This is a genomic window from Paenibacillus pinistramenti (assembly GCF_005869875.1).
GTDB lineage: Bacteria > Bacillota > Bacilli > Paenibacillales > Paenibacillaceae > Fontibacillus > Fontibacillus pinistramenti.
The window spans coordinates 115,343-173,013 of sequence record NZ_VAWG01000003.1 but is presented as its reverse complement, the minus strand read 5'-3'; the positions used below and the strand labels follow the sequence as shown (position 1 = coordinate 173,013).

The window sequence follows — 57,671 nt, the reverse complement described above, 5'->3', positions numbered from 1 at the left end:
TGTGCAGGATCTTCTTGCCCATTGTGTCGAAAATGTCCCGCTGCGCTTCCAGCGTTTCGGCCGGTCCGCCAACCATGAAGACCAGCGTGCCGTCGATCGCGGCAGGCTTGCTGCCTGTAACAGGCGCATCAAGGAAGCTTCCGCCTTTCTCGGCGACCTGGGCTGCCAGCTGCTTCGACAAGGCCGGAGAGATGGTGCTGCAGTCAATAACGGCAGTTCCTGAAGAGAGGCCTGCGAGCAGGCCGTCCGGACCTTCGTAAACCGCTGCGATCGAGGAATCGTCGCTGACCATCGTGATGACCACATCTTGACCGGCTGCCGCTTCGCGCGGAGTCAAAGCGACAGCGGCTCCTTCTCCGGAAAGGGCTTCTGCTTTGGCGGCAGAGCGGTTATAGGCGGTTACGGTGTATCCTTTTTTGAGCAGATTGGACGCCATGGGAGCACCCATCGTTCCTAAGCCGATAAATCCGATTTTTTTCATAACGATATTCACCTTCTATATCTATTTTTATATGACTTACTGTATTTTATCATGGTAAACGGGATGTGTAACGCCCTTGTGTTCACTGGGAAATTACAGTATCCTAAATTTGGCTGCCTGGGTAGACAAGTTGAGGCATGGCAAGTTGTACACTAAAACAAAGTTAACGGAGGCGTTATCCTAAATGGCTAAACAAGTTAGTTTTGATTACAGCAAAGCCCTTTCTTTTGTAAACCAGCATGAAATCGATTATTTCGCAGAACCAATCAAGCTTGCCCACGAGCAGCTTCATAAAGGAACTGGCGCAGGCTCCGACTACCTCGGATGGATCGATCTGCCTACAGCCTATGATAAAGAAGAGTTTGCCCGCATTCAGCAGGCAGCTAAGAAGATTCAAGGGGATTCCGACGTTCTGATCGTTATCGGCATCGGCGGCTCCTACCTGGGCGCTCGCGCAGCGATCGAAGCTCTGCAGCACTCCTTCTACAACCTGCTTCCTAAAGACAAGCGCAAAACGCCTGAAATCTACTTCGCCGGCAACAACATCAGCTCCACTTATGTGAACCACCTGCTGGAACTGATCGAAGGCAAAGATTTCTCCGTAAACGTCATTTCCAAATCCGGTACAACTACTGAGCCGGCGATTGCGTTCCGTATTTTCCGCAAAGCTTTGGAAGAGAAGTACGGCAAGGAAGAAGCCCGCAAACGCATTTATGCAACAACTGACCGCGAAAGAGGCGCTCTCAAGAAATTGGCGAATGAAGAAGGCTACGAAAGCTTCGTGATTCCTGATGACGTTGGCGGCCGTTATTCCGTTCTGACAGCAGTAGGCCTTCTGCCGATCGCTGCAGCCGGCATCAGCATCGAAGAGATGATGAAAGGTGCTGCTGACGCTGCTAAAGAATACAGCAACCCTAACGTGGCTGAGAACGGCGCTTACCAGTATGCGGCTGTCCGCAACGCCCTGTACCGCAAAGGTAAAGTGACAGAAATTCTTGTCAACTACGAACCATCCCTGCACTATGTATCCGAATGGTGGAAACAGCTGTTTGGCGAAAGTGAAGGCAAAGATTATAAAGGCATTTATCCGGCTTCCGTGGACTTCTCCACAGACCTTCACTCCATGGGTCAATTTATCCAGGAAGGCAACCGGAACATCTTCGAAACCGTCATCCAGGTTGAAGAAGCGAAGAGCCATATCACCATTGAAGAGGATCCTGCGGATCTGGACGGCTTGAACTTCCTGACTGGCAAAACGATGGACTTCGTTAACAAAAAAGCGTTCCAAGGCACTCTGCTTGCGCATACAGATGGACAAGTTCCTAACCTGATCGTTAATGTAAAAGACATGAGCGCCTATTCCTTCGGCTACCTCGTGTATTTCTTCGAGAAGGCCTGCGGCGTGAGCGGCTACCTGTCCGGCGTAAATCCATTCGACCAGCCGGGCGTAGAAGCGTACAAGAAGAACATGTTTGCATTGCTTGGCAAACCAGGCTACGAGAAGGAAAAAGCCGAGCTGGAAGCAAGACTTTCCGAATAATCAGGCAAAAATAGAGCTTACTTTCCCAGCCGGAAATAAGCTATAATAATGAGCAAGAACTCAAGAAGCAGTTCTCAGCCTTCGGGCGGAACTGCTTTTTGATTACCATTAGGGACATCAGGCAGGCGCATCAGGGCCCGGCGGTCTGCCGCCATTTTGACCCTCATCATTCTGCGAAACACCGGTCTAAAAGGATGGTACATACATGCTTACAACATACAAAACGGTCCGGCAGTCGGGCAGCAAGGAAATTGTGATTAAGAAATCCAGGTTTATCGGCCACATCCGGCCTGTAAATACAGAAGAAGAAGCGGCTGCCTTTATCGAGGAGATCAAGAAGCAGCATTGGAATGCCACTCATAACTGCTCGGCATACATGATCGGCGAACGGGATGAAATTCAGAAGCAGTCCGATGACGGAGAACCAAGCGGAACGGCCGGGAAGCCGATTCTGGAGGTTATGCGCAATCAGGGGCTGAAGAATGTGGCCATCGTCGTGACCCGTTATTTTGGCGGTATTATGCTGGGAGCGGGAGGACTGATCCGTGCTTATACGGACGGAGCTGTAGCAGCAATTGAGGCTGGTGAACCAATTACTCGTGTACTGCACCGCGAAATTGTTGTAGAATTGGACTATACTTGGCTGGGAAAAGTTGAGAATGAGCTGCGAAGCCGCGGAATCCGCGTGGGACAGACGGAATTTACCGACAAAGTGAAGCTGACTTGTCTGCCGCTGGAGCCTGAGGCTGAAGCCTTTGCTGAGTGGATGACCGATTTGACGCAAGGACAATCAAACATTACGCAAGGAGAAAGGATCTATTATATCGAAGGGGAATAGTCTATGGCGAGAAGAGCAGTAGAGCATGAATTATCACGCGAAAGAATTATGGAGGCAGCAAGGCATTTGTTTATAACCAAAGGCTACAGATCCATCTCCATGCGCAGCATTGGACAGCATCTGGGCTACAGCCATGGTTCGCTTTACTATCACTTTAAGAAAAAAGCCGAATTGTTTTACGCTATTGTCATCCAAGACTTTCACCATGTTACGCTGTTGTTTGATCAATGCATGGAGCGTCCCGTAGACCCGGGGTTAACGCGGATTGAGCAGCTGATGCTTGAGTTTATCAAGTTTGGCCTGGAACATCCCCATCAATACGAAATTATGTTCATGCTGCGGGATGAAGAGATTCTGGCTTACTGCCGCTCCGAGCAGAAGAAATGTTACGATCATTTTGCCTCTTTAGTACGCAGACACCTTAAGGCAGAAAAACATCCGTTGTCCAACAATGTGTCACTCCCGTTAAATATGTTCCTCAGCTTAAACGGTTTTATTTCCAACTATATTCAAGCGAAGGTCACTTTTGAAGAGATTAAGCCTGCAGCAGTCGCCCATGTCCAATTTCTGAATTACAACGTCAATGCCGGATAACGGCTATTATTTTCACCCTGTCGCTTTAATCAATTGCATTGATGTAACGTTAACTCATTAAATAGATAAACTTATATGACGGAATACTGCCGTTCAGAGCCCGATTCCACACCGTCGTTGACGTTAAAGAACAGGTCTGATAAAGTAAATTCTAAATCATAGTATTTTAATGAGATTAATTAGTTACCGTCAAGCGGCCAGGAAGGGTGAAACGGAATGCACGTCGAAGTGCGGCATTTGGATAAGCATTTTGGGGATTTTCATGCTGTGAAAGATGTAAGCTTTGAGATTGAAAAAGGCAAGCTGATTGGTCTGCTGGGACCCAGCGGCGGCGGCAAAACGTCCATTCTTCGGATGCTGGCGGGCCTCGAACAGCCCGATCAGGGGGATATTCTCTTTCACGGGGAACGCGTCAACCGGCTGTCGCCTCAGGACCGCGGGATCGGATTTGTTTTTCAAAGCTACGCTCTGTTTAAACATATGACGGTATTTGACAATATTGCGTTTGGGTTAAAAATTAAGAAGCAGCCGAAGGCGCTGATCCGGGACCGGGTCATGGAGCTGGTTGAGCTGACCGGGCTGAAGGGCTTTGAGAAAAGACTTCCGCACCAGCTGTCCGGCGGCCAGCGCCAGCGGGTAGCTTTTGCCCGGGCCCTTGCCCCGAGCCCGCAGCTGCTGCTGCTGGATGAACCTTTTGCTGCTATTGACGCCAAGATCCGGCAGGAGCTGCGCTCCTGGCTGCGAGAGCTGATTGAAGAGGTCGGCATTACTTCCATCTTTGTTACGCACGACCAAGAGGAAGCGATCGAGGTAGCCGATGAGATTATGATCATTAACCAGGGCAGACTGGAGCAAAAGGGAACGCCGTGGGAGATTTACAAACAGCCGGTTACACCGTTTGTCGCTACCTTTGTCGGAGAGTCGAATCTGGTGGAACGCGCCGGGGAGCTCAAGGGATTTGAGGAGGCAGGCAAACAGGGGGATAAGGCGCTTATCCGTCCTGAGTATATCGAAGCCGGCTTTGAGAATGAGTTCACCCTGCTGTCAGCTACCGAATCTGGTGTGGTGAAGCACATTCATTTCCGGGGCAGCGAGTGGCTGGTGGAGGTAGAGGTGAAGGGCCGCAAGCTGGTAACCTACCGTTCGCTTGAGAAGAAGCAGCTGCAGCCTGGCGACGCCGTCCGCGTTCTGATTCACCGGGCTTATCTGTTCGGCAATGCGGAGAGCCGTGTGGTCGAGAATTCGCTTAAAGCGGATCCGTTCCCTATCATTATTTAACATGATTATTTAAAATGATCTATTTTCTGCAGGCAGAGCCTGCTCCAATCCGTTCCGCGGTGTGATGCGGTGCGGGCTTTTTTTTGTAAATGCAAGAGCGTTTTGTTATTGTTGAGATAGAGATTGTGCAGGGGAGTGCTGAGAGATGTGTGATACCGATCAACTGGTCTTTTGGGGGACAGGCGACGCGATGGGAGTTCCCCGAGTTTACTGCAGGTGTGCAGTCTGCGAGGAGGCAAGAGAGCAGGGACTGAACCGCAGGCTGCGTTCTTCCGTATGGGTCCGGGGAAAGCAGGGCGAATTTCTGATCGACTGCGGGCCGGATTGGCGGAGCCAGATGGAGCAGGCCGGAAAAACCTTCATTCAGGATATCGTTATCACTCATGCTCATTTTGACCATATCGGCGGGCTGCCGGAATGGGCGGATGCCTGCCGCTGGCTGGAACGTAAAGGGCGGCTGTACGCACCGCAGGAGGTCATCGACATTATCCTGAGGCAGTATCCATGGCTGGACCGGAATCTGGAATTGCTGCCGGTTGATCAGGGCTTTACACTGGCCGGCTGGGACATCAAAGGCTGGAAGGTCAATCACGGGAAGAACGGCTATTCCTATGCGTACAAGCTTTCGAAGCCAGATTATACCTGGGTTTACTGCTCGGATTCCATCGGGCTGCCGGAGGATCAGAAGCAGCCGCTGCATGGCCTCGATCTGCTTGTGCTTGGTACAAGCTTCTACAAGGAAGAGGCGGAATACAGCGGACGTTCGGTCTATGATATGACGGAAGCGCTGGAGCTGATCGCCGAGGTGAAGCCGGGGCGTACGATTTTTACCCATATGTCCCATGACGTGGATCTCCGGCGGGATTATGGGCTTCCGGCTGGGATTGCGCTTGCGGAGAGCGGGTATACCGCTGACCTGATCTAGGCTTCTGACTCTAAGCTGCTGGCTGCAAAAAGATAACCCTCTCAGACAAGCATGGCCTGTCAGAAGAGGGTTACTTTTTTATAACGATTATTCGGCGTTCAAGATGAATTTCTCAATCACCTGTTTAATGCCGTCTTCATTATTGGAGGCTGTAACATAGTCGGCGATTTCCTTAAGCTGAGGGATCGCATTGCCCATCGCTACGCCGAGACCGGCGGCTTCCAGCATTTCATGGTCATTCCAGGAGTCGCCGCAGGCGATCGTTTCGGACAGGTCGCAGCCGAAATGCTTGGCCAGGAACTCCAGCGCAGCGCCTTTAGTGCCTTCTTTGTGCATGAGCTCAAGGAAATGAGGCTTGGATTTGGTGATATGAACACCTTCGCCAAGCAGCTCGCGCAGAACCGGTGTAATTTCATCCAGATAGTCCGGATCGTCGATAATCAAAAATTTTGGCGTCGGCTTGGACATCAGCTGTTCGAAATCAGGCTCGATATAATATTTGGTTCCGTTGAGTGTTGTGTAATCAATCAGCTTCTGATTGAGCTCTCTGGCGTACAGCTTGTCGTCAATGTAGGTCTGCAGATGAAGGTTGCGCTCGATACAGAAATCGTACAGCTTTTTAGCTGCATCAAGAGGCACGTAGCGTTCATAAAGGACTTTCTCATCCATCAGATTCTTGACCAAAGCGCCTTGGTAGGTGATGATCGGCACGTTCAGGCCGGTTTGGCGGGCGAGAGCCTGGGCTGAAGCATAAGCGCGGCCGGTGGCCAGCGTCACGACTACGCCTTTGGCAACTGCTTTCTCCAAAGCCTCCTGGGTGGCAGGGGTTACCTCTTTATCATCGTTAATCAAGGTGTCGTCAATATCAATTGCCATCAATTTGTACATCGGTTTCTCTCCTTTTAGGGGTTCGTTTAAAGCCGCCGTGGTCTATTATAGATAGGCATTGGCCGTATTGGCAGCTTTAGAACCTTTCTCTTCTTCTTCCGCAGGTCTACTCTTCAAGGAAAACAAGACTGATAAAATCATCCAGCTCAAGATTTCCAAAGTAATGCTTCAAATCGGTGCCTTCCAGAGCTGAGCGAACGGAGGACTCTTCATATTTTACGCCGCGCAGCAGGGTTTCGATATCCGCAACATCGCCGACACCGAAGAAGTCGCCGTAAATTTTAATTTCTTTGATATGGCCGTCCTTGATGTCCATTCGCAGGTCAATAATGCCGACAGGGAATTTGCGGGCATGCTTCACGTTAGATTCCGGTGACAGGCCGTAGTTCCAATCCCAGTTTCTGTAACGCTGCTCGGAAATTTCGTTAATTTTGGCCCAGTCCTGGTCATTAAGCTTGTACTGAGGAACGGCCTCCGGATCCATGCCGAATATGTAGCGGAGCAGCTCGCTGCGGAACTCCTCAATCGTAATCTTCTTATCCATAAAGTCGATAATATTCGCAACCCGGCTGCGAACCGATTTGGTCGATTTGGATTTGAATTTCTCCGGATTGGCATGCAGGGCTGCAGCCACATTGTCCAGATTCAGATTGAACATCAGGGTGCCATGGCTGAACATGCGGCCGCGTGTCGAGAACTGGGCGTTGCCGGAAATTTTCTGATCGCCGACCTGAAGGTCATTGCGTCCGGTCAGTTCTGCGTTCACTCCGAAATGACGGAGCGCTTCGACCACCGGCTGTGTGAATTTGCGGAAGTTATGAAAGGATTCTCCGTCGTCTTTAGTAATAAAGCTGAAGTTCAGGTTGCCGAGATCGTGATAGACGGCACCGCCGCCGGACAAGCGCCGTACCACCTTGACGTTGTTGTCCTTGACATATTCCGCATTTATTTCTTCAATCGTATTCTGATGCTTGCCGATGATAATCGAAGGCGCGTTGATATAGAACAGCAAATACGTTTCATCTGCAGGCAAATGTCTCAGCGCATATTCTTCAATGGCCAGATTGATGGAGGCATCCGTAATGCCCTGGTTATCAATGAACAACATCTTTCTATGTCCTCCAGTGCGACAAAATTTGATAAACGCTCGTCCTTCTATTGTAAACCAAATGAGCCTGAAACCAAAGAAGGTTTATAGAAGCTTTATGTGAATTTGCCATTGCCCGGGCAATAAACAATGAAAGACAATGGCGCAAAACCGTCCACCAGTCAAGGAATATGGCGCATTTTGGCTCTTTTTGGTTGTAAGCAGGTCAGCTTTCCCCTATAATCCAATAAAGAGATCCGAATGAAATGATAAATACTTTCCATTTTACAGGTTCCGTTGGATGGCAGCATGGCTGCACCTCGGATTAAAAGGGAAGCCCGGTGAAGCTCCGGCGCGGTCCCGCCACTGTAACCGGCGATTGGCTTGCTTGTACTTCAGCCTTGTTGATCAGCCGGAAGCCAGATACCTGCCTGTAAGAGATGTAACGGTCCTTCGCGGAAAGGATAACGTTCTGCCTGAAAAATAAGCTGGCCGGCTCGCCGCACTTCCCGCCAAGAACTCATCCTGGGATGGATGCTGGAATTGATGCTGGAATGGATGCAGAATTAATCCGGTTTTGCTAAGCTTTTATGCGGACGTAAGCCCTTCCCGAACGGAGGGGCTTTCTTTTTTTTATTTCGGGTTCAATTCATTAACAGGGGGATTAGAAATGAACAGATTTGCAAAAATGGGGAGCATTTGGCTGATCGCCATCCTCATCATCGTTATGGCCGGGTGCGGGAAGACAGAGAACAGCAATGCCGGCGAACCATCCGGCGCAAGCGCGGCGGCCCAGAGCCAGGAGCCTTCTGCTTCGACATCAGCTGCTGCTGTATCGGCTGGTGACACTGCCAAGACCGCTTACCCGCTGACACTCAAGGACGCTGGCGGAACGGAAGTGACGTTCGATGCGGCGCCTCAGCGGATCATTTCTATTGCTCCTTCCGAAACAGAGACCCTGTTTGCCATTGGCCTGGATGATCAGATCGTAGGGGTCACCGAGAATGACGATTATCCGGAAGAGGCCAAATCCAAACCGAAGATGGGCGGCTATGAGCTCAATACGGAAGCCATTGTCGCAGCGAAGCCGGATGTCGTGTTTGCGGCGGGCATTACCAGTGCCGATACGATCAAAGGCTTGAGAGATTTGGGGATCAAAGTATTTCAATTCAATCCCAAGACGGTAGAAGCAGTGATTGACGATATCAAGCAGTACGGGCAAATTACCGACCATCAGGCGGAAGCTAAGCAGGTCACGGACAAAATGGAATTCGAGCTGGCCCAGGTCACGGATGCCGTTCAAACGATCAGCGAGGATCAGAAGAAGAAGGTATACATTGAATTCTCGCCTGGCTGGACGGTAGGGAAAGGCGAGTTCATGGACGAGCTGATTACTTTGTCCGGAGGCGTAAATATAGCAGGCGATACGACAGGCTGGAATGAGATTAATGAAGAAAATATTATTAAATCCAACCCGGATGTCATCTTGTATGCGGCAAGCGTCGTAGACGAGAAGAATCAGACGCTGGATCAAGTGATTAAATCCCGTGCAGGCTGGGATCAGATTACGGCAGTCAAAGAGGGCCGCGTAGTTGGTCTTGACGATAACCTGCTCAGCCGGACAGGTCCGAGAATTACAGAAGGGCTGCTGCAAGTAGCCAAAGCGATTTATCCGGACCTGTTCAAATGAAAATGAAACTGACAGCCGCTTTCGCTGTCGGCCTGCTAATTCTGATCCTGACGCTGCTCATCTGCGTCGGGATCGGTTCCGTTTACATACCGGTCGGCGAAATTGCCCGCATTCTGCTCCATAAACTGCCGGGCATTCAGCATTTGATTACTCCAAATTGGGAGCTTTCTTCCGAAAAAATTGTCCTCCAGGTGCGGCTGCCCCGCGTTATTTTGGGACTGCTGGTCGGCTCTGCCTTGGCGGCGGCCGGTGCTGCCTTTCAGGGCGTGCTCCGCAATCCTCTTGCGGACCCTTATACGCTGGGGGTTTCGTCAGGGGCTTCTGCAGGCGCAGCCCTGCTGATCTTCTTCGGCTGGCAGTATTCGGTGGCCGGGATCTTCACCCTGCCGGCTGCAGCCTTCATTTGCGGTATAGCCACGCTTGCCGCGGTGTTGAAGCTGGCTGGCGACAAAGGCAAAATTCCGGCGGAGAGCCTGATTCTCGCCGGTGTTGTTATGCAGTCTTTTCTGGGAGCCATCGTTTCCTTTCTGACGACAATGTCCAAGAGCACGGTGAATGAAATTTTATTCTGGACCATGGGCGGATTAAGCCTCAGAGGCTGGGCCTATAACGCACTCTTATTTCCTTATTTCATTGCCGGGCTGGCGGTATTATGGAGCGGTGCGAGACGCCTGAACCTGCTGGCGCTGGGCGAAAGGGAGGCCGCATACACGGGGCTGAATGTGGAACGGACCAAATTAGTTATGCTGATTACAGCGACCTTTATGTCGGCTGCAGCAGTATCCGTCTCCGGAGTGATCGGCTTTGTCGGCCTGGTCGTTCCGCATATGCTGCGGCTCATCGTAGGCTCTGATTATCGTCTGCTGATGCCGCTGTCTGTGCTTGGCGGAGGAATCTTTATGATGTGGAGTGATTTGGCGGCAAGGACGCTGCTTGCTCCGACTGAAATTCCCCTGGGAGTTGTGACCGCATTTGTCGGCGCTCCGTTCTTTGCTTACTTGCTGCACAAGAGCAAGAAGCGCCGGGAGGGAAGAGCCGTATGATTGAGCTGCAGGGCGTTACTAAATCCTTCGCAGGTGATCCGGTGCTGGAAGGCTTAAACTGGCAGGTGCATCCGGGGGAATTCTGGGGCATTATCGGTCCTAACGGAAGCGGAAAATCAACCCTGCTCCAGCTGATTGCCGGAGCGGAGAAGCCAGACAACGGAGAGATCCGCTTATGGAACCGGCCCGCCGCCAGCTACAGCCGCAAAGCGCTGTCCCGAAAGCTGGCCGTGCTGCAGCAGGACGGGCTGCCGCCGGTATCCTTCCCGGTGAGGGAAGTGGTCGAGATGGGCCGGTTCCCTTACCTGGACTGGCTGGGGCGGGATCAGACGGCCGGGGCGGATCTGCTGGTGGACAGGATCATGGACAGGCTGGATCTGACTCCGCTCGCCGCGCGCCCGCTGAGTGAGCTCAGCGGGGGACAGCGGCAGAGAGCGGCTCTGGGAAAGGTAATGGCCCAGGAGCCGGAGCTCGTCCTGCTTGACGAACCGACAACCTATCTGGATATTCACTACCAAATCCAGTTTATGGAGCTTCTGTCCGAATGGAAGAAGCAATCCGCCATTACGGTGCTTGCCGCGATCCATGATATTAATCTGGCGGCGTTATACTGCGATCAATTACTCGTGATCAAGCAGGGAAAGGTTATCGCTGCAGGCAGGACGTCTGAAGTGCTGAGCACCACGCTGCTGCGCGAAGTCTTTGACGTTGATTCCGTGCTGGTCCATCCTCCCGGATCAGACACTCCGCAGTTTCTGTTCCGCCCTGAGGGCGAGGACGGTTGAAAGGGAGGCAGAACCTGCCGACCTTGATTTTGAACATGAAAAAGAAAAGAACCGCCGGTGAATCCCACCGGCGGTTCTGCTTCATGAATTCTTTTCCAAGTTTAAGCCCTGGCTGCAGAGACTTAGATTTTGAACTGCTTTACGGCTTCTCTAAGCTCGTCCGCTTGACTGTTCAGCTGATTGATGCGGGTGAAGAAGGACTCCATTTCCTGACGCTGGGTGATTGAGGAAGTGCTGATGTTCTTGATGTTATCCAGGCTTGCCGATGAGATCGATGCGCTTTCCTCGACCGATGCCGTAACCTCTTCCGTACCTGCTGAAATTTGCTGGGTAGAGGAGGAGATGCCCTGCATGGTCATGTTAATGCTTTGAATCCATTCGTCAAGCATCTGGAAAGCTTGTCCGGCTTCGCGTACTTTACCTGCGCCCGATTTGATCTGCTGGTTAACCTGGCCCATGGCCTGAACGGAATTGCCGGTATCCTGCCGGATCTGCTCAAGCGATTCGCCGATTTCCTTCACGGCTGTACTTGACTGCTCGGCAAGCTTTCTGACTTCACTTGCTACGACGGCAAAACCTCTGCCATGCTCCCCTGCCCGGGAAGCTTCAATGGCCGCGTTGAGCGCCAGAATCTGAATTTGTTTCGTGATTTCGTTAATTGTGCTCGCGATCTCGGTAATGGCTTCTGAACGGCTGTTCATCTGCCGCATATAACTGAGAGACTGCTCGGACGCGGATTCAATCAGACTCATCTGCTCAACGGCTTCCTGAGCGAGCTTATTGCCCGTATCGGCTTCGACGGAGGCTTTGCTCATACGTTCTGATACTTCTGCTGAAGAAGTGGCTATGTATTGTACACCCTGCGAGATTTCTTCCATGGCTCTTGCATTTTCTGCTGAAGCTATTGAGATCATCTCACTGCCGTTTTGAATTTCTTTGCTTGCTTCATTGGTTTGTTCCTGAACAGACTTAATATAATCAATACTGCGGCTCATCTGGGCACTGCCCTGAACCACCTGCTCCGAGGTTGAAACTACGCTTGCAATCATTTCTTTGAGCGCGCCCGACATTGTGTTGAAGCTGGTGGAGAGCTGCGCGATTTCATCTTTGCCTTTAACTTTGATTTCCTCGGTGAAGTCGCCTTCTGCCATTTTCTGCGTTGCGCGGGACAGCTGACGGAGCGGTCTGGAAATACTGCGGCTGATCCAATACCCTGAAGCAAGGCAAGTTACAATGACGATCAGGGATAACCCGGTGCAAATCCAGCTGATCTGGGCACGCTTCGCGGTTACAAATCCGGCATCAATACCTACCGCCATTACCATTTCGGAGCCCGGCACGGACACGTACGCGGTTTTGTGAGTTCCGAACTTATCGGTATACAAGTCGCTGAGCTGGATATCGCTGCTGGAGAGAGCCTTCTTCATCGCAGACTGCAGCTCGATTTGCTCTTTGGCTTTCATCTCCGAATTGCTGTCCGCAGCCAGCACGATGGTCTGGTTATCCTGGACTTCTGCCAGATAAGCCGTTTCAAGGTTAAATTCCTTGATTTTGGTGTCAAAATACGATTGAATCGTATAAATGGAGTTCTCGCTTCCGCCTTCGACCTGCTTGGCCTGCATGCTGTTCAAGTTCTTATAGATGTCCTGGGCGCTGGTCTGGAGGACTTTGTCAAACTGTGGCAGTACATTGTCATCTATGATTTTCATAGAGACATAGTAGAAGCTTAAACTAAAGAGAAGTGATGATAAGACGATGATCAGGGTGAACGTGACCATAAGTTTCATGGAAATAGATTTCATAGAAAACATTTATTTCTCTCCTTCTCATAGGTATGCGCTGATAGTCCTGGGTCATTTTTCGTAAAAAAATGATAACCGGATCAGCTTTTGTTTATTTTATAGCAAAAAAATCCAATATGGAATGAAAATTTTACAAATTTTCTTCTTTTTCTGAATTATTATCGAAAAATCATGAAAAACATCACATCTCCTGTCATATCTTAGCCCTTAGGCTCGTTTGCTCAGGAATGCTGTCCTCTGCTTCTATGCGCAGCCTGTATTTAGTACTAGATAGAAGGAACTACGAAGGAACTACAACGGCACCCGGGAGGAATTAACCGAATGTTTAATTTATGGTGGGGCGTATGGTTTGTATTCGTCAACTTTGTCTGTTTTGTCTTGTGCTTCCGTTTATTCGGCAAGAAGGGGCTTTACGCCTGGATCGGCATTGCTACCGTTATTGCGAACATTCAAGTGACCAAAACGATCGAAATTTACGGCATTGCGCTGACACTCGGCAATACGATGTATGTGAGCGTATATATGGCCAGCGATCTGCTTAACGAAAAATATGGAAGAGCGGAAGCCCGCAAAGGGGTATGGTTCGGCTTCTTCAGTTTAATCGTGACTACGGTCCTGATGCAGATGGCCCTGAAATTTCAGCCGGCTCCTGACGGCCAGTCCGTTCAGCAGTCCATGGAATCGATATTTGGTCTGCTTCCGCAGCTTGCCGCAGGCAGTCTGACCGCCTATTTCGTCAGCCAGCTGCTTGATGTGAGCCTGTATGCCTGGATCAGGAATTTCTTTCCGAAGCCAAACCAGCTTTGGATCCGCAACAACGGCAGCACGATGATCAGCTCCTTTGTTGACACGCTCATTTTTTGCACGATTGCGTTTTGGAATTATGATTTTCCCATCTGGTTTGAAATTCTGCTGACGACCTATGCGATCAAATTTATTCTTACAGCGGCGGGAACACCGGTTATGTATATTGCACGCAGTTTTCATAAAGAGGAGGATGCAGAGAATAAGGGGGAGGCGGCTGCCGAGGGATAAATACGAGGGACAGCTTACGGTTATGGCGATGTAAAAATAGAACGGAATAAGCCCAGCACCAGCCAAAGGATACTCCCTTGGACTGGCGCTGGGCTGATGGTTCTTAACAGCTAACCGCTGATGACCTTTAATGGACCGTTAAATGACCGTTAAATGACCGTTAATTGTTTAGGGTAACGGGTCAGCACAGATACGCCCTGCTCGGTGACGAGCACGTCGTCCTCGATGCGGACGCCGCCTTTGCCCGGCAGATAGATGCCCGGCTCAACGGTAAAGACGTTGCCGGCCTGCAGCAGGTCCTGATTGTCTCCGTGCACAGACGGATACTCGTGGACATCGATGCCGAGACCGTGGCCGAGCCGGTGCAGGAAGTAAGGGCCGTAGCCCGCATCCGAAATGACCGCCCGGGCTGCCTGGTCAATGGAGCCGAAGGTGACGCCCGGCTTGATGGCTGCGATGGCGGCTTCATTAGCGGCCAGCACGGTGTTGTAGACGCGGGTCAGCTCATCGGACAGATGGCCGACGGCAAAGGTGCGGGTGATATCGGAAGCATAGCCGGCGGCATATACGCCGATATCAAACATCAGCAGATCACCGGCCTGGATTTGGCGGGTGCCCGGCACGCCGTGCGGCAGAGCCGTCTTGTCCCCGGACAGCACCATAGAGTCAAAAGAAGGGCCGTCTGCGCCCACCTTGCGGATCTGGTATTCGATCTCGGCAACCAGCTCGTTCTCCGTCATCCCGATTTGGACTTTAGCCAGTCCTTGTTTGAGGACTTCCTCAATCAGGTTGACGGCATGCTGCATTTTCTGCACCTCTTCAGGTGACTTAATGACACGCATGCTTTGGAGCCAGTCCCCGACATGGCGGGCCTCATTAAACTGAAGTTCAGCCTGAAGCGCCTCGTAACGGGACACGGTCAGGTTGTTCTTCTCAAGTCCCAGCACGCCGGCTTTCCCTTTAAGCGCCTGCTTGAGGATTGCGTATGGATTGTCCGTATCGGAGTGGGTGAGAATGGTGTCCACATCGCTGGCTGAGCGCGCAGCAGCCTCATCCAGCGCCGGAACAAGGAGAAAGGGCTGTTCGCCGCGCGTATAGACGGCACCCAGAAACCGCTCATGCGGATTGCTTGCAAAGCCGGTCAAATAATAAACATGCTTCGGGTCGGTAATCAGGAGCGTATCAATGCCTGCCTGAGACATGTGCTGCTCGAGCCGTGACCATTTTTCGTTCATTGTGTAAATCCCCTTTATTTGGACTGTTGAGCCAGCCTTCTGATGGCTTCCTCCGGCTGCTCTGTAAACATGCCGCCATGGTAACAAAGGATCCGCTCAATAGCAAGCGGAAGGAACTTGGTCATGGACTGCATGGCAAGCTCCATATCCGGGGTGAAGGGCTCATTTGGACCTTTCAGTTCCCCATCTGCTGCATTCAGTTCATCTGCGGCAAGCAGCAGCTTCTCCTTCGGCAGGTAGAAGGACAGATGCCCCGGCGTATGCCCCGGTGTGTGAATCACCTGCAGGCCGCCGTGCAGAGACAGCTCTTCTCCATCCTCCAGGAATCGGGTAACCTTCATTTCTTTCAGATCCTTAGACAGGCCTTCGATGAGCTGCCGCATCGCTTCAGGCATGGAGGCCAGGCGTTCTGCACTCATTTTCAGAAAAGGCTTTCTGCCTTCAATTACGTCGCTGTCCTCCTTATGGGCCCATATTTCAGGACGGGACGGGAGAGAGGCCGCAATTGCCGGCAGATTGCCGATGTGGTCAATATCCTGGTGAGTCAAAATAATGCGCCGAATTTCATTCCAGTTCACGCCAGTCTCCTGAACCGCTTCCTGAAGCTGCTTCAGTGTGCCCGTCATACCGGTATCAATCAGGGTGGCACCTTCTTGTTCGTTCCACAGCAGTACAGGATGAATCGGCATCCCGTTATGCTTAAGGCTCAGGTCGTAAATGCCTGGGGAAAGTTCTTGAATCATGATCTTACTCCTTCTCATGCTGATGGTTCACTTCGGGACTTATTATATCAGAAGTTACATACTTTTGCCCGGAGCCTCCGCATAATCAGCGGCAATCTGGCAGATGACTATAACAGGTTTAAACAGCTGACAGGTTTGAAGACCTGCCGGCGGAGGTATAAAGCAGTAAGTCCAGAACTCACTTTGCCAAGGGAGGTGAGAATCCAGATGGAACAGCAGCAGGGCAAGGAGAAAGAGAAAGAGAAGGAGAAAGAGAAGGAGAAGCAGAACCTGCCGGGAGCCGCAGGCATGGATCAGCCGGAGCAGTACGCTACAGAGACGGAAAGCTTGTTTGACAAGTTCGAAAGCGAGCAGAATGTCGATCCGATACCGGTCGAGGACCTGAACGAAGAGAAGAAGGAAGAGCAGGACAAGGAGAGCACCAAGCACCATTCCTCCAGCGCTAAAAAATATATGACCGGCTTCGAATAAGCCGGGCCGGTTAATAGCCGCAAAAAAACAGATCAGGAAGCTCCGCCGGAGGAAGCTTCCTGGTCTGTTCTTAATATAAAGCCTATGATCCCTCGATCCGGATTACCGGTTGTCGACCTTCTCCGGATACAGATCATGGTTGAACAGCCGCTGCTCGGCCATCTGCTCATATTTGGTGCCCGGGCGGCCGTAGTTGCAGTAAGGGTCGATGGAAATGCCGCCTCTTGGCGTAAATTTGCCCCATACTTCAATATATCTCGGCTCCATCAGCTTGATCAGGTCGTTCATGATAATGTTGACGCAGTCCTCATGGAAATCGCCATGGTTGCGGAAGCTGAACAGATACAGCTTGAGCGATTTGCTTTCCACCATTTTGATGTCGGGAATGTAGCTGATATAGATCGTCGCAAAATCCGGCTGTCCCGTAATCGGGCACAGGCTTGTAAATTCCGGGCAGTTAAATTTGACGAAATAATCCCGGTAAGGGTGCTTGTTGTCGAAGCTTTCGAGCACTTCCGGAGCATAGTTAAACGGATACTTTGTGCCCTGGTTGCCGAGCAGGGTAAGGTCCTGCATTTCTTCTTGCTTTCTTCCGCTCATGTAGGGGAACCTTCTTTCAATTGGTATAGTCTTAGCGTCAAACGCCTCTTTTGTTGCCCCAAATCAGCGCGTGCAGCTGGGGGAGAACCCGGACCCGGTTCAGCTCAGGCCGGTCCATCACCTTGCTCACCAGCTCTTCATAACGCTGCAGCAGGAACAGGGCATGCTCCTGAACGTCCATCCGGGTGGTGTCGGGATTGCCGACCTGCAAATACAGCTGGGCCTGCGGGTAGCGCTGATGCAGCTGGACCGCGTATTCGAGATCCTTGTCATCAAACACAACGATCTTCATACTGTAATCGTAAGGGCGGGGGCGTCTTGCGAGCCTTACGACAATCTCGTCCAGCTTCTCGTAATTCGTCTCCATGCCGGAGCTTGGCGGCTTCGGCGACAAGGTCACCTCATCAATGTGCTCCAGCCAGTCCTGCCAGCGGGAGCCCTGCGTTTCTACCGCTGTAGAAATGCCTTTCTCCTGCAGCAGGGCCACCAGGCTGCCGAGCTGCGGCAGCAGAGCCGGGTTGCCCCCGGACAGCGTCACATGGGAGAAGCGGTCGCCGCCAATCTCGGTCAGGCGCTGCCAGATATCCTCGGCGCTCAGACGCTGGATCTGATCCTTGGCGCTGCCGTCCCAGGTAAAGGCGGAGTCGCACCAGCTGCAGCGGTAATCGCAGCCGGCCGTGCGGACAAACATCGTCTTCTGCCCGATGACCATGCCTTCGCCCTGGACCGTAGGGCCGAAGATCTCCAGCACGGGGATCGTGGCAGCTGCGGAAGCCGGAATTTGGGGAGTCAGGCCGTCGCTTGCAGAAAGCTCATGAAGCTCGTGATCTGTTATAGAGTTCATGCCATCATCCACTCCCGTCTGATCTCCGCATAGCTGGTCGGCGTTTCAAACAAGCGGACAAACTCGGTCCGCGCCTCGATCATGCGGCCTTCCGCATTCGCCTGCTCCAAGGCCTGCTCCATTTGCTCATACAGCCAGACGACCATATTTTCCGCTGTTGTATTCATTGGAGGAAGTGTTTCGTTCAGATAGCGGTGGTCCAGATAACCTTCGATTTCATTCTTCCAAATGTCTTTAATGACGCCAAAATCCACGGTAATGCCGGTCTCATCCGGCAGTCCGCTGATTCCGAACACGACGGTATAGGTGTGTCCGTGCAGGTTCTTGCATTTGCCCTCATAAGCGTGCAGATGATGCGCGGCATCAAACGTAAATTCCTTGCTGACGAGCACTCTGCGGTTGTGGTAGCGCAGCTGCTCTTTCGTAATATCGCGGCCCAGCTGCTGAAGGGATTCTACGATGCGGAATTCGCCTGCTGTCCGTTTCGGCTGGTTCATAAACGCACTCCTTCCGCGCGTGCGGACAGGTAGCGGTCAAGCCCCGCCTTGCGCAGCTTACAGGCCGGGCATTCGCCGCAGCCGCCGCCGATTACGCCGTTATAGCAGGTAAGCGTCCGTTCGCGCACGAAATCAAACGCGTTCAAATCGTCGGCCAGCTGCCACGTTTGGGCTTTGTCGAGCCACATGAGCGGCGTATGAATGACAAACTGGTAGTCCATCGCGAGATTCAGCGTGACGTTCAGTGATTTGACAAAGGTGTCTCTGCAGTCCGGGTAGCCGCTGAAGTCGGTTTCGCACACGCCGGTAACCAGATGTCTGGCACCGACCTGCTTGGCCATCACCGCTGCAAAGCTGAGGAACAGGTGGTTGCGCCCGTCTACAAATGTATTGGGCAGGCCGCCTTCCTCTTGAGCGATTTCTATATCGCTCCGGGTCAGGGCATTTGCTGTCAGCTGACCGAGCAGGCTCATGTCGAGCACCGTATTTTTAATGCCAAGTTCTTTGGAAATGGATTTGGCACATTCGATCTCCAAACTGTGGCGCTGTCCGTACATAAAAGTGACCGTCTCCACTTCGCGGAACTGCTGAATGGCCCAGTACAGGCAGGTGGTGCTGTCCTGGCCGCCGCTGAAGACGACAACTGCTTTTTCATCTTTAAGCATAATAAAAACCTCTCCTTCAAGGATCATGTCAAACGCCGCCCGAAAGCGGTTCGTCTGCAAAAATCAAAGAGAGAGGGTTCATGAACTTCATGTCTACGCAAAAAAACAAGCCCTGGTTCAGGTGAACACAGGCACTAATTAGTTTTTTATAGAGGGAGTTCTCGAACCTCTCCCATGTCTGTATACATGGATTTGTCTTCGGTTGTAAGGCGGGCATTCAAGCTGAGGAACACACGCAACGGCTATTATAACACAAGCAGGCCTCCGCTTGAAGGGTTATTATGCTTTTTCATAGAATTGCCTTTAGTATTATCAGGTCAGGCTCCGAATCTTTTGCGGTAGCCGCATCTTCTGCACAGATCCTCAACCGCTTCCCGTCTGGAGAAGCCGTAGAACAGGTTGTTCGCCCGCTCGCTTTCCACAATTTCAGAGAAGCTGCTCTGCTGCACATTTCCGAGGTTAATCACGCCTTCGCCGTCCAGGCAGCAGGGGATAACGGTTCCATCCACCAGCACGCCGGCCTGGGTGCGGAGGCCGTGACAGAAGCCTTTTCCATCGTCCTCAGGTGCGTTTAGGCTCGGCCACTGGAATTCATAGTCCTGGTTCAGGTAAATGTTATGGGCGATCTTCACGCCCTTGCCGGGCTCTACCTTCTCTTCGATTCTATAATCGAGATGGAATTCCTGCTCCAGCAGCGCGAGCGTCTCGCGGTTTCTCTGCCGCTGGGCGTTGGTGAGATTGTCTTCGGTCAGATTCCACAGCCGGAAGGAGATCAGGATGCCCTGCTCGGCCGCAGCGCGGGCGAACTGCAGGACGGAACCCACGTAGCCTTCCCGGTTCTCCGAGCCTTCATGGCCGTCGAAGCTGTGGAGGGAGAAGTTCATCTGGCGCAGGGCGGGTTTGCCCAAAATTTTGGCCCCGGCCTTGTGCAGCAGCGTGCCGTTGGTTGTGATATTGACTTTAAAGCCCTTCTCATGGGCCGAATCCAGCAAAAGGTCGATCTTCGGATGGAGCAGCGGCTCCCCTTTAACATGCAGATAAATATGGCTGGTGTGCGGTTTAATTTGATCCAGAATGTCGTTAAACATTTCGGGCTTCATAAAATTGGCTTTACGTGCGGTCTGGGGGCAGAAGCTGCATGCCAGATTACACACGCTTGTGATCTCGATATATACTTTCTTGAATGTTTTCAAATGGATAATCCCCAATCTGCTAGTATGGCCTGTCCATCTATTTTACCTGTCCATCTATTTTATAGGAAGGGAGAGCTAATCATCAAGCCATTCAGTCCGGCAAGGTGAAGAGAGGCGATTATCTGCTGCTCTGGATCGTAAGAGCCGGCTGGAACGAAAGAAATTACTCAAAACAAGTCGAAAGTTGTAGAAAATAACAAAAAAGAGGTCGAATATTACGGGTACTCGTAGTATAGTATAGGATAAGAAATTCCTTCCAGGATTACATATGCAGCAATACGCCTCGTTGCAAGCCAGTACAAAGCTTCGTCAAGACTTACACCATTTGGAGGAGTTGTCATGGGGAGTTTTAACATTCAGATTCTGAAAGCATGCAAGACGATGAAGATTCAGGTTCAAGGCGTGTTCTCACCGGAGGACGGGAAAGCTTCCATTGAAGATTATCATCAGTATATAGCGGATATTCATGTTCCGGATTATACTCTGGATCTGGACTGCAGTCAGCTGGAGGTATCTGCTCCGGAATCGCTTCCCCACCTGGGGCACTGCTTTGAGCTGTATAAGAAAGACGGCTTCAAGAAAATTATTTTCCGGCTTTCGGACAATCCGATTCTTAAAATGCAGTTAAACAGTCTTGCCCGGGCAACAGACCTGACAAATTGCGAGTTTATTGAAGGGAATGCAGAGTGTGAAGCTAGCTAGACAGCGGGATTGAACAGCTGGGTTAGCTGGATTATTAAGCAGCAGATTATAGGTACAAAAATAGAAGCAGCGAATTTAGCCTTCATAGGCTGATTCGCTGCTTTCTTCTTTTCCGCTCCCGTTAAACTTCTATTTGTTAAACTTCCTTACGGCAGTGCTTATTCCGATTACCGCGCCTCGGAGGCTGAGCCGGTTCGTGACAACAAGGCGCTCTTCCAGTCGTTATAAGCGCTCCAGGCGGCGCCTTTATCGAGCAGGCTCTTGCAGATGTACAGCCCCTCTTCAATGGAACCTGCCTTCTGGGCAAGGTGCAGCCTCACAGCCCCATTCAGCAGAGTCTGATTATAGAAGGCCATATGCCCTTCCCCTCGGAGCACCTCTTCTGCCGTACGCAGCTGCCGGGCAGCCGTCCATTCGACCTCCGGCACCGGAGTATCCAGGCCCAGCAGTTCGGGATCAATAACATCCATGGCCGCTTCTTCGCCATCCACCAAATAGACCCGGGTAGCCCGGTCGATGAACAAATCCTCCGAGCCCTCCATGCCTTGCACGACCAGCGCCTTTCTGTACCCGAGCTTGATCAGCAGACGGGAGGTCCGGTCAAACACGGTGTTATGAAAGATGCCAATAGTCATGTAGGGAGAGGAGCCGTAATCGACAAGCTTTTCAGCCGTGTTAAAAATAGTTCGCATCCCCAGCTCTTCACGCAGAGAGCGGAGGGACGCGAGTCTCGGAGACCAGTTCTCCGCATGGACGTAGAGGACACCGCTTGATCGGGCGGCCGTAATGAAATCCTCCGGCGTCAGTCTTCCCGCGTCAATGTCGGCAGCTCCCAACAGGTCATACAGGGTAATGCCCCACTTGGGAGGCAGCGGAGCCGAGCCGTGCAGCGTAACAGGAAGACCGGCGGAGGCGAGAAGAAAGGCGGCCGGGAAGGTGGAGATGAAGGAGGACTTCCTGCCGTCATAAGGGCTGGCGAAGTCTATATTTTCGGGAAAGAGCCGTTCATGTCTGGCGTGTGCCCGGCACGCGTGCACAAAAGCTTCCAGCTCAGCAACAGACTCAAGCTTGATGCGCTCTGCCGCCAGGAAAGCGCCTGTCTGAGCCGGCGTAGCTGCGCCATTCAGGATGCATTCGGCCGCATGCCTGGCATCTTCATAGCTTAGATCGCGGGCACCCCGTTTACCGCGCGCTATTTCTTTTAAATGATTAATCATGAGATGAGCATCCTCCTCATTAGGGTTTGTGCAGCAGCTGATAGGCTTTGACGATCGAGGTTGCTACATCGACCATGCGTTTGCGTTCGTTCATTGCCTGCTTACGGAGGAATTCATAGGCCTCCGATTCCGAAATGCCGCGCATCTTGGAGAGAATGCCTTTGGCCATGTCGATCCATTTGCGCTCCTCCAGCTTGGAGAGCAAATGCTCGCGTTCTTTCGTCCACTGCTGCCGGGTAAAAAACAGCCTGGCGCTGAAGTGCAGCGCCCAATGAATCTCCGCGGGCTGCATGGAAGGCGAAAGCAGTCCGTCAGCCGTAAAGTCATCTTCACAGGCATCCGCGGACAGGTCGGCCGTCTGCTCGCAGCACCACCATAATACAGGGGCAGCCTTGTGCAGCATAAGCTCTTTGCGCCACTCTACATATTGAGAGATGGGGACAATGAGCAGGGAAGCATCGGCGTCCGGAAGCAGCGGAATCGCTGCCTCCAGTCCATCCGCAGCGCTGACCTGGTAGCCGCTCGCATGCAGGAGCTGTTCCGGAGAGGCGGTGCCGGAAGGGGAGCCTGGGTTATTTTCCAAACGAGACAACCTGCTTTTGATCACTAATAGGGAGTGCATGGTCCGGTACTCCTTTAGTTTAATTATGTAACATTATATAACATGACTTGGCGAAGTCCAGTAAATTTTGGATAAAAAATTTTTATATGTCAGAAATCTTGACGTTCGGTTTGCCTCCATGTATAGTCATGGCTATAAATGACTTGCACGGATACAATGGCGTATTCGTTCACTCAGGGCAACGAAGCCTGTTTCATTCACAAGGGAGCATTATGCATGCTTGCCTCGGGATGATGCAGGCTTTTTCTATTATCCAGATATCAAGAGACAGGAGTTGGAGGAGATGAAACAAAAGCTGGTGCTTGTCGGGAACGGAATGGCCGGCCTCAGGATGCTGGAGCATCTGCTGAAGCTGGCGCCGGAGCGTTATGAAATTACCATCTTCGGGGCGGAGCCTCACCCCAATTATAACCGCATTATGCTCTCGTCTGTGCTTGCAGGAGGCGCGGATCTGAAGGAAATTATTATTAATGGCCTGGACTGGTATGAGGAGCACCGGATTAATCTCTTCCTGGGGCATACCGTCAAGGAAATTGATACGGCTGCGCGCAAGGTGATCTCCGACCAGGGGACAGAGGCCGCATACGACGTCCTGGTGCTGGCAACCGGCTCTGATCCGTTTATGCTGCCGCTGCCCGGGGCAGAGAAAGAAGGCGTCATCGCTTTCCGGAATATTCAGGACTGTCAGACGATGATCGAGACCTCCGGCAAATACAAGAAAGCCGCCGTCATTGGAGGAGGACTGCTCGGACTCGAGGCGGCAAGAGGGCTGCTGCATCTGGGAATGGATGTATCGGTTGTGCATATCCATCCTTATTTAATGGAGCGCCAGCTGGATGAGGCGGCTTCACGCATGCTGCAGCGGGAACTTGAAGCCCAGGGCATGAAGTTTCTTCTCTCCAAACAATCGGAGGCTGTCCTGGGCAGAGGAAGAGCCAAAACGCTGGCCTTTACGGATGGCGAGCGGGTCGATGCCGATCTTGTTGTTATGGCGGTCGGGATACGTCCAAACGTGGAGCTTGCCAAGCGGGCGGGACTTTCCGTCAACCGCGGTGTCGTCGTTAACGACTTTATGGAGACGAGCAAACCGGGCATTTATGCGCTTGGAGAGTGCGCGGAGCACCGGGGGATCGCTTACGGCCTGGTTGCGCCGCTTTATGAACAGGGAGCAGTGCTGGCCAAGAAACTCGCGGACGTTGCTACGGAAGGCTATGCCGGATCGGTAACCTCTACCAAGCTGAAGGTATCCGGAGTTGATGTGTTCTCAGCCGGCTCCTTCAGGGAGCAGGAGGGAGCCCGGGTGCTGAAATTCCAGGACGAGGTGGAAGGCGTCTACAAGAAGCTTGTCCTCAAGGATGACCGGCTGGTCGGAGCCGTTCTGTTCGGCGACACGAGTGACGGAGCGGAGCTCTTCTCTCTAATGAAGAAGGGAGAATCCGTTGCCGGAAGGGAGAAGGAGCTGCTGCTTGGCGTTTCTGCCGGCACCCTGCCCAAAGGGGGAGGAACAAGCAGGCTGGAGGCTTGTGCGGATGACGAAATTATCTGCGGCTGCAACGGGGTCGATAAGGGAACGATTGTCAAATCGATTCAGGAGCAGGGCTGTACAAGCGTGAGCCAGATCAAAGCCTGCACCAAGGCATCCGGCTCCTGCGGAGGCTGCAAGCCTTTAGTGGAAGGGCTTCTTCAGATTTATGCAGGGGATGCTGCGGTGAACGTGAAGGAAGGGATGTGCGGCTGCACCACCTTGACGCGGGATGAAATCGTCGGGGAAGTCAAGCGCATGGGGCTGAAGACGATTAAAGAAGTGATGAATGTCCTGGGCTGGAGCACGGAAGAGGGATGTACCAAATGCCGGCCGGCTCTCAACTATTACCTCGGCATGCTGTGGCCGGAGGATTATATCGACGAGAAGGAATCCCGGATTACGAATGAACGTTATCATGCCAACATCCAGAAAGACGGCACCTATTCGGTGGTTCCGCGCATCTATGGCGGTGTTACTTCTCCTGCCGAACTGAAGAAGATCGCCGAGGTGGCGGAGGAGTTCGAAGTTCCGATGGTCAAATTCACCGGCGGACAGCGCCTTGATCTTCTCGGCGTCAAGAAGGAGGACCTGCCGAAGATCTGGGAGGCGCTGGATATGCCATCCGGTCACGCCTACGGCAAGACGCTGCGGACGGTCAAAACCTGCGTGGGCAGCACCTTCTGCCGCTTCGGCACCCAGGATTCGATCGGCATGGGCATCCGGCTGGAGAAGGAGTTCGAGCGGCTGAATACCCCGGCGAAGGTCAAGCTGGCGGTCTCCGGGTGTCCGCGCAACTGCGCGGAAGCCACGATCAAGGACTTTGGCGTTGTGGCGATTGACGGGGGCTGGGAGCTGCACGTCGGAGGCAACGGGGGCGTTCATGTCCGGGCAACCGATCTGCTGTGCGTCGTTAAAACGGAGGATGAAGTCATCGAGTGGTCTTCAGCGTTCCTGCAATACTACCGGGAAAATGCCAATTGGAACGAACGCACCTCCACCTGGGTGGAGCGGGTAGGGCTTGAGAGCATCAAGAACGCGCTGGAGAGCAGGGAGGAACGGCTCGCTCTAAGAGACCGAATCCGGAATGTGCTCGATCTAACCACGGACCCGTGGAAGCAGATCATCAGTGAACCGGAGCTGCGGAAAAATTTCGAGCCGCTGGCCAGCGACTCAGCAGTCTGATAGATAAACAGAACAGAAGAGAAAAGAAAAGAAAAGAAAAGAAAAGAAAAGAAACAGGTTTATCAGGGAGGGAAACGGATGATGGAGACGGTAAAAATGCTGGTCGGATCGGTTTCGGAGATTGACCCGAAAGGCTCACGCAAAATCAAGGTAGGTAACACGGAGGTGGCGCTGTTCCGTCTGTCGGACGGGGAGATTCTGGCCGTCGAGAACAAGTGCCCGCACAAAGGCGGCATGCTGTCCGAGGGGATGGTGTGCGGCCGGACCGTTCATTGTCCGCTTCATGACTGGCGGATTGACCTGCGCAGCGGCGCCGTTCAGGAGCCAGATACCGGATGTGTAACGACTTTTCCGGTTGAGATCGACCGGGAGTCGGGGCTTGTTTTTCTGACCGTAGAAGAGGGCTAGATTGAGATGACCATTGATTGGAGGGGCATAAATGGACTACGTGAATCCCAAAGAGGTGCTTCAGAATATGATTGAAGGCGGCCAGGCGAAGGCGGAGCTTACGGCCGGAGAGCTGCTGGTCCGCGGCGCTTTGGGCGGTGCGATCTTAGCCTGCGCGACAACGCTGGCCTTCACGGCTTCTGCACAAACGCAGATTCCGGTGGCGGGTGCCGTTCTTTTTCCGGTCGGGTTCATTATGATCGTGCTGCTGGGACTTGAGCTGGTAACCGGAAGTTTTGCGCTGATTCCATTAGCGGTGCTGGAGAAGAGAACGTCGCTGTCCCGGATGCTCCGTAACTATTTATGGGTTATTATCGGGCACCTTATCGGCTGCCTCGCCTATGCGGGACTGGATGCCTTGGTGCTTACCAAGATGGGTCATGACATGAGCAGTCCGGTTATCCAAAGCATCATCAGCGCCAGCGAATCCAAAACGACGGCCTACAAAAGCCTGGGTGGTTCCGGTTTGGAGCTGGTGTTCGTGAAGGCTATCCTCTGCAACTGGATGGTAACGCTGGGCGTTGTTATGGCGATGACCTCCAAATCGACTTTGGGAAAAATAGCGGCGATGTCTCTGCCGATCATCACCTTTTTTGCCCAGGGATTTGAGCATGCGGTTGTCAATATGTTTGTCATTCCTGCGGGGATGATGCTTGGCGCGCATGTCAGCATGGGCGACTGGTGGCTGTGGAACCAGCTTCCGGTGCTGGCGGGCAATTTTATCGGCGGAGCTTTATTTACGGGAATTCTGCTGTATGTGGCGCTGGGCCGGGGCAGAAATAAGTTTAAGGAAGCAGAAGGGACCCTGGTGAAGACCGAGCTGACCGGATTAAAGCTGGCGGGGACGGAGGAACAGGCATGAGAAATCGAAAAGGATGCGGAATAGGCTCTGGAGCAGGATCAGGAGCAGGACGGGTGTCCATCGTCGGTGCAGGACCGGGCGATCCTGAGCTCATCACGGTTAAGGCGCTGCGGCGGATTCAGGAGGGGGATGTCATCCTGTATGACAGGCTGGTGAACCGGGAGCTGCTGGAGGCTGCCAAGCCGGGCGCGTTAAAAGTGTACTGCGGCAAGGCGCCGGGCCGCCACGCCATGTCACAGGACCAGATCCAGGAGCTGATCCTGGAATACGCGCTTTCGGGAAAGCACGTCGTCAGGCTGAAGGGCGGGGACCCCTTGGTGTTTGGCAGGGGAGGGGAGGAGGCCTTGGCTGCTGCGCGGGCCGGTATCTATTATGAAATAGTGCCGGGAATCACCTCGGCTCTGGGAGCGGCCTCATCATCGGATATTCCGCTGACGCACCGCGGCATATCTGCCTCCTGCGCTTTTGTTACCGGAAGCCGCTGCACCGGCGGCAAACAGGAGGTACGTTGGGACCTGCTATCCGGAGCAGTCGATACCCTTGTCATCTACATGGGAGTCGGGGAGCTTGCAGGTATCTGCCAAAGCCTGCTTCATCACGGCAAACCTGGAGACACGCCGGCAGCCATTATCGAGCGGGGGACGACCAGCCGCCAGCGAATCCTTACAGGGCGGCTGGACAATATCGATAAGCTGGCTGCCGCCATGCAGGCTGAGAATCCCGCGCTGATCGTGATCGGCGAAGTGGTCAACGTTCGGGCGCAGCTGCTCCAGCTGCAGGATGAGCGGTATCATCAGACGAGCTGAGGATTTTAGAAGTAGACAGGGCATGGCGACATGGCCTGTTTTTTTGCGTAAAGAGGCTTGCCGCGGTGCGATTGAACGATACAGCTTAATTGAAAGCTGTGTTTAATCAGAATGTTGATTCTCAGATCGATTAAAACCGGCTTTCAGCGGCGGTCAATTTATCTAATGTGCCCGCTAATAACAACGAAAAAACTGGATGATCCGAGAAATGTTGGGGCTCCCTTCTTTTTATTATCCCGCCACAATAACACGTGTTATAATCAGATTGCAGCTGACAGCAGGATGTACATAATACGGTCAAACATCATTTTTGAGCTTAGGTGGGATAAACATGCATTTTACAGTGGAAAAGCTGGAACGCCGCATTAACGAGCTGGCCGGTCTCCGTTACCGGGATCACCAGCCGCTGGACACTCTTCGGATCATAACGGAGGACGTCTCCTATGAGGAAGCGCTGAAGAAGGCGGCCGACAGTCCGGCTGTCCGGGTCGGTGACCGCTGGGGCGGCAGAGACGTTTATGCCTGGTTTGCGGCGGAGCTGGATTTTCCGGCAGCCTGGAACGGGCAGGACGTTATTGGACTAATCAAGCTGGGCGAGACCGGCGGCGGCAACTGCAGCGGGTATGAGGCGCAGGTGTACTGGAACGGCGAAGCGCTGCAGGCGCTGGACCGGAATCACGGGGAGCTGTTTGTTCCCGCTGCTTCGGTGCAGCAAGGGAGCGCGCAGCTTGCAATCCGGGCCTGGAGCGGGCTGACGGCGCCGAATGGCGACCATGTGCCGTTTGATCACCGCGTAGACCGGCTGGAATTCGCCGTGCTGGACGAGGCCGTGGATGATTTGTATTATACGGCGCTTCATATGCTGCAGACGGTCAAGGTGCTGGATGACCGGGTGCTGGAGAAGCAGGCGATGGTTGCTGCGCTGGAGCAGGCTTTTGCGGTGATTGACTGGAGCGTCCGGGGAGCAGAGAGCTTCTACCGGTCCGCAGCAGAAGCCCGGGAGCTGCTGCATGCCGGACTGAAGGCCATTCCCCGCGGTCCGCGGCCGCAGATTACGGCGGTGGGGCACTGCCATATCGACGTAGCCTGGCTGTGGCGGCTGAAGCATACGAGGGAGAAATCCGGCCGTTCGTTCTCAACGGTGCTGCAGCTGATGGACCGTTTTCCCGAATATGTGTTTATTCAGTCCCAGCCTCAGCTTTATTCCTATTTAAAAAAGGATTTCCCCGAGCTGTACGCCAGAATCAAGCAGAAGGTCCAGGAGGGCAGATGGGAAGCAGACGGCGGCATGTGGCTGGAAGCGGACTGCAACATCCCGTCCGGGGAATCGCTGGTGCGGCAGCTTCTTGCCGGGAAGCGGTTTTTCCGTGAAGAGTTCGGTGTAGATAACAAGGTGCTCTGGCTGCCGGACGTGTTCGGCTACAGCTGGGCGCTGCCGCAGATTCTGAAGAAGAGCGGGATCGACTATTTCATGACGACCAAGATCAGCTGGAGCCAGTACAACCGGTTCCCGTATGATACCTTTACCTGGCGCGGGATGGACGGCACGGAGATTCTGACCCATTTCATCACGACGCCTGACAGCGACGGCAGCTGGTATTACACCTATAACGGCAATGTCACCGGCTCTTCGGTGCAGGGGCTGTGGGACAATTACCGGCAGAAGGACATTAATGACAAGCTGCTGCTGGCGTACGGCTGGGGCGACGGAGGCGGAGGACCGACCCGGGATATGATCGAAGCGGTGCGCAGGTATGAGGATATGCCGGCAGCGCCTCAGGTGAAACCGGGCGGGGCGGAGAGCTTTTTCAAAACGCTGGAGGAAAATGTACGGGACAAGGAACGTCTGCATTTATGGGACGGGGAGCTCTATCTGGAATACCACCGGGGCACGTACACTTCGCAGGCTTATAACAAGCGGATGAACCGGCGCATGGAGCAGCTGCTGCATCAGGCGGAGTTCGTGAACACGCTGGCCTTGATCCTGAACCCGGCACACAGCTATCCGGCCTCTTCGCTGGGCGAAGTGTGGGAGACGGTGCTGCGCAACCAGTTCCACGACATTATTCCGGGCTCTTCGATCCGCGAGGTATATGAAGACAGCCGAAAGGAATATGAGGCGGCCGAGCTGGAAGCGGTGCAGCTGATCCTGGATGGTGTGCAGGGGCTTGAGAAGCTTGAGAAGGCTGCCGGAGGGAGAATGGAAGGACCGATCGCGGAGGAAGAAATGGCTGCTGGAGATCCAACGGGCGGACCAGAGCGCGGACCGGCGGCTGTTGAGTTAACGGACGAGGATCATCCTGGCGGGAAGCGGCGGGCGTTCCGGGTGTTTAACGGGCTGGGCTGGCAGCGGTCTTTCCTTGCCGGGCTTGCACCTGAAGGCGCCGGGGCGGAAGCCTGCGGAGAGTGGAGCTGGTATACGGCGGAAGGCGAGCGGCTGGAGAGCCAGGTTCAGGCGGGCATTCCCGATACGGTTCTGGTTTCGGTGAAGGATGTGCCGGCCTACGGATACACGACGATTTACGGACAGCGGACAGAGCCTGCCGGTGCCAATACTGATGCTGCTGGAAAAAGCGCTTCTGAATGCAATCCGGACACCGGATCCGCAGACTGGCACATAAGCGAAAGCGAGCTCGAAACCCCGTTCTACAGCATCCGGCTGAATCCGGAGGGGCAGATCGTTTCCCTCATCGACAAGAGGGTGAACCGCGAGGTGCTTAAGCCGGGACAGCCGGCGAATGTGCTGCAGGTATTTGAAGATAAACCAATGAATTTTGATGCTTGGGATATCGATATTTTTTACCAAGAGAAAATGAGGGTTGTGAACGACGTTCAGGAGATTAAAGTGCTGGAGGAGGGCCCGCTCCGCGGCGTTGTTTCCTTTAAATATCATTACCTGAATTCCGTCATCTCACAAAAAATAATCGTCTACCGCGATCACCCGCGGATTGACTTTGTAACGGAAGCAGACTGGCAGGAGCACCAGCAGCTGCTGAAGGTTGCTTTTCCGGTTGAAATTCGCTCCACCAAAGCGACTTATGAAGTCCAGTTCGGCAATGTGGAGCGGCCAACCCACTGGAACACCAGCTGGGATTATGCCCGCTTTGAATCGGCAGCCCAGCGCTGGGCAGACCTGTCCGAAGGCGGCTACGGGGTGAGCCTGCTGAATGACTGCAAATACGGCCATGACATCAGGGGGCACGTCATCCGCCTGAGCCTGATTAAATCGGCGGTTTGGCCGGACGGCAGCGCCGACCAGGGCCATCATGCCTTTACGTATTCGCTGCTGCCTCATAACGGAGGCTGGTTTGAAGGCGGCACGCACGCGGCGGCCTGCGAGCTGAATGCGCCTTTAATGACGGTGCCTGCTGAGGAAGGCGTACAGGAGCAGGGCGGTCTGCCGGCTGAGCTTGGCATGCTGCGCATCAGTGCGCCAAACATTATGATCGATACGGTCAAAAAGGCAGAGGACAGCCAATCTGTTATCGTCCGGATGTACGAATATGCCGGCATGCGGCTGAAGGCGCCGCTGGAGCTGGGTGCCGGACTGGGCAGCATTTTGGCAGCCGAGGAAACAAATCTCATGGAGGAGCAGCCTATGCCGCTCGGCGTATCCGGGGCTGGAAATACGATCGAGCTTGACTTCAAGCCGTATGAAATCAAGACGGTACGGATTACCCTTGAACAATAATGCTGGCTCCCGGTGAACAGAAGTGAACCGGGGACATAAATGAAATAAGCTCCGAGCGCCTGGAAGCGGCCGGAGCTTATTTTTTTCGATAATCATGAAGAGCATTATTTAACTGTAACCGTTCCGGAATACATGTACATGCCGCAGTGAAACTCATAGGTCCCCGGCTCAAGATTGTCCAGCGTGTAATAATTGTCGCCTTTCTTGAGATACACATTCATGCCAAGGTCGGTAGAGGCCACATCTCTAATGCAGGAAATGCCTTTTGCTTTCTTGAAGTTGAGCTGGACGGGGGTCCCGGCCTGAATTTCAATATTGCTTGGATAGAAGCCGTCCTTCCTTACATCTACGGTGATGACCTGTGACTGTGCGCCCTGCTGCTGTGCTTCTGCAAAAACGGCCGTATCCGCCGGCGAATCGGGCATATGGTCACGGATATAGAAGAAGGCAAACCCTCCAAACAGCACCGCGATCAATCCAATGCTTACAGCCGGCCAAACTGACGTAAATTTCTTCATCTTTCCACTTCCTTTCCGGGTTTCCTGTAGGGAGAGGTTTCTCCCCCGCGCTACTTTAGTGTACTAGCTGTGCTTGTCATATATGAATATTTTACACATCTATTATCCGCTGCTTCATGCAAATGGGTTGTTAAACCGCTTATTTGTCTTGGAAAATTTTTAATATAGTAGGTAAAAAGACTCAAGTTTTTGTGCGAAATACCGATAATAGATAAGTGTGTTGTTTATTATAACAAATGTCAGAGGGTGAGAATGATCGATTCTGAACGAGCATTTGACTTCGAGAAGTCAGGCACCGGAGAACGTGGACGTATTACGGGGTAACAGTTTGGCTGTACATAGCGGTTCGCCGATTCGGCTCTTTTTTTTTCTCTTTTTTTGGCTGTTTTCCCGTCGGTTTTATAGCGTGGAAGCATACTCACCGGTATGCCCGGAGGTGACGGAACAGACCGGAAGATTTATCTAGCGAAGGATCATACTTCAGGAGGTTGGCTTCAACATGAGAGGCAGTAAGAACTACTTTAGCAAAAATTTATGGTTTTCCATGCTTAATATTCTGATCATCGGAATCCTGCTTATCGGGGTGAGTGAATACCTGCAGACCAATATTCTGCTCGACACGCTCAAGAAGCAGACCGAAACCGTAACGTCCCAATGGGCCAAGGATTTTGACCAGACTGACGTGGACGCGGCTCTTGCTGAAAAAAGCTGGGACTCGCAGGCTCAGAAGGACCTGACTGCCCAGTTTAACAAATTATCGGAATTTAACCCGAACGTGGCCCAGGGGTATTTGTTCGGTACGGAGCTTAAGAACGGCAACGAAACCAGCCTGATTGCGTTTCCGAATAATGTACTGGACGCTTTCAAGCAGGAGGGCATGAAGGTCGGCGATTTCTATGAACAGCCTGGCGGCGTGGCCGAGGGAATTGCAGAAATGCTGAAGACCGGGAAGAAAACCTTTACAGACGTCTACAGCGACGGCTTCGGTACCTGGATGACAATCCTGTATCCGATCAAAGACAGCTCCGGCAAGATTGACGCTTACTTTGGCGTTGACGTGGATGCAAGCATGATTCCGGAAGGGCGCAAAACATTCCTGGAGGAGACAATTGTCCTGCTGCTGATCGCGCTGATCATCTGCGGCGGCCTGCAGTACTTCGTAGCCAGAAAGACCCTTCTTCCGCTCAACGAGCTTGTTAAGGGGATTCAGAAGGTTTCGCAGGGAAAGTTGAATTTCTCGCTGAGTGAGAAAGGGGCGTTCGGCGAACTGAACAAGCAGTTTAACGACATGATCAATCATGTAAGCTCCGTTATTCAAAGCATTCAGGAGACAGCTGTCAGCTCTTCCGAGGTATCCAAGTATCTCTTTAGCATTACCGAGAAGAACAAGCAGGGCGTTGAAGCGATTACGTCCGAACTGTCAACCATGAACGACAATGCCGCAACCCAGGTTGTTTCGACTGCAAACGCCGGGGCTTCCATGCAGCAGATCTCCACTTCCCTGCAGACGATTGCCCATAACGCGAATCATGTATCCAGCGCCTCTCAGGAAATGAAGAGCAAGTCCGAAGAAGGCAATATGGCGATGCAGAACATTTCCGCCCAAATCAGCCAGATCAGCGAAACTTCGGCGGCTGCATTTGAAACGATGAAGATTCTGGAGGTCAAATCCGAGGAAATCGGCAGCATTCTCAGCCTCATAAACAGCATTACGGAGCAGACCAATCTGCTTGCGCTGAATGCCAGCATTGAGGCAGCCCGTGCCGGGGAAAATGGCCGCGGCTTCTCGGTTGTAGCCGGAGAGGTCCGGAAGCTGGCAGAACAGTCCAAGCTGGCAACGGACAGAGTCGGCGCTCTGGTTCAGGAGATTCAGTTCGAAACAAGCAAAGCGGTAAATTTCGTCTCCCAAAGTAAGAATGAGATCAAACAGGGCCTGGCTTTGGCCGATGAAACCGGAGTTAAATTCGGGGAAATCCTGAACGCTACCCAGCTCGTAGCCGATCAGGTCATCGATATTTCAAGCTCTACAGAGCAGATTTCTGCAGGAACACAGGAGGTTACCGCTATGGTTACCCAGCTGTCCGATATTTCGGAACGCACCTCCGATAACGCACAGAAGATCTTGACCACAGTTTCAGAGCAGGAGAAGTCCCAAGAGGAGATTCACAACTACGCGAACCAGCTGGCCCAGGTGGCAGAGCAGCTGAACGCGACAGTAAGCAAATTTGAAACTAAATAAGCTTTAACTACAATCTAGCTGTCCACACTAACTAGAAACCAAAACATGACCGGGATGGCCCGGCGTGTTTTGGTTTTTCTATCGCTTATAGAGAAGGAGAGACAACATGAGACTGGAGAATATGATTGAGAGAAAGCAACCCGCAGCTGTACGTTTAAAGGAAGAGGAACTACATACAGAAACACTCGCGAGCCTGTTCAGCAGAGCCGCCGCCTTACATTCTAGCAATATCGCGATTTCCTATGGATCAAGAGAGATGACTTATGAGCAGCTTTACCGGTCAAGCGGTCAGGTAGCTAACGCATTAACGGCTGCAGGACTGCAGAAAGGGGATTTTGTCGGGTTATACATGGAACGAAGCCCGGAGACGGTCATCTCGCTTCTCGGCGTTCTGCGCGCCGGAGGCGTGTATGTTCCGATTGATCCGGAGCATCCGATTGAAAGAGTCCGCTACATCGTGGAGGACTGTAGCAGCCAGTATATTTTGTACAAGGAACGCTATCAGGCAAATGCAGAGGAGTTAGCCGGAGGAGGCTCCGGGCAGGCCAAGACAAAGCTGCTTTCTCTGGAAGCCGTATTTGCGGGTTCACCTGACGATTATCAAAATGCTCCGCTCCATCCGGACGATTTGGCTTACGTCATCTATACCTCCGGATCAACCGGCAAACCGAAAGGAACACTGATCGCCCACCGGGGTGTGGTGAACCTCTATAACTCCATGACCCGGTCCCTGGAGCTGACCTCCGAGGATGTAGTAACCCAGTTCTCGACCTTCAGCTTTGACGCATCAGTTGTGGATACGATGGAGGCGCTGCTGAACGGAGCCCATCTGGCCCTGCTCACCAAGGAAGAACAGCTGACGCCGGAGCTGCTGGTCGACCTGCTGGAACGCCGCCGTGTGACGCATATCGGCTGCCTGCCGACCTCCGTGTTTAACCGGATTGCCGAAACTACCACCCCGGAAACCCGGAAGAAATGGGCATCTGTCAAAACCGTGCTGGTGGCCGGCGAAGCGCTGCTGTCCGACCATGTCCGCAAGTTCCAGAGCAAATTCGGCACAGCTATTACAATTATTAACGGTTACGGGCCAACCGAGTGTACTGTGCTCACCACCATCTATAAAGTGACAGATTACTGGAACAGCAAGGCGAATACGGTGCCGATCGGTTATCCGCTGGATAACTACCAGCTGTATGTAGTGAAGCCGGATGGCTCGCTTGCGGCGGACGGCGAGGAAGGAGAGCTGTACATCGCGACACCGGGCTTGTCCAAAGGGTATTTGAACCTGCCGGAGAAGACGGGCGAGGTCTTTATCCGCAATCCTTATGATGCGCAGGGCCAGACGTCCTTGTACAAATCGGGAGATATCGTGAAGAGACTGCCGGATGGCAGCATCGAGTTCCAGCACCGCAAAGACGGCCAGCTCAAGCTGCGCGGCTTCCGCATCGAGATCGGTGAAATCGAAAACGCGCTGTCCAAGCACCCGATGATTCTGGATGCTGCCGTGGTGGCCGTTCAGGAGAATAGTGTGGTCAAACATCTGTCCTGTTTCTATTCCGAGAAAGCGCCTTTGTCGGTCAAGGACTTGAAGGAGCATCTGAAAAATTATGTTCCGCAGTACATGATCCCGGCGTATTTCTACCGTCTGCCTGAAATTCCTCTGTCGCCGACCGGCAAGGTGGACCGGAAAAGGCTGCTCAGCCTGGACAATCCGGAAACGGCCGAAATGGCTGAGCCTTACGCGGCGCCTGCCGCCGGGCTTGAAGCCATGCTGGCAGGCCTTTGGGCCGAAGTTCTGGAGCTGCCGCTGCCGCAGGTGGGGCGGAATGTGAGCTTTTTTGATATCGGGGGCGATTCCCTGGCGGTCATGGCGGTATTGTCGCATTTGAAGCTGGACTATCCGGGTCTGCGCATGAACGACCTTTATGAGCATAAGACGGTCCAGGAACTGGCCGTGTTTATTGAGACACTTGACATGCAGCAGGAAGAAGAGGACCAGCAGATTAACGAGTATATCGACCTGAAAGAGCTGCCTGTTCTGCCCAAGATCCAGCTGCTGGGCGAGGATGGCCTGGGTACGGATGTGCTTCTGACCGGAGGAACCGGATATTTGGGGTCTCATCTCTTATATGAGCTTCTGGCCTCCACCAAAGTGAATGTACATGTGCTGGTCCGCCCCAAAGCCGGAGCAAGCGGGCTCAGCCGGATCAAGAAGACGCTGGACGGCTATTTTGGCGAAGCTGTATTTGAAGAGCATAAGCAGCGGATTTTTGCGCTGGAAGGCGATCTGGTTCAGGACAATCTTGGCTTGACGGAAGAAGGGCGGAAGCGGGTTCGTTCGGTGGTTACGTCTATCATCCATGCCGGGGCGGATGTCCGCCACTTCGGGGTCTCTGAACAGTTCCAGGCTACGAACGTGACGGGGACGCAGTCGCTGATCGAATTCGTCTATGAGAAGCCGTCGATCCGGTTCCACTTTATCTCGACGATCGGCATTCCGGAGGACATGGCCGCGGCGGGACTTTGGGAGTCTGCAGTCAGCAGTCCGGATGCTTTCTATGAAGCAGAGCTGGAGAGCGTCTATACAAACAGCAAGCTTCAGGCGGAAAAAGTCGTCGCAGAAGCCGTCCAGAAGGGGCTGCCCTGCTCCATCTACCGTGCGGGGAACTTGTCCTGCCACAGCGGGACCGGGCATTTCCAGCATAATATCAACGAGAACTTCTTCTACCGGATGCTCAAGGCTTTCCTGCTGCTGGGCAAAGCGCCAGCGGTTCATACGCATATTGACATTACGCCGGTTGACTTTGCCAGCCGGTTCATGGTTAAGCTGATGCAGCGCCCGCTGTTCGGGGAGATTTACCACATCTGCAATCCCGACCAGAAGCGGTATGAGCTGCTGATCGCTTCCCTGCTGGAGCTTGGCTACCGCGTCGACCTGCTGCCGCAGAAGGAATTCGAGCGCTGGGTGCTGACGGAAGGCCGCAGCATAAGCGGGGAAGCGGTGCAGCTGGCCGTTGCCCTGCTGGAGGGGGACGGCGTCAGAACGACGCCTTACCGGTACTCCAGCGAGAGCTCCTTCCGCAAGGCGAAAGGGCTAGAGCCCGCGCCGGCCATGGGGACGCTCATGGGCAGGCTGGCGGAGCATGCTGCAGCCCGCGGATATTTTCCGGCGGCAGATACGAAGCAGCGCCGATGATCACGATGCCGGGCCCTCTGGGGTCCGGCTTTCTTTTTACACTCAGACTCCTCCCGGCTTTCTGCTGTCTACTTCTTGGCTTTCTCCTAATTCCGCCTACGGCCCTATGTTGTTGGTCAAGCGGTTAAAGGGTATATTGTCTAATAGGGGAACAACAGCGATCGCAGGAACCTTTCCCGTAATCGCCCTAAAATGTCATTCAAAAGCTCAATTTATTCAGTTTATATTGAACACACAAATCAGGAGCGGAAAGAGAGGAGCAGTTGATATGAAATATCGCCGGTTAGGCAAGAGCGGGCTGACGGTTTCGGCATTGGGCCTGGGAACAAACGCATTTGGTAAAAGGGCAGACGTGGAAACGTCCATCAGCATTATTCATCAGGCGCTGGATTTTGGCATTAACTTTATTGATACGGCGAATATTTATGCGGGAACGGCTTCCGAGACGATCATCGGGCAGGCGCTGGCGGGCGGCAGGCGTCACAATGTCGTCCTGGCGACAAAAGCCGGGCTTGTGCGGAGTGAAGGGCCGAACGGCAGCGGCTCGTCGCGCTTTCATCTGCAGCAGGAGCTGGACCAGAGTCTGCAAAGGCTGAAGACGGATTATATCGATTTGTACCAGATTCATACCTTTGATCCCCATACCCCGCTGGAGGAGACGCTGCGCACACTGGATGATATGGTTGCTTCAGGCAAAGTCCGCTACATCGGCGCTTCCAATTATGCGGCATGGGAGCTGATGAAGGCGCTGGGGATCAGCGAACGCAAAGGCTTTGAGCCTTATGTGTCCATGCAGACCAGCTACTCGCTGGCCGACCGCACGCCTGAGCAGGAGCTCGTTCCATTGTGCCTGGATCAGGGGCTCGGAATCATTCCTTATTTCCCGCTGGCCGGAGGTATTCTGAGCGGCAAATATTCGGAGGAGGGCGGGGCGCCTGAAGGCTCAAGAGTTCAGACGGATCCCGGCTTCAACCGGTTTCTGGATGAGCGAAAAATCGAGCTCGGGCGGCGCGTCAGCAGCCTGGCTGCTGATTACGGCTGCTCGCCGAGCGCACTGTCGCTGGCCTGGCTCATGGACAAGCCGGCTGTCTCCACCGTCATCGCAGGAGCGACGCGGCCGGAGCAGCTTGCCGACAATCTCCAGAGCGCCGAATTGAATTTGTCTGCCGGAGTGAAGCAGCAGCTCGAGGAATGGAGCACTCCGTTCCGGTTTGGCGAGCCGTTTGCGGTGTACCGCCTTTCTTAGGCGAAGGGCGGAGAAAGGGCCGGGCAGCTTTTTCTCAAATCTGTATTCTAAATGGCGTAGGGCTTCTGCACATGCAGGGCCCTATTTTTTTATGAAATCGATTTACATTTTGCCTGTTTAGGAAGATAATCGATAATAATTATGCAGATTCAACCATTCAGAGACAGAGGGAGAGAACGAAGTGATTTACGGTTTTTTGCTGCTGCTGCTGGCCTGCGGCTTTCAAGGAAGCTTTGGGCTTGGGATGAAGAAATATCAGCCTTTCTCATGGGAGGCTTTCTGGACACTATTTTCCGTTGTTGGGATTCTGCTGATTCCGATTGGCTGGACCTGGCTTGAGGCTCCGCATTTTATGGATTATATCCGGGAGACCCCGGTGCATGTATTGGCGCTGGCTTCCTTCTGCGGCCTGCTCTGGGGCATCAGCTCCATCTTGTTCGGCAAGGCTATTGATACGATTGGCGTTTCTTTGACCTACGGAGTGAACATGGGCATCTCCGCCTCGATGGGCTCGCTGATTCCGCTGCTGATCTTTGGCAATATTCCGGCGGCACGCTCGTTTATCGTTCTGCTGATTGGCATTGTGGTGATGCTGGCCGGCGTAGCTGTGATCACTAAAGCGGGCCTGGCTAAGGAGAAGAGCCTGAAAGCGCAGCTGCTTGAACAAGGCGGAGATACTCCGGATTCCGGGAACAAGCTCTCCAAAGGGCTGCTGCTCGCCTCTTTGGCCGGCCTGGGCTCGGCAGCCATGAACATAGGCTTCACCTATGCGAACCAGACGCTGGACATTGCCACAGATCACGGGGTATCGGCGATGAATGCCAGTCTGATCCCGTGGGTGGTGACCCTATCCGGCGGTTTCGCAGCGAACTTCGTATATGCGGTTGTGATGCTGATCAAGAACCGCACCTACCGCGATTACACGGCCAAGGGTGCTGGTAAAGCTTACGGGAAAGCCATTATTACGGCTTTTATCTGGTTTTTTGCGCTAGGATTCTATGCCAAAGCAACCGTGCTGCTCGGACCGCTCGGGTCGAGCGTCGGCTGGCTTGCTTTTAATGGATTGGCGCTGATCGTCAGCAATGCCTGGGGACTTAAAGACGGGGAATGGAAGGGCTTTGCCGAGCCGAAGAAAATGCTGCTTACAGGCAATTTCATTTTGATCGTCTCCTGGGTGCTTGTTGGCATTGCGAATGGGCTGGCGTAGGAAGTTTGTGGATGAAGCTTGTGGATAAAGATTGTGGATGAAGCTTGTGGATAAAGCAAAGCAGCTTTCAAGTAAATGAAAGCTGCTCGTTTGATCCGCTTAAAGTTCGAATTTTTTCAACAAGATTTGTAGTTTTTCAGCCATCAGGGACGAAGAGTTAGCGGCTTCAGAAATCTCCTTCATAGTCGCCAGCTGCTCTTCGGCAGATGCAGATACTTCCTGAGCGCTGGATGCAGTGCCTTCCGAGACCTCTGTTATATAACTCATTGAATGTGCCATTTGTTCGGTACCTGCCGCCAATTGCTGAATCGATGATGATATTTCCTGCACCTGGGAGGAAACTAAGTTAACGGATTCTTGAATTTGTTCAAAGGAATCGCCAGCTGTATGAACAACACCTAGGCCTGCCATAACTTCTTTGGATGCGATCTCCATGGAACGGACTGCCTTTTGAGCTTCGCCCTGTATAGAAGTAATTAACTCTGATATTTGCTGTGCAGATAGGGCTGACTGCTCTGCCAGCTTTCTGACCTCAGCAGCTACTATAGCAAACCCCCGTCCATTTTCTCCTGCTCTGGCTGCTTCAATGGCAGCATTCAAAGCCAACAAATTGGTCTGTGAAGCAATCTCCGTAATGACGCCAATAATTTGACTTATTTCGGTTGAACGAGTTCCAAGCCCAAGTACAGCTTCTGACAAATCATTGAAAGTAAATTGAATCGAGTTCATTTGCCCCACAGCAATCCGAATCGCGTCTGAGCCCGAGGATGCTTTGTCATAGGCATCTATAGCCTTGTTGGAAGCACTTTGAGTATTTGCGGCAATTTCCCTAACACCTATAGACATTTCATTTATCGTGCTGGAAGCTTCCTCAACGGCCTTAAACTGCTTATCTACCCCAGCGGCAACCGTGCTCATGGCAGTAGCAATTTGCTCTGATCCAACGGCTGTTTGTTCGGCACTCGCTGTTAACTCTTCTGACGATGCCGCCACATGTTCCGCATTTGTTTCCACTTCATATATTAACTCACGAAGATTAGATGTCATTTGATTAAATGAAGCTGCCAGCTCGCCAATTTCGTCCTTATTTCTGACTGTAATTACCTCTGTGGTGAGATCTCCGTTTGCGATCTTTCTGGCAGCCTCCGAGATGGATTGTACCGGCTTAGTAATTAAACGTCCAATATAGAAGGCGGTGGCTGTACCTGCTGCGATAGCCAGTAAGCCTAGGAAAAGAACCCAATTTTTTATTGACTGAACTTGTGCGGAAGTTGCTTCATTACCTTCATCAAGTACATTTTGCTGATAGGCGGTAAGTTCCGCTGCCGTGTTATCAAAAGCCTGTGTGATATCGTGTCCCTGGTTGATGACTAACTCCAGATATTCCTCCGTTTGATTCTGCTCTCTGGCCTTAGCTTCCTCGGCTGCAACCTGATAGAACTGCTGCTCAAGCTCATCCAGCTCGTTAAGAAGCTCCTTCGCTTTAGGCAGCTTAATGATATTTCCCAGGTTCTCGCTTAGCTTTAAATAGTTCTCATGGGACGTATTAAAAGCATTCATAGATTCATCGTCCCCAAGAATTAAGTAACCGCGTATTCCTAGCTGCTCTTTCTTAATAGCTGCTCCCAGCTCCTGTATCAGTATCAGTTTCTTTGCCTTATCGTCGATCAGCTTACTATATTCATTGTCAACAGCCGTAATTCTCGAATAACTTATCGCAACTGTAACGGTTAATAGAAGGAGAACTACAGCAAATCCTCCGAACAACTTCTTACTCAAAGTAAATCTCATGACTTTCCCATCCTCGGTGTAATATTTTTATAGCAAATCCAAATATCATATTATTCGCGTTCTGCGCGCTGGCTAACCCGTGCTGCTTGATTCTGCTCCTTGAATTTCCTTAGGGTTTATTATTCTTCATAAATTCTGCTTAAGAAGAGTAAGCCCAAGTCTTTTCGCTTGGGCTTCCACAGATTCTATTATATTTTTTTGCTATCCTAAATTTTTACCGCGCTCATCAAAATCTTCTCAATTTCTGACGCTGGCATAGGTCTATAGAAGAAATAGCCCTGGATTTCATCACACTTGTACTGGTTGAAGAACTCAAACTGCGGCGCTGTTTCAACCCCTTCGGCGATTACATTCAGTTTCAGGTTGTTGGCCAGTTGAATGATCGTCTTGGCGATTGCTTCATCTTTATTGCCTTTCAATATGCCGCGTACAAACTGCATGTCGATCTTGATCCGGTCTACAGGCAATGTCTTTAATCTGCTTAAAGAGGAATATCCGGAACCAAAATCATCAATGGACAGGGTGACCCCGAGATCCTTCAACTTATGGAGCACCTGGATAATTGAATCTTCGCCATCTGCTGCCGTACTCTCCGTGACTTCTAATTCCAGGTATTTCGGGTCCAGTCCAGTTTCAAGAAGCGTTCTGTCTACCATGCTGAGCAGATTCCGGTCTTGAAATTGGACAATCGAGAGATTCACGGCCATGCGCACAGGCGGAAGTTCCTTATCCTGCCACTCCTTGTTCTGCCGGCACGCAGTCTCCAGAATCCATTGTCCAATCGGGATGATCAGTCCGGTCTGCTCGGCCAAGGGAATAAAGGTAGCTGGTGATACCATCCCAAGCTCCGGGTTATTCCAGCGGATTAACGCTTCCAGGCCTACGATTTCTTGAGTCTGAACACTCACCTGCGGCTGGTAATAGAGAACAAACTCATTTCTTTCCAGTGCCCGGTACAGACTGTTGGTCAGCTGCGTTCTTTTGAGCACGCCTTCCTTCATGGCTGCTGAGCAGAAGGTGTACTGGTTCTTGCCCTTTTCCTTCGATTCAAACATGGCCAGATCGGCGTTCTTAACCAATTCGTCTGTGCTTTCGCCATCTGCTGGATATACGGCGATGCCTGCGCTGGCTGTAATGAAAAATTCCTGGCCTCTGACCATAAGCGGCTGAGAAATGGACTTCATGAGGGCATCTGCGATCTCCCTAATCTCTTCTGCCCGTTCCATTCCGGCAAGCTGAATCAGAAACTCATCCCCGCCAAACCGCGAAACGGTATCCTGCGGCCGCAGACACCCCGATAACCTCCGTGCCACCTGCTGCAGCATCTCGTCTCCGCCAAGATGGCCAATGGTGTCATTGACACTCTTGAAGGAATCCAGATCGATGAAGAGGACACCAATCTGCGTTCCGGCTGCCTCAGCTGCCTGAATCGTCTGTTCCAGCTGATTCTTGAACAAGGTGTGGTTGGGGAATCCTGTCAAAGCGTCATAGTATGCCATGTAGCTGATTTCTTTCTCAGCTTCCACTTTGACCAGCGCATCGGACAGTAAATTGGCCAGAATGTTCAGCAGCTCCTGGTGATTCCCCCTAAAAGTATCTGCCGCCTTGACGGATGCAAAGAACAAGAGACCCAAAATTTTGTCATTATTCCTAACCGCAATGGAGATCAGCGATTTCATCTGGTGAGAGTGGAACATCTCCTTGACTGCCTGTGCTTCCGGGGGCAGCAAATCCACGTCTGTAATCGTGACGAAGTTCGTCTTTAAAGTCTCGTTCATCCACCACGGGAATGCTTCGCTGGCCAGCTCTGTTATAATGTCAGCCGCGGATTCGACGCCTTCATTGCACCATTCATAAATCTTCTGCTCATCCGTTAAACTTACGAAGAAAGTCCGGTCGACCTGGAAATGACTGCCGCTCAGCTCTAACAGAGCATTAATTTTCTGATCCAAATCAGATTCGGTAACCTTGACAAATTCACCCGAAATTTGAGAGACCATTTTTTGAAACCGGATTTGTGCTTCATTTTCATCAAGACGCTGGACATATACCCGGTTGACGAAATAGGCCAGCCCGAGGGTAATGCTCAAGATGCCGATTCTCACAAGATAGTCGGACCCGTCAACCCGGACGTCGGCCCCCGGCATTCTCACCCAAATGTAAATCTGCGTAGCCAGAATGGATAGGCCGATCCAGAAGATCATAAACCGTTTGTTGAATAGGACGGACAGCATGATGACAATAAAAGGTGTAGCCCATATAGTAATGCTTGCCGTATCAATAAAGTTAACCGCGATCAGCAGCAGGGTCACGAGCATAATAATAACGAAAATAAACTCTTTAAGATCCGCCTTGATAGGAAACAAATTAATAAGCGTCAGCAGAGCTCCTATCATCAAAAAGAATAAACTAGAAAATAAAATCGCGTGAAGATGAGGGTGCTGCAGATTAAGAAAATACTGGGAAGCAAAATTCAACAGCCCTCCGATAACATACACAAAGGACATGATTTTCATGAATTTCTCCAGGTTCACCGCACTCAAGATCTTACCTGGCTCAGCACGATCGCTTGTCCCCAGGCCCATTAGTCCATACCGTTTAATTGCATAAAAAATGGCAGTCGTAGGCAGAAGGATAATAACAGGCGCCAGCTGAGGAATCGAATACGGAGTATATGTATTTACAACCACATCGGTCATCGTGCCAAGGATCATTGTTATAAAATAGGAGGTTAGAAACAGGTAGGCCTGCTTCTTCTTTGCCGGATCTTTGGTTCTCCTTCCCCAATTCCAGAGCAGAAGCAATCCCGCACTAGTAAACAATACATAGTAAAGGTTGAAATACAAATCCTCCCAGCTGTTCGTCGAAACATTAACCCAGCCACCCGCAGTATTGATCAGCTTGTACTTTTCCCCTGCGGTCTCACTTATTCCAAATGTATATACGTTCCACACCGCTGGCAGGTACAGCAGCACAAAGAGCCATTTGTTCTTCAGAATCCGCTCTTTCTCCGTTAAGATGAAATAAAAATTCAGCAGGAGGCTGTACACGGTTCCCCAGCCGGCAGAAGCCAGTCTGCGCCAAAGTATAGCCGTCTCATAATTGTGCGCTGAATTGGCAATAGAGAAACAGAATGCCCATATGGACATTGCCAGACATGCTGCCAGATACAGCCGGTTTAACATGCTTTTTGTGTTGAGGGAAATGGTGTAGATCCCCAAAATAAAATAGATGGCGAAAGCAATAAAGAACATTAAAGAATAAACATAGGATAATGACATAAGGGGGCCCTCCACTTGTGCGGTTACTACGTTGTCTGCGAGATACCTTGGATGAATCAGTCTACATCTATATTTCGGCAAAATTCGGTAAAAATATGAGTCTATTTTACTAGTCTAGCTCTATTTGCGAAAAAAAAGAGACACGAGTTGTTCTCGCGTCTCATTGGAAACAAACAAATTACAACTTAGAAAACTTAGTTCGTTTGCTTAACTTGTGGGAAGCAAGATATATCAGGAAATAGATTGGAAACGAGTAAAAAATACTCCACTTCTTCAATACATAAAAACCTAGCCATAAGAAGATAGGCTCTCCAATAAAGGTACTAACACCAGCAAATATCAGACCTTTAATTATTGGTGAAACTTCAGGTTTATATTGTATAAGAAACAAAATGAAAACTGGAAGTAAACACATGTCCCACGGTATATAGACTGGAATTGTTGGAATTATTTTACCAGTGTAGTACCACAATCCGTAATCAGTACCTATAAAGTCTAACCAGGAAGAAAGTATGATCACGAAAAAAGCAACGAATAACAAACGGTCGCTACTTTCTTCTTTTCTGAACTTTAACCAAACCGCCCACGGTAAGATAGTGAGTATAAGAGATATCCAGAAATCCCAATGGAATAAGGTGTTATGTAACCAATAATCAAAATAGTCATAGTGAGTTTGTGTTACCCTATCGTAAAACTCGCCAACCTTCTTCAACTTCTCTGGGTCTTGAATTGGCTTCACGGTTGTTCATCCCCTATACCCAACTTTTTGATTATTAGTCATTCCCCGAAGGGCGAAGAAAAATGTACTCCTAATAATTCAACCCCTTCCTTTTTTGGTTTCACATCTTTTCGAATACATGAAACGGCCAGCGTCCAACTAGAGAACATCCTCCTATCTATCTTTAAGGGGAATCTTTGACCCCAATTTTTACCAAGATTGGGGAATGTACAAAATCAGAAACTATTTTGAAAAGATGAACCAAAAAGGGCAGAACAAGAGCAACGGGAACGAAAGTGTATTTGTACTTTCCGGAAGGTCAGAAGGAGGAAGGACGGCGGAACTTATGTATGGGGCGTGTAACAGCAAAGCAAATGAAAAGCAATCCAAGAGTGCTTTAGAAACTAGAAAAGACACGGAGAACAACTCGGTGCCTTTGGAAAACAAATCTTCCGCTTGCTGAACTAGTATTGATGATGAAAAAGTTTTGAAACAAATCCTTCAACGTCTTATCAAAAAAAATGAAATCAACAAAGACAGACGGAACAATCAAAGAAATTCACTCAGCATTAACCGCCCCGCTTCACCGGGGCATTGGAAAAGAAGGGGGCTTAATCGGAAGCCCCGTTCCATTTAAGTAACACTGTACACTCCACATGACTCGTCTGCGGGAACATGTCCACCGGCTGCACCCACTCAACCTTGTAGCCGCCGTCTGTCAGCACCTTGCAGTCCTTCGCCAGGGTAGAAGGATTGCAGGAGACATAGACGAAGCGCTTCGGCTTCGTCCGCAGCACGGTTTCGAGGAAGACGGGATCGAGACCCGTCCGCGGCGGGTCGGCCACGATGACGTCCGGCGAGAAGCCGGACTTGACCCAGCGCGGGAGCAGCTCCTCGGCACGCCCCGCGTGGAAGGAGGCGTTGCTGCGGCCGTTGCGCTCGGCATTGGCTTTGGCATCCTGTACCGCTTCCGCGATGGTTTCGATGCCGCGCACCTCGGCGGCGTTCGGCGCAAGCCATAAGCCGATCGTGCCCGTGCCGCAGTAGGCGTCGACCACGGTTTCCTTGCCGGTCAGCGCGGCTGCGGCGCGGACGGACTCGTACAGCTTGACCGTCTGCAGCGGGTTCAGCTGGAAGAACGCGCGGGGCGAGAGCGTGAACTCGAGATCGCCGAGCGACTCGTCGATCGTATCCGAGCCCCACAGAATGCGGGTATGATCGCCAAAGATCAGCGAGGTGTTCCGCGGATTGGCATTCAAGGCGATGCTGGTGACTTCAGGCAAGGCCAGCCGGATATGCTTCACCAGCTCGCTTTCCTGCGGAAGCTGGCTCTTGGCCGCAACCAGCGTCACCTGCAGCTGGCGGGACTGGAAGCCCAGCCGCACCACGATGCTGCGGACAAGCCCTTTATTGCTTCTCTCCTGATAAACCGGAATGCCGAGCTCCTGAAGCACGTTCCGGACCTTGTCCACCGCCCGGTTGACTTCGGGATGCTGAATCGGACAGCCCGTTATATCCACCAGCTCATGGGTTCCGGCAGAATAAAGCCCGGCGATAATTCCTTCCTGGCGCAAGCCCAGCTGCAGCTGGGCTTTATTGCGGTAGTCCCAGGGATGATCCATGCCCAGCATCGGCTTCATCCGGACATTTTCCAGACCCGAATAGCGGGAGAAGGCTTCCCGGACGAGGTCTTCTTTCGCTTTGAGCTGGCCTTCATAAGACATATGCTGAATCTGGCAGCCGCCGCAGATGCCGAACACCGGGCATGGCGCGTCGACGCGGTAGGGGGAGCGTTTTTCGATTTCGTCGATCTTTGCCTGAATAAATTTCTCTTCTACCTTGGTTACTGAAGCGCGGATCACTTCTCCGGGAATGGCTCCTTCAATAAAAACCGCTTTGCGGCGGTAATACCCGACCCCTTCGCCGTTAATGCCCATCCGTTTAATAGTAATAATCAGCCGGTCGCCGTTCCGGACCTCTTCCGCATGCTCGTGGCGGGAAGCCCGCGGCTTGTCCCCTGGAAGTTTGTTCGGGACGGGTCTGCTTCCGCGTTTTGAGCCTTGACCTTGACCACGTGCAGCTCCGGCTTGAAAGGTTTTGCCAGTTTGAGGCGGCTTAGCTTTGCCAGGTTTCATTGTTTGAATCTCCATCCTGCTTAGTTTTATAAAGGAATGATACTTTTTTATGCCCGCACGGTCAATGCAGCCTGCCTGAAAAAGCCTTCCGCTTGGTTGCCCAATCCTGTAAACCCCGGTAAACTTAACAGAGGAACATAAATTCGTAACGTTACTGTCTGTTATTTTAAGCCTGTTATATTGAGGAGTCTTTATTACGATGAACGTTGAAATTCCTACTATGGATACAGCCAGAGAGCTGCTGCAAAAATATTACGGCTATCCCGACTTCCGGGAAGGCCAGGTCAAAATTGTCGAGAGCCTGCTGTCCGGCAAAGACACGCTCGGCATCCTGCCGACCGGCGGCGGCAAGTCGATCTGCTACCAGATTCCGGCGCTGCTGGCGCCCGGACTTACCCTTGTCGTGTCGCCGCTGATCTCACTGATGAAGGACCAGGTGGATGCGCTGACGGCTATGGGCATTCCGGCCGCATATATCAACAGCACGCTCACGGGCAGAGAAGCGAACGACCGAATCCGGGCTGCGCGCCGCGGCGATCTCAAGCTGCTGTACGTCGCGCCGGAGCGGCTCGAGCTGGACTGGTTCCGCCAGGAGATGAGCGAGCTGCCGATCTCCTGCGTAGCCGTGGACGAAGCCCACTGCGTATCGCAGTGGGGACACGACTTCCGGACAAGCTACCTCGCGGTAGCGCCGTTCGTGGAGAGCCTGCCCGAGCGTCCGGTTGTCGCAGCCTTTACGGCTACAGCGACGCCGGAGGTGACGGAGGATATGCTCCGCCTGCTGCGGCTGGAGGATCCGTCGGTCTTTATTACTGGGCTCGGCCGGGACAACCTGGCCATGTCCGTGCTGCGCGGTGAGAACAAGCGGGAATTTATTCTTGAGTACGTCCGGAATCACGAAGCCCAGGCGGGCATTATATACGCCGCGACACGCAAGGATGTGGATGATCTGTATGAGCGTCTGCGCCAGGCAGGCTTCGCTGCCGGCCGGTACCATGCCGGTCTGGGAGATGAAGAGCGGGAAGAGATGCAGGAGGCTTTTTTGTATGACGACATCAGGGTGATCGTCGCAACCAACGCCTTTGGTATGGGTATCGACAAATCCAACGTCCGGTACGTCATCCACTACAACATGCCGAAGAATATGGAGGCCTATGTCCAGGAGGCGGGCCGGGCAGGACGGGACGGTGAGCCGAGCGAATGTATTCTGCTGTTCAGCGCGCAGGATATCATCACCCAGAAGTTCCTGATTGAGCAGAATCCGCATGATGACAGCCGTAAGAAAGGTGAGTACCGCAAGCTGCAGCAGATGATTGAATACTGCTACACGAACAAGTGCCTGCGCTGGGCGATGCTGGATTATTTTGGAGAGCAGCATGACCAGAAGCCGTGCGGCAATTGCAGCTCCTGTCTGGATGAGCGCGAACTTATCGACATGACCCGGGACGCGCAGATCATCTTCTCCTGCATCCACCGGATGCGCGAGCGGTTTGGCGTTTCGATGGTAGCCTCCGTGCTTAAGGGCTCGAAGAACAAGAAGGTGCTGCAGTACGGGTTTGACAAGCTGCCGACCTACGCGATGATGCCGCGGCGCACCGAGAAGGAAATCTCCGAGCTGATGAATGAATTTGTCGCCGAAGGCTATTTGACGCTTACCGAAGGGCAGTATCCGGTCGTCCGTTTGACGGCCAAAGCAGCCGAGGTGCTGAAGGGACAGCTGCAGGTCATGCAGCGGGCACCGCGTCCTGTTCAGGAAAGCGCGGCAAGCAAGCGCCGCAGCAGCCGGTACGACCTCAGTCCGTCTGCGGTTAACGAGACGGTATTTGAACAGCTGCGCCTGATCCGGCGCGACCTGGCACAGAAGGAGCATGTGCCTTCTTACATTATTTTTAACGATGCCACGCTGCGTGAAATGAGCGTCATTCAGCCGCAGACCGAGCAGGAGATGCTGCGAATCAAAGGGGTGGGCGAGCTCAAGTTCGGCAAATACGGCAAGCCGTTCCTCGACTTTTTCAAAAATGGGGGTATGAGTCCGGCAGACGGCGGCGATGCTCCTGATGATATGGATTTCGCTGAAATTAGTGAGGATGGATTTGATTTCTAGCCGATAACGGAATCCGAATGTTTTTTTCAACTCTAAGAAGAGGTTGTGGCTCTATGAAAGTTGTATTATCAACGCTGAATGCGAAATATATTCATACTAACATGGCGATCCGCCTGCTGAAAGCCTACAGCCAGCATGAATTCGACATCGAGCTGGCCGAGTACACGATCAAAGACCCGGTCATGAACATCGTGTCCGATTTGTACCGGCGCAGACCGGACGTAATAGGCTTCTCCTGTTACATTTGGAATATCGAAGAAACACTTAAAGTGGTGGAAATTTTGAAGAAGGTCATGCCCGAAACGGAAATCGTGCTCGGCGGGCCAGAAGTTTCCTATGACACGGACTACTGGATGAACAGAGTGCCGGCCATTGACTATATCGTCATGGGCGAAGGGGAGGAGACGTTCCACCATCTGCTTCAGACCATTGCCGGCGACCGGAAGTTCCATTTTGTTTATGGCCTTGCGTACCGCAAAGGGGAGGAAGTGGTGCTGATGCCGGGCCGGCCGAAGTCCGATCTGAACAGCCTGCCGTCCCCGCACCGGTTCCCTGAGGATATTCCGCATCTGGACAAACGGATCGTTTACTTCGAGACCAGCCGGGGATGCCCGTTCAGCTGTCAGTTCTGCTTGTCGAGCATCGAGGTCGGCGTGCGGTATTACGATATTGAGCGGGTGAAGGCAGACATTCTGTACCTGATCGAGAACGGCGCGAAGGTCATCAAATTCCTGGACCGGACGTTCAATATCAACCGCAGCTATGCGATGGAAATGTTCAAATTTCTGATTGAGAACCATCAGGGCTGCGTCTTTCAGTTTGAGATCACGGCGGACATCATGCGGCCGGAGGTCATGGAATATTTGGCGGAGAACGCGCCGCCGGGCATCTTCCGGTTTGAAATCGGCGTGCAGTCCACGAATGACCCGACGAATGAGCTGGTGAAACGGAGACAAAACTTCACGAAGTTGTCCCGCACTGTCATGACGATCAAGAACAGCGGCCGCATCGACCAGCATCTGGACTTGATTGCGGGGCTGCCGCTTGAGAATTATGACACGTTCCGGAAGACGTTTAACGATGTGTTTGCGATGGAGCCGGAGGAGCTGCAGCTCGGCTTCTTGAAAATGCTGCGGGGCACCGGACTGCGCCATGACGCCGAAAAATATAACTATACTTATATGGACAACGCGCCGTATGAAATTTTGAGCACCGAGTGGCTGCCTTTTTCCGATATTGTCAGACTTAAGCGCCTGGAGGATGTGCTGGAGAAATACTGGAACGCCCACCGGATGGATTACACCCTGCGTTATCTGATGAGGCATGAGTTTGACTCGCCGTTTGATTTCTTCCAGGAGTTCGGCAATTATTGGGAGGAGCAGGGCTGGCAGCGCATCGGGCATCAGCTGGAGGATTTGTTTACACGGCTGGAGGCTTTTCTCAAGGTACGGGGACTGAAGCATCCGGAGATGGTGTTTGGGCTGATGAAGGCCGACTATCTGCTGAACCATAAGTACAAGCCGCGCAAAATCTGGTGGGAGGACCGCTTGTCCAAGCACGAGCGGACGGCCATTTACAGCCGGCTGGCGGAAGCAAGGCGGGAGCAGACTCCGGCTGGAGAACAGACGAATGATGTTCAGCTATCGGTCTCCATTCGATTGTCTGAACGGGATCTGCCCAAATTCTCGGCCATCGAAAAAGTTCCCTTCACGAGCCTTGACGAAGTCATCGAGAAAGGCCCGGAAGGACAGGCCGGGGAAAGCCTGCTGGTGGTGCTCTATCAGCAGAACGAATCGGAGAAGCCTGAATTTGTTATGCTTAACCCGTACAATCTGGTTCAATAGAGTAAAAATAGAAGCCGCTGCATTCCCGGCGGGACTAACCAAGGTCCCTCTGGGCTGCAGCGGCTTTTGCCGATTCAAAATAAGTTCTGCTTGCTGCTTAAGAATCGCTCGACGCTGCGGGCTGCTGAAGAACCTGCCGGTCCAGCCATGCAAGGACGTCCCGGATGACCTCGGCTTTGTTCAGCTCGTGGAACAGCTCGTGTCTGGCACCAGGGTACAGCTTCCACTCCAAATGCTGCAGGCCCAGCCGTTCATATTCGGCAATCAGGCGTTTGACGCCTTTGCCGTTCTGGCCGACAGGGTCCTGGCCGCCGGAGAATACAAATACGGGCTTGTGCTTCGGAATCCGGCTCATATGTACAGGCTTGTGAATCTCCAGCAGCAGCCGGAAGAAATCATGAAAGAAGCCGGCACTGCACAGCTCGCCGCAGGACGGATCCTTAATGAAAAGGTCTACCTCGTCCTTGTCTCTGGTCAGCCAGTCAAACGGTGTTCGCACCGGCCTGAACTGGCGGTTGTAGGGGCCGAACACCAAGGCATTCAGCAGCATGCTTGGCTGCCGGTCTCCCTGCAGGCTGCACTGCAGCATTGCCAGCTTCTCGCCGATGGCAATCATCGGCTGTCTGCCGCAGGTGCCGGTCAGAAGGAACCCGGCGTATGGTTCGGGCGCCGTATACATCACCTTTTGCACAAGGAATGACCCCATGCTGTGGCCCAGCAGAAACAGCGGCAGCCCGGGATGGCGCCTGGCGATTTCAGAACCCAGCAGGATGATATCCTGTACCATTCCATTATGGCCGTCCTTGCCGGCATAACCGAGTCCGTGGAACATCTCGGCGGTCCGTCCATGTCCCCGCAGGTCGGCGGCGTACACGAGATAGCCCTGCTTCACCAGCTCAGCCGCAGTTTCCGTGTACCGTTTGGCGGTTTCGGCCATGCCGTGCACGATCTGCACAATACCTTTAAGGGCGGCTTCACGAGCGGGTTCGGAGGTTTCTCTGCTGCCAGCATCGGCATCATTCTCGGCACCGCCATTCTTACAGGCTTCGGCATGGGAATCTTCGGGAGTCCAATGATACACATACACCGGATGCAAGTCCTCGTTCATGAGTGAAAAAGGCTGTTCGGCCACCATCTGCACCCTATGCGCCATCTGCGCCATCTGCAATGCACCATCCTTTCTTGGTTTGCTCCGGCTAAGAAAACTTACAGCTTAACAGGTTCGAAGAATTCGATCCGCTCGCCGTCCGGCCCGCTGAAGAAGAAATACCTGCTTCCGTTGGACAGCTGGCTGATCTGTTTGTCCAGGCCGGACAGGCCAAGCTTGGCGATCCGCTCATATTCCTGCTCAATCTGGCTTACCGTAAAGGCAATATGATGGACCCGGCCTTCGTTAGCCAGCTCCTGCGCGTCCCGGACAGCAATCAGTTCAATCTCAACGCTGGTTTGGCCGGGAAAAGACATAAACGCCAGCCGGACCGGCGCCTCAACCTCGCCTAACGTTCCCGCCAGCTTCAGTCCGATGACACGGGAATAAAATTCAATTGAATCCTCCAGGGCCGAGACCCGGATGCCAACATGCTCGATTTTGTGTACGCTCATTTTATGACCCCTTTGAGTTCAAATTATGTTTGCTGTGACCCTTATTTTTTCTCAAATGCAATCAAATAAGGAGCAGAGGAGCGCTGCAGCTGCCGGTAAATGACCGTCTGGCCGAGCGCTGGCGGAATTTCCTTCGCCCAGGCCTCGACCAGCTCGGCCTCCGCTGAGCCGCCTTCGTGTCCGGGATACACGACGGCGGCCAGAATGCCCCGCGGCCTTAGCAGCTCTACAGCGGCGTTAAGCGCCGCAAGAGTGCTGTCCGGCTGCGTAATGACCGCCTTGTCGGCGTTCTCGGCAGGCAGGTAGCCGAGATTAAACATCACGGCCCCGATCCGGCCGTGGACCTCCGCCGGCAGCGCGGCGGCCATCTCCGCGTGGCTGCGGCGGAGCAGGGCAACGGGCGCCAGCCTTGCGGCGCCCGCTTCCATCGCTTTGGCGAGCCGCTGCTCCGCCAAAGATAAGGCTTCGGCTTGGATGTCGAAGCCGAAGACTCGTCCCTTGCGGCCGCAGGTCTCCGCAAGGAACAGGGTGTCCGCGCCGGTGCCGACGGTCGCGTCCACCGCTGTGTCGCCGGCCTGGAGCCTCTGCGACACAAGCTGGCGGGCAAAGCTTAAGACGGAGAGGAAGCCCATCAGCGTCCTCTCCAGTATTTGCCCTGCCAGGTATCCCGCTCCTTCAGCTCCCGGTCGATCGCATTCAGGACTTCCCATTTCTTCAGGCTCCACATCGGCCCGATCAGGAGGTCGCGCGGCGCGTCCCCGGTAAGACGGTGCACGATCATCTCCGGCGGCAGAAATTCCAGCGTATCTACGATCAGCTTCACATATTCATCCTGCTCCAGGAAACGGAGCAGGCCTGCTTCATACTGCTTCACCATTGGGGTCTTCCGCATCAGGTGAAGAAGGTGGATTTTAATGCCCTGAACATCCATATTGGCCACGGCACGGCTGGTCTCTAGCATCATTTCATGCGTTTCCTGAGGGAGACCGTAAATAATATGCGCACAGACCCGGATCCCGCGCTTGCGGAGCTTTTCCACGGCTTCAAGATAGCACTCCGTGTCATGCGCACGGTTAATCAGCTCCGAGGTCGATTCATGAATCGTCTGGAGTCCCATTTCGACCCACAGGTAAGTCCGTTCATTCAGCTCTGCCAGGTAATCCACCACATCGTCCGGCAGACAGTCCGGCCGGGTGGCAATGGACAAGCCCACAACGCCGGGCTGTTCAAGAATGACTTCATAATACTCGCGCAGCACCTCAACCGGCGCATACGTATTGGTGTAGGCCTGGAAATAGCCGATGTATTTGGCATTTGGCCACTTCAAATGCTGCCGGTCGCGGATGGCGTTAAACTGCGTCACCAGATCGTCGCGCCGCCGCCCGGCAAAGTCGCCGGAGCCCCTTGCGCTGCAGAAGGTACAGCCGCCTTTGGCAATGGAGCCGTCACGGTTGGGGCAGGTGAAGCCGGCGTCCAGCATCACTTTGAAGACTTTCTCGCCAAACTGCTCCTTCATCTCGGTGTTCCATGTATGAAATCGCTTATCACTCCAAAGAAGGGGTGAAGAGTTTAAAGTACTCATGGGTTGCTGCTCCTTAAGAAGATCGATTTTAATTAAAAATGATAATGAAATGTTTCGCCTGCTTGTTATCTGGGTAATGGCTGAAAGAACCACTAACATTGTACCAAATCTGATTAATAAAAGGGAATCGGCCTCTCCGGCGCTTTGTTGCGTTACATTGCTAATTATGCTATTTTATATAAGCATATTAGAGACGGACGATTGCAGGACTTCAGGGAACGCCTTTCCCTTATGCTGTACCTTTCGCAGCCGGTCTGCTGGAAGCGGCCAGTTCTCCGGCGGCCAGGCAGCGGATCATCACTTTGTTGGACCCCAATTCCAAATATAGAAGAAGGAATCCATGAGCGGCATTTCCAGGCCCTCCGGATTCCTTTTTCATTATCAGCCTTTACTTTTCGGTCATTCTTGGGCAAAATATAGTGTCAGGTACTAATAGAGGAACAAAGAGGAGATAGAACATGCGTTTACGCGGCAGAAAAGGGATACGTGAAAATTTGGAGAGCCAGCCGGACTTAATCGTGCTGGATCCGCGCGAACATAAAGGACGCTGGAAGGAAAGATTCGGCAACGACCGTCCGATTTATGTCGAGCTTGGCATGGGCAAAGGCCAGTTTATCAGCGGGATGAGCGTCCGGTACCCGGAAGCTAACTTTATCGGAATGGACATGTATGACGAGCTGATCCGCCGGGCGGCGGAGAAGGGGAAGAAGGCCTGGGCTGAGAAATGGGGAGAAGAGGCGGAAGCCGTCCGTCCTCCAAATCTGAATTTGGCTCTTGGAAATATCGAGTTTATCGAGGAATTTTTCGCTCCGGGCGAAATTGAACGGATTTATTTGAATTTCAGCGATCCATGGCCGAAAGCGAAGCACGGCCGGCGGCGGCTGACGCACCCGCGTTTCCTGGACAAGTACAAGCAGCTGCTTAACGAGAACGGGGAAATTCATTTCAAAACCGATTCGCAGACATTGTTTGAGTTTTCCTTGAATTCATTTTCGGCCCTTGGCCTGCAGATGAGCGACATTTCCCTGAATCTGCACCGGGACGGAATTAACGAGGAACACGTGATGACGGAATATGAAAGCAAATTCCATGCCCAGGGGATGAACATTTACCGCTGTGAGGTCAAGGTTGGTAAAGAAGCTCTGCGGAAATATGAAGAGAAGAAAATGGACCGCTTTTGAGGCGGAAAATAGAAGCTGTAACAGGAAGCTGCCGTTATGACGGCGGCTTTTTGCTGTTTTATTACAGGCCTGCCTAACGAAATAAGGCCCTTCCTGCCTCCTGGCGGGAAGCGAAAGGGCCTGTGGCTGCCTGGTATTCTGGTCTTAAGGAGCCTTTTTATAAGAGAGCAAATTATTGGTTTGATTCTGATCAAGCATTTCGATAATGGCGTGTGCGCTTCCGGCAGGATGATAGCTGTTAATTTGCTCCAGCACCTCATGGCGTTTCTGCACTACTTCATCATAATGATTAATCAGACGGTTCATCCAGGCTGTAATATCAACCGGGGAATTGATCGGCGTTCCCCATCCCTGTGAAGTGAAATACTCGGAGTTCTCTTCTTCCTGGCCAGGAAGTGGCTGATGAAACAGCATTGGAATTCCCTTGGCCAAACCTTCCGTACAGGTCATTCCTCCGGGTTTGGTCACCAGCAGATCCGCGAACTCCATCAGCTTATCCACCTCACGCGTGAAGCCCATGAGATGAATATTAGGATGCTGATATCTGGGATCCTCCTGCATCTTGTTCAGCTGCTTGGTATTGTTGCCAACGCAGAAGATGACCTGAACCTGGTCACGGTAGCTCGCCAGCAGGGAATTCACCGTTTCATCCTTCATGAATCCCCATCCGCCGCCCATAACCAGCACGGTAGGCATATTCTTCAGTCCAAAGCTGGCCCGGATTTCCTCTTTGTTATGGCGTTCCCAGAAATTCGGGTGAACGGGTATCCCCGTTACACGGATTTTGGTGTCGTCAACGCCCCGTTCGATCAGCTTCTCTCTGACCTGATTGGTAGAAACCAGATAACAGTTGACTTCTCTGCTCACCCAGGCGCCGTGTACATCATAATCCGTAATGACCGTACAGAGCGGAACATCCAGGCCCAGGCGCTTGATTCTGGAAATGACAGCGCTTGGAATTGGATGTGTGCATACTATAACGTCCGGATGCAGCTGTTTAATCAGCTGTGAGGTATGGGTATAAAAAATCCGGTGGAGCGCCAGGGTTGTAAATTTGTTTAAAGACTTCTTATAATTGCTGCGGTACATCAGCCGGACGAGCCGAGGCTGCGACGAGACCGTCTTCTTATATGCAGTTATTATAAAAGGAGCCATTCTAGGGTTTAGAAAGCTGCCCAGCTCCAGGACTTTGGTCTGCAGGTTAGGGGCGATCTTGCGCAAATTGCTTGAGAGCGCATAGGCCGCTTGTGTATGTCCTGCGCCAAACCCTTCTGACAACAGCAGTACTCTTTGTTTATGCACTTTAGTTTCACCTTTTCCCGCAAGGTTTTACCATTATAAATACAATAGCCCCTTTAAGGCCATAATGCAACCGTACCAAACGCCGCAAATGTTCCGATCAGGCCGCCGGCAAGCACATCAGAGGGGTAATGAAGCCCCAGGTAAATGCGCGATAATCCGACGGTCAGAGCGATTGGAAGCAGCGGCAGAGTCATGACGGGAAACAGAATCATAAAGGGCACGGTGACGGAAAAGATAGCTGTCGTATGACCGGAAGGAAAAGAATGATCCTTCAGCGGATTCCGGAACGTCCGGGTTCCAGGAAGGGCAAGATAAGGGCGGAGTCTGGGATAGGCTTTTTTGGCTATAGCAACAGGAATATGGCTGACGGCCAGCGCGGTCAGGCTCATGAGAGCCGCAATTGCCCAATTCTTAGGCAGAAAGTACCAGCCGACAAG

General features: G+C 52.5%; 47 protein-coding genes and 2 riboswitches (2 of these 49 running past the window's edge). Of the genes, 23 read left to right on the top strand and 24 right to left on the bottom strand.

Annotated elements, in window-relative coordinates:
* Positions 1-481 carry the 5' portion of an NAD(P)-dependent oxidoreductase gene (locus FCN15_RS06410; RefSeq protein WP_138494176.1) on the bottom strand. Its footprint begins 422 nt before the window's first position, so 481 of the gene's 903 nt are visible here — the first part of the coding sequence; the start codon lies at positions 479-481; its stop codon lies off the left edge, out of view.
* 184 nt (positions 482-665) lie between these two features.
* Here FCN15_RS06410 and FCN15_RS06405 point away from each other — a divergent pair, with 184 nt between their 5' ends.
* From FCN15_RS06405 to FCN15_RS06385, 5 genes are all read left to right on the top strand, one after another.
* On the top strand, positions 666-2,021 hold the full coding sequence (locus FCN15_RS06405) for a glucose-6-phosphate isomerase (protein ID WP_138494175.1): 1,356 nt from the start codon (positions 666-668) through the stop codon (positions 2,019-2,021).
* Positions 2,022-2,226: 205 nt separating this feature from the next.
* On the top strand, positions 2,227-2,859 hold the full coding sequence (locus tag FCN15_RS06400) for a YigZ family protein (protein ID WP_138494174.1): 633 nt from the start codon (positions 2,227-2,229) through the stop codon (positions 2,857-2,859).
* 3 nt (positions 2,860-2,862) lie between these two features.
* Complete coding sequence (locus FCN15_RS06395; protein WP_138494173.1) at positions 2,863-3,453, top strand: TetR/AcrR family transcriptional regulator; 591 nt, start codon at positions 2,863-2,865, stop codon at positions 3,451-3,453.
* Positions 3,454-3,669: 216 nt separating this feature from the next.
* Positions 3,670-4,731, top strand: a complete 1,062-nt coding sequence (locus FCN15_RS06390; protein WP_138494172.1) for a sulfate/molybdate ABC transporter ATP-binding protein — start codon at positions 3,670-3,672, stop codon at positions 4,729-4,731.
* 145 nt (positions 4,732-4,876) lie between these two features.
* On the top strand, positions 4,877-5,656 hold the full coding sequence (locus FCN15_RS06385; RefSeq protein ID WP_238996537.1) for an MBL fold metallo-hydrolase: 780 nt from the start codon (positions 4,877-4,879) through the stop codon (positions 5,654-5,656).
* A gap of 87 nt (positions 5,657-5,743) precedes the next feature.
* Here FCN15_RS06385 and FCN15_RS06380 read toward each other — a convergent pair whose 3' ends face one another.
* Positions 5,744-6,544, bottom strand: a complete 801-nt coding sequence (locus tag FCN15_RS06380) for a Cof-type HAD-IIB family hydrolase (protein ID WP_138494171.1) — start codon at positions 6,542-6,544, stop codon at positions 5,744-5,746.
* A gap of 106 nt (positions 6,545-6,650) precedes the next feature.
* Positions 6,651-7,652: a lipoate--protein ligase gene (locus tag FCN15_RS06375; protein ID WP_138494170.1), complete on the bottom strand. Its 1,002-nt coding sequence runs from the start codon at positions 7,650-7,652 to the stop codon at positions 6,651-6,653.
* A 251-nt stretch (positions 7,653-7,903) separates the two neighbouring features.
* A riboswitch (cobalamin riboswitch) is annotated at positions 7,904-8,080 on the top strand.
* Positions 8,081-8,301: 221 nt separating this feature from the next.
* Here FCN15_RS06375 and FCN15_RS06370 point away from each other — a divergent pair.
* From FCN15_RS06370 to FCN15_RS06360, 3 genes are read left to right on the top strand one after another with little or no spacing between them, the layout of a single operon-like run.
* The gene (locus tag FCN15_RS06370; RefSeq protein ID WP_138494169.1) at positions 8,302-9,321 is read left to right on the top strand and encodes an ABC transporter substrate-binding protein; all 1,020 of its coding nucleotides are present in this window, start codon (positions 8,302-8,304) and stop codon (positions 9,319-9,321) included.
* Positions 9,318-10,364, top strand: a complete 1,047-nt coding sequence (locus FCN15_RS06365; RefSeq protein ID WP_138494168.1) for a FecCD family ABC transporter permease — start codon at positions 9,318-9,320, stop codon at positions 10,362-10,364. The genes FCN15_RS06370 and FCN15_RS06365 overlap by 4 nt, the downstream gene beginning before the upstream one ends.
* Positions 10,361-11,149 carry an ABC transporter ATP-binding protein gene (locus FCN15_RS06360; protein WP_138494167.1) on the top strand — a complete coding sequence of 263 codons (789 nt, stop codon included), beginning with the start codon at positions 10,361-10,363 and terminating at the stop codon, positions 11,147-11,149. Before FCN15_RS06365 ends, FCN15_RS06360 begins: the two co-directional genes overlap by 4 nt.
* A gap of 122 nt (positions 11,150-11,271) precedes the next feature.
* On the opposite strand, the gene FCN15_RS06355 is transcribed toward FCN15_RS06360, so the two are convergent.
* Positions 11,272-12,936 carry a methyl-accepting chemotaxis protein gene (locus FCN15_RS06355; RefSeq protein ID WP_238996536.1) on the bottom strand — a complete coding sequence of 555 codons (1,665 nt, stop codon included), beginning with the start codon at positions 12,934-12,936 and terminating at the stop codon, positions 11,272-11,274.
* 336 nt (positions 12,937-13,272) lie between these two features.
* Here FCN15_RS06355 and FCN15_RS06350 point away from each other — a divergent pair, with 336 nt between their 5' ends.
* Positions 13,273-13,986 (top strand): queuosine precursor transporter, encoded by a 714-nt coding sequence (locus FCN15_RS06350; RefSeq protein WP_138494165.1) that lies wholly within the window; start codon positions 13,273-13,275, stop codon positions 13,984-13,986.
* 149 nt (positions 13,987-14,135) lie between these two features.
* Here FCN15_RS06350 and FCN15_RS06345 read toward each other — a convergent pair whose 3' ends face one another.
* The gene (locus FCN15_RS06345; protein ID WP_138494164.1) at positions 14,136-15,221 is read right to left on the bottom strand and encodes a M24 family metallopeptidase; all 1,086 of its coding nucleotides are present in this window, start codon (positions 15,219-15,221) and stop codon (positions 14,136-14,138) included.
* Positions 15,222-15,235: 14 nt separating this feature from the next.
* Positions 15,236-15,964 (bottom strand): MBL fold metallo-hydrolase, encoded by a 729-nt coding sequence (locus FCN15_RS06340; protein ID WP_162515300.1) that lies wholly within the window; start codon positions 15,962-15,964, stop codon positions 15,236-15,238.
* Positions 15,965-16,171: 207 nt separating this feature from the next.
* On the opposite strand from FCN15_RS06340, the gene FCN15_RS06335 reads away from it, so the two are divergent.
* The gene (locus FCN15_RS06335) at positions 16,172-16,435 is read left to right on the top strand and encodes a hypothetical protein (RefSeq protein ID WP_138494162.1); all 264 of its coding nucleotides are present in this window, start codon (positions 16,172-16,174) and stop codon (positions 16,433-16,435) included.
* Between the two features lie 102 nt (positions 16,436-16,537).
* Here the strand turns inward: FCN15_RS06335 and queF are convergent, their stop codons facing one another.
* From queF to FCN15_RS06310, 5 genes are all read right to left on the bottom strand, one after another.
* Positions 16,538-17,035, bottom strand: coding sequence for a preQ(1) synthase (gene queF, locus FCN15_RS06330; protein WP_138494161.1), 498 nt, complete (start codon positions 17,033-17,035; stop codon positions 16,538-16,540).
* Between the two features lie 37 nt (positions 17,036-17,072).
* Complete coding sequence (gene queE / locus FCN15_RS06325) at positions 17,073-17,879, bottom strand: 7-carboxy-7-deazaguanine synthase QueE (RefSeq protein WP_138494160.1); 807 nt, start codon at positions 17,877-17,879, stop codon at positions 17,073-17,075.
* Positions 17,876-18,376, bottom strand: coding sequence for a 6-carboxytetrahydropterin synthase QueD (queD, locus tag FCN15_RS06320; protein ID WP_138494159.1), 501 nt, complete (start codon positions 18,374-18,376; stop codon positions 17,876-17,878). Before queD ends, queE begins: the two co-directional genes overlap by 4 nt.
* Positions 18,373-19,041 carry a 7-cyano-7-deazaguanine synthase QueC gene (gene queC / locus FCN15_RS06315; protein ID WP_138494158.1) on the bottom strand — a complete coding sequence of 223 codons (669 nt, stop codon included), beginning with the start codon at positions 19,039-19,041 and terminating at the stop codon, positions 18,373-18,375. Before queC ends, queD begins: the two co-directional genes overlap by 4 nt.
* A gap of 132 nt (positions 19,042-19,173) precedes the next feature.
* A riboswitch (PreQ1 riboswitch) is annotated at positions 19,174-19,217 on the bottom strand.
* 141 nt (positions 19,218-19,358) lie between these two features.
* The gene (locus FCN15_RS06310; protein WP_138494157.1) at positions 19,359-20,234 is read right to left on the bottom strand and encodes a radical SAM/SPASM domain-containing protein; all 876 of its coding nucleotides are present in this window, start codon (positions 20,232-20,234) and stop codon (positions 19,359-19,361) included.
* A gap of 339 nt (positions 20,235-20,573) precedes the next feature.
* Between FCN15_RS06310 and FCN15_RS06305 the strand changes: the two genes are divergently transcribed.
* On the top strand, positions 20,574-20,936 hold the full coding sequence (locus FCN15_RS06305) for a hypothetical protein (protein ID WP_138494156.1): 363 nt from the start codon (positions 20,574-20,576) through the stop codon (positions 20,934-20,936).
* A 167-nt stretch (positions 20,937-21,103) separates the two neighbouring features.
* Here FCN15_RS06305 and FCN15_RS06300 read toward each other — a convergent pair whose 3' ends face one another.
* Positions 21,104-22,153, bottom strand: a complete 1,050-nt coding sequence (locus tag FCN15_RS06300) for an anthranilate phosphoribosyltransferase (protein WP_138494155.1) — start codon at positions 22,151-22,153, stop codon at positions 21,104-21,106.
* A gap of 19 nt (positions 22,154-22,172) precedes the next feature.
* A complete protein-coding gene (locus tag FCN15_RS06295) occupies positions 22,173-22,736 on the bottom strand; it encodes an ANTAR domain-containing response regulator (protein WP_238996535.1) in 564 nt (187 codons plus the stop codon).
* Positions 22,737-23,058: 322 nt separating this feature from the next.
* Here FCN15_RS06295 and nirB point away from each other — a divergent pair, with 322 nt between their 5' ends.
* From nirB to FCN15_RS06270, 5 genes are all read left to right on the top strand, one after another.
* On the top strand, positions 23,059-25,482 hold the full coding sequence (gene nirB, locus FCN15_RS06290) for a nitrite reductase large subunit NirB (RefSeq protein ID WP_138494153.1): 2,424 nt from the start codon (positions 23,059-23,061) through the stop codon (positions 25,480-25,482).
* Between the two features lie 78 nt (positions 25,483-25,560).
* On the top strand, positions 25,561-25,890 hold the full coding sequence (gene nirD / locus FCN15_RS06285; RefSeq protein ID WP_420819552.1) for a nitrite reductase small subunit NirD: 330 nt from the start codon (positions 25,561-25,563) through the stop codon (positions 25,888-25,890).
* Positions 25,891-25,921: 31 nt separating this feature from the next.
* On the top strand, positions 25,922-26,791 hold the full coding sequence (locus FCN15_RS06280) for a formate/nitrite transporter family protein (RefSeq protein WP_138494152.1): 870 nt from the start codon (positions 25,922-25,924) through the stop codon (positions 26,789-26,791).
* Complete coding sequence (gene cobA, locus FCN15_RS06275; protein WP_138494151.1) at positions 26,788-27,597, top strand: uroporphyrinogen-III C-methyltransferase; 810 nt, start codon at positions 26,788-26,790, stop codon at positions 27,595-27,597. The genes FCN15_RS06280 and cobA overlap by 4 nt, the downstream gene beginning before the upstream one ends.
* Positions 27,598-27,928: 331 nt before the next feature.
* Positions 27,929-31,288, top strand: coding sequence for an alpha-mannosidase (locus FCN15_RS06270; protein ID WP_138494150.1), 3,360 nt, complete (start codon positions 27,929-27,931; stop codon positions 31,286-31,288).
* Between the two features lie 104 nt (positions 31,289-31,392).
* On the opposite strand, the gene FCN15_RS06265 is transcribed toward FCN15_RS06270, so the two are convergent.
* Positions 31,393-31,806: a cupredoxin domain-containing protein gene (locus FCN15_RS06265; RefSeq protein WP_138494149.1), complete on the bottom strand. Its 414-nt coding sequence runs from the start codon at positions 31,804-31,806 to the stop codon at positions 31,393-31,395.
* 499 nt (positions 31,807-32,305) lie between these two features.
* On the opposite strand from FCN15_RS06265, the gene FCN15_RS06260 reads away from it, so the two are divergent.
* From FCN15_RS06260 to FCN15_RS06245, 4 genes are all read left to right on the top strand, one after another.
* Positions 32,306-34,045 (top strand): methyl-accepting chemotaxis protein, encoded by a 1,740-nt coding sequence (locus tag FCN15_RS06260; RefSeq protein ID WP_138494148.1) that lies wholly within the window; start codon positions 32,306-32,308, stop codon positions 34,043-34,045.
* Positions 34,046-34,151: 106 nt separating this feature from the next.
* Positions 34,152-37,241, top strand: a complete 3,090-nt coding sequence (locus tag FCN15_RS06255; protein WP_138494147.1) for a non-ribosomal peptide synthetase — start codon at positions 34,152-34,154, stop codon at positions 37,239-37,241.
* Between the two features lie 268 nt (positions 37,242-37,509).
* Positions 37,510-38,487, top strand: a complete 978-nt coding sequence (locus tag FCN15_RS06250; RefSeq protein ID WP_138494146.1) for an aldo/keto reductase — start codon at positions 37,510-37,512, stop codon at positions 38,485-38,487.
* Between the two features lie 181 nt (positions 38,488-38,668).
* Positions 38,669-39,694, top strand: coding sequence for an L-rhamnose/proton symporter RhaT (locus FCN15_RS06245; protein WP_138494145.1), 1,026 nt, complete (start codon positions 38,669-38,671; stop codon positions 39,692-39,694).
* A 99-nt stretch (positions 39,695-39,793) separates the two neighbouring features.
* Here FCN15_RS06245 and FCN15_RS06240 read toward each other — a convergent pair whose 3' ends face one another.
* The 4 genes from FCN15_RS06240 to rlmD all read right to left on the bottom strand — a co-directional run bounded on the left by FCN15_RS06240 (position 39,794) and on the right by rlmD (position 47,619).
* Positions 39,794-41,485, bottom strand: coding sequence for a methyl-accepting chemotaxis protein (locus tag FCN15_RS06240; protein WP_138494144.1), 1,692 nt, complete (start codon positions 41,483-41,485; stop codon positions 39,794-39,796).
* 206 nt (positions 41,486-41,691) lie between these two features.
* Entirely contained in the window at positions 41,692-44,766 is a 3,075-nt protein-coding gene (locus FCN15_RS06235) for an EAL domain-containing protein (RefSeq protein ID WP_138494143.1), read from the bottom strand.
* A gap of 178 nt (positions 44,767-44,944) precedes the next feature.
* Positions 44,945-45,505: a CBO0543 family protein gene (locus FCN15_RS19690; RefSeq protein ID WP_420819551.1), complete on the bottom strand. Its 561-nt coding sequence runs from the start codon at positions 45,503-45,505 to the stop codon at positions 44,945-44,947.
* Between the two features lie 590 nt (positions 45,506-46,095).
* Positions 46,096-47,619 (bottom strand): 23S rRNA (uracil(1939)-C(5))-methyltransferase RlmD, encoded by a 1,524-nt coding sequence (gene rlmD, locus FCN15_RS06230; protein ID WP_238996534.1) that lies wholly within the window; start codon positions 47,617-47,619, stop codon positions 46,096-46,098.
* A 199-nt stretch (positions 47,620-47,818) separates the two neighbouring features.
* Here rlmD and recQ point away from each other — a divergent pair, with 199 nt between their 5' ends.
* Together recQ and FCN15_RS06220 are read left to right on the top strand one after the other, a co-directional pair.
* Complete coding sequence (gene recQ / locus FCN15_RS06225) at positions 47,819-49,723, top strand: DNA helicase RecQ (RefSeq protein ID WP_138494141.1); 1,905 nt, start codon at positions 47,819-47,821, stop codon at positions 49,721-49,723.
* A gap of 53 nt (positions 49,724-49,776) precedes the next feature.
* Positions 49,777-51,567, top strand: coding sequence for a B12-binding domain-containing radical SAM protein (locus tag FCN15_RS06220; protein WP_138494140.1), 1,791 nt, complete (start codon positions 49,777-49,779; stop codon positions 51,565-51,567).
* 97 nt (positions 51,568-51,664) lie between these two features.
* Here the strand turns inward: FCN15_RS06220 and FCN15_RS06215 are convergent, their stop codons facing one another.
* The 4 genes from FCN15_RS06215 to mnmL are packed head-to-tail and all read right to left on the bottom strand — an operon-like array spanning position 51,665 to position 54,751.
* Entirely contained in the window at positions 51,665-52,729 is a 1,065-nt protein-coding gene (locus FCN15_RS06215) for an alpha/beta hydrolase (RefSeq protein WP_238996533.1), read from the bottom strand.
* Between the two features lie 44 nt (positions 52,730-52,773).
* Positions 52,774-53,169 (bottom strand): VOC family protein, encoded by a 396-nt coding sequence (locus FCN15_RS06210; protein ID WP_138494139.1) that lies wholly within the window; start codon positions 53,167-53,169, stop codon positions 52,774-52,776.
* A gap of 41 nt (positions 53,170-53,210) precedes the next feature.
* Positions 53,211-53,801, bottom strand: a complete 591-nt coding sequence (mnmM, locus tag FCN15_RS06205) for a tRNA 5-(aminomethyl)-2-thiouridylate-methyltransferase MnmM (protein WP_138494138.1) — start codon at positions 53,799-53,801, stop codon at positions 53,211-53,213.
* Entirely contained in the window at positions 53,801-54,751 is a 951-nt protein-coding gene (mnmL, locus tag FCN15_RS06200; protein ID WP_138494137.1) for a tRNA modification radical SAM protein MnmL/YtqA, read from the bottom strand. The genes mnmM and mnmL overlap by 1 nt, the downstream gene beginning before the upstream one ends.
* A gap of 458 nt (positions 54,752-55,209) precedes the next feature.
* Between mnmL and trmB the strand changes: the two genes are divergently transcribed.
* Complete coding sequence (trmB, locus tag FCN15_RS06195) at positions 55,210-55,932, top strand: tRNA (guanosine(46)-N7)-methyltransferase TrmB (RefSeq protein ID WP_138494136.1); 723 nt, start codon at positions 55,210-55,212, stop codon at positions 55,930-55,932.
* A 144-nt stretch (positions 55,933-56,076) separates the two neighbouring features.
* On the opposite strand, the gene FCN15_RS06190 is transcribed toward trmB, so the two are convergent.
* Both FCN15_RS06190 and FCN15_RS06185 read right to left on the bottom strand, forming a co-directional pair.
* The gene (locus FCN15_RS06190; protein WP_138494135.1) at positions 56,077-57,234 is read right to left on the bottom strand and encodes an MGDG synthase family glycosyltransferase; all 1,158 of its coding nucleotides are present in this window, start codon (positions 57,232-57,234) and stop codon (positions 56,077-56,079) included.
* A 53-nt stretch (positions 57,235-57,287) separates the two neighbouring features.
* Positions 57,288-57,671 carry the 3' portion of a phosphatase PAP2 family protein gene (locus tag FCN15_RS06185; RefSeq protein WP_138494134.1) on the bottom strand. The gene runs 147 nt beyond the window's last position, so the window shows 384 of its 531 coding nt (coding positions 148-531); its start codon lies beyond the right edge, outside the window; its stop codon occupies positions 57,288-57,290.

Excerpts from the sequence above, each read along its gene's own strand:
- nirB (WP_138494153.1), top strand. The coding sequence starts at position 23,059 with ATGAAACAAAAGCTGGTGCTTGTCGGGAACGGAATGGCCGGCCTCAGG.
- rlmD (WP_238996534.1), bottom strand. The coding sequence starts at position 47,619 with ATGAAACCTGGCAAAGCTAAGCCGCCTCAAACTGGCAAAACCTTTCAA.
- FCN15_RS06365 (WP_138494168.1), top strand. The coding sequence starts at position 9,318 with ATGAAAATGAAACTGACAGCCGCTTTCGCTGTCGGCCTGCTAATTCTG.
- FCN15_RS06250 (WP_138494146.1), top strand. The coding sequence starts at position 37,510 with ATGAAATATCGCCGGTTAGGCAAGAGCGGGCTGACGGTTTCGGCATTG.
- nirD (WP_420819552.1), top strand. The coding sequence starts at position 25,561 with ATGATGGAGACGGTAAAAATGCTGGTCGGATCGGTTTCGGAGATTGAC.
- FCN15_RS06380 (WP_138494171.1), bottom strand. The coding sequence starts at position 6,544 with ATGTACAAATTGATGGCAATTGATATTGACGACACCTTGATTAACGAT.
- FCN15_RS06350 (WP_138494165.1), top strand. The coding sequence starts at position 13,273 with ATGTTTAATTTATGGTGGGGCGTATGGTTTGTATTCGTCAACTTTGTC.
- FCN15_RS06210 (WP_138494139.1), bottom strand. The coding sequence starts at position 53,169 with ATGAGCGTACACAAAATCGAGCATGTTGGCATCCGGGTCTCGGCCCTG.
- mnmM (WP_138494138.1), bottom strand. The coding sequence starts at position 53,801 with ATGGGCTTCCTCTCCGTCTTAAGCTTTGCCCGCCAGCTTGTGTCGCAG.
- cobA (WP_138494151.1), top strand. The coding sequence starts at position 26,788 with ATGAGAAATCGAAAAGGATGCGGAATAGGCTCTGGAGCAGGATCAGGA.
- mnmL (WP_138494137.1), bottom strand. The coding sequence starts at position 54,751 with ATGAGTACTTTAAACTCTTCACCCCTTCTTTGGAGTGATAAGCGATTT.
- FCN15_RS06255 (WP_138494147.1), top strand. The coding sequence starts at position 34,152 with ATGAGACTGGAGAATATGATTGAGAGAAAGCAACCCGCAGCTGTACGT.
- queF (WP_138494161.1), bottom strand. The coding sequence starts at position 17,035 with ATGAGCGGAAGAAAGCAAGAAGAAATGCAGGACCTTACCCTGCTCGGC.
- FCN15_RS06220 (WP_138494140.1), top strand. The coding sequence starts at position 49,777 with ATGAAAGTTGTATTATCAACGCTGAATGCGAAATATATTCATACTAAC.
- FCN15_RS06280 (WP_138494152.1), top strand. The coding sequence starts at position 25,922 with ATGGACTACGTGAATCCCAAAGAGGTGCTTCAGAATATGATTGAAGGC.
- FCN15_RS06355 (WP_238996536.1), bottom strand. The coding sequence starts at position 12,936 with ATGAAACTTATGGTCACGTTCACCCTGATCATCGTCTTATCATCACTT.
- FCN15_RS06300 (WP_138494155.1), bottom strand. The coding sequence starts at position 22,153 with ATGATTAATCATTTAAAAGAAATAGCGCGCGGTAAACGGGGTGCCCGC.
- FCN15_RS06390 (WP_138494172.1), top strand. The coding sequence starts at position 3,670 with ATGCACGTCGAAGTGCGGCATTTGGATAAGCATTTTGGGGATTTTCAT.
- FCN15_RS06385 (WP_238996537.1), top strand. The coding sequence starts at position 4,877 with ATGTGTGATACCGATCAACTGGTCTTTTGGGGGACAGGCGACGCGATG.
- queC (WP_138494158.1), bottom strand. The coding sequence starts at position 19,041 with ATGCTTAAAGATGAAAAAGCAGTTGTCGTCTTCAGCGGCGGCCAGGAC.
- FCN15_RS06400 (WP_138494174.1), top strand. The coding sequence starts at position 2,227 with ATGCTTACAACATACAAAACGGTCCGGCAGTCGGGCAGCAAGGAAATT.
- FCN15_RS06270 (WP_138494150.1), top strand. The coding sequence starts at position 27,929 with ATGCATTTTACAGTGGAAAAGCTGGAACGCCGCATTAACGAGCTGGCC.
- FCN15_RS06340 (WP_162515300.1), bottom strand. The coding sequence starts at position 15,964 with ATGATTCAAGAACTTTCCCCAGGCATTTACGACCTGAGCCTTAAGCAT.
- FCN15_RS06345 (WP_138494164.1), bottom strand. The coding sequence starts at position 15,221 with ATGAACGAAAAATGGTCACGGCTCGAGCAGCACATGTCTCAGGCAGGC.
- FCN15_RS06370 (WP_138494169.1), top strand. The coding sequence starts at position 8,302 with ATGAACAGATTTGCAAAAATGGGGAGCATTTGGCTGATCGCCATCCTC.
- FCN15_RS06305 (WP_138494156.1), top strand. The coding sequence starts at position 20,574 with ATGGGGAGTTTTAACATTCAGATTCTGAAAGCATGCAAGACGATGAAG.
- queE (WP_138494160.1), bottom strand. The coding sequence starts at position 17,879 with ATGAACTCTATAACAGATCACGAGCTTCATGAGCTTTCTGCAAGCGAC.
- FCN15_RS06235 (WP_138494143.1), bottom strand. The coding sequence starts at position 44,766 with ATGTCATTATCCTATGTTTATTCTTTAATGTTCTTTATTGCTTTCGCC.
- FCN15_RS06360 (WP_138494167.1), top strand. The coding sequence starts at position 10,361 with ATGATTGAGCTGCAGGGCGTTACTAAATCCTTCGCAGGTGATCCGGTG.
- FCN15_RS06240 (WP_138494144.1), bottom strand. The coding sequence starts at position 41,485 with ATGAGATTTACTTTGAGTAAGAAGTTGTTCGGAGGATTTGCTGTAGTT.
- queD (WP_138494159.1), bottom strand. The coding sequence starts at position 18,376 with ATGAACCAGCCGAAACGGACAGCAGGCGAATTCCGCATCGTAGAATCC.
- recQ (WP_138494141.1), top strand. The coding sequence starts at position 47,819 with ATGAACGTTGAAATTCCTACTATGGATACAGCCAGAGAGCTGCTGCAA.
- trmB (WP_138494136.1), top strand. The coding sequence starts at position 55,210 with ATGCGTTTACGCGGCAGAAAAGGGATACGTGAAAATTTGGAGAGCCAG.
- FCN15_RS06375 (WP_138494170.1), bottom strand. The coding sequence starts at position 7,652 with ATGTTGTTCATTGATAACCAGGGCATTACGGATGCCTCCATCAATCTG.
- FCN15_RS06215 (WP_238996533.1), bottom strand. The coding sequence starts at position 52,729 with ATGGCGCAGATGGCGCATAGGGTGCAGATGGTGGCCGAACAGCCTTTT.
- FCN15_RS06265 (WP_138494149.1), bottom strand. The coding sequence starts at position 31,806 with ATGAAGAAATTTACGTCAGTTTGGCCGGCTGTAAGCATTGGATTGATC.
- FCN15_RS06260 (WP_138494148.1), top strand. The coding sequence starts at position 32,306 with ATGAGAGGCAGTAAGAACTACTTTAGCAAAAATTTATGGTTTTCCATG.
- FCN15_RS06395 (WP_138494173.1), top strand. The coding sequence starts at position 2,863 with ATGGCGAGAAGAGCAGTAGAGCATGAATTATCACGCGAAAGAATTATG.
- FCN15_RS06405 (WP_138494175.1), top strand. The coding sequence starts at position 666 with ATGGCTAAACAAGTTAGTTTTGATTACAGCAAAGCCCTTTCTTTTGTA.
- FCN15_RS06335 (WP_138494162.1), top strand. The coding sequence starts at position 16,172 with ATGGAACAGCAGCAGGGCAAGGAGAAAGAGAAAGAGAAGGAGAAAGAG.